Origin of the sequence: Streptomyces sp. R-74717 (assembly GCF_047305335.1) — a bacterium.
Taxonomy (GTDB): domain Bacteria; phylum Actinomycetota; class Actinomycetes; order Streptomycetales; family Streptomycetaceae; genus Streptomyces; species Streptomyces atratus.
This window is the reverse complement of record NZ_CP102361.1, coordinates 627,832-685,502: the sequence shown is the minus strand read 5'-3', so window position 1 is coordinate 685,502 and position 57,671 is coordinate 627,832. Positions and strand designations below refer to the sequence as shown.

The following is a 57,671-nucleotide window of genomic DNA, read 5'->3' as shown; positions in this document are numbered from 1 at the left end:
TCTACTCTCATTCGAGTTACGCCGTTGACCAGACGGGAAGAGCGGGGGAGTCGCACCATCATGAGCGGTACGAACGGGGACGGACGCGACGAGCGGGACGACAGCGTCGACGGGGGTATCAAGCCGCTCGCGGTGAGCGACCCCGCGCGCATCGGGCCGTATCTGCTGCTCGGGCGGCTTGGTGCCGGTGGCATGGGGCGGGTGTTCCTCGCGCGGTCGGACAGCGGGCGGACCGTAGCCGTGAAGGTGGTGCACGAAGAGCACGTGTCCGACGAGCAGTTCAGGGCGCGGTTCCGGCGGGAGATCGAGGCGGCGCGGAGGGTCGGCGAGCGGTACACGGCGCCGGTGCTCGACGCGGGTCCGGGCGACGAACCGCCGTGGGTCGCCACGGGGTACGTTCCCGGGCTCTCGCTTGAGCAAGTCGTGCGGCTGTACGGGCCGTTGCCGGCCGCGTCCCTGCACGCCCTCGCCGACGGGTTGCTGAAGGCACTCAAGGACATTCACGGCGCCGGGATCGTGCACCGCGACCTGAAGCCGTCCAACGTGATGCTCACCGTGGACGGCACGAAGGTCATCGACTTCGGGATCGCGCGGGCGCTCGAGACGTCCGTCGAGTCCTTGTTGACCAGTACGGGTATGGCCATCGGCTCTCCCGGGTTCATGTCGCCGGAGCAGGTGCGCGGGCAGCGCGTGGGGGTCAAGAGCGACGTGTTCACCCTCGGGTGCGTGCTGACGTATGCGGCGACCGGGCAGCTGCCGTTCGGGCAGCGGGCAAGCAATCAGCACGCGGTGATGTTCCAGATCGTGGAGGGCGAGCCCGACCTGACGCGTGTCGAGGACGCCGCGCTGCGGGCGCTCATCGCCCGGTGTCTGACGAAGGGAATCGACCAACGGCCTGACGTCGACGAACTGTTGGAGGACCCCGAACGGCCGCGTCCCCGCGCCGCGCGCGGCGCCTGGCTGCCTGCCGGCGTTGTCGCGCACCTCGCGCAGCAGTCCGCACGGCTGCTCGACGCCGAGGCGGCGCCGCTGCGGGAGGAGCCCGTGGACCTGGCGACCATCGGGCTGCGGCCGAAGAGCGGGCCACCCGAAGTCGTCCCGGCGGACAACGACACCACGACGCGACGGCGGGAGCACGAACGGCGGCCCCGCCGACGCCGCAGGCTCATCGTTCTGCCCATCGTTGCCGTCGTCACCGTCGGCGGCGGCACGGTCGTCCTGCTCCAGCCCTTCGGGGGCGGCGGCGGGGACGGAACGCACGCCCAGTCACCGGGCAGCAGCGCGAGTGCCACTCCTGGTGGCAGCAACTCACCGAGCGCGCCCAGTAGTTCACCTTCCAAGGGAGGAAACGGGAAGGACGGGGGCGACGGCAAGGGCGAGGGCGGCGAGAAGGGGAAGGGTGACGAGGGCGGGCCGGATATGCCGAACGCCCGGAAGAGCGACGGCAGTTCATCCGCTGGCGACAGCGGCCCCGACAGCGGCGGCAGCGGCACCGGCGGCGGGTCCGGCACCAGCGGCGGCACCGGTACCAGCGGCGTGTCCGGCTCTACGGGGTCCTCTGGCTCTTCGGGCGCGGACGGCGGAGATTCGTCCGGCTCCGGTGGCTCGTCCTCCGGCTCGCGGCCGCCCGCCATGACGAGCTACAAGGCTGCGTACACCAACTCCTGTGTTGGCGCGTGCGACATGCCAATCAAGGTGAGCTGGTCGGCGATCTCCCGAGCGACCAGGTACGACATCCACTACACCAACACGGGCAGCAACTTCACCGAGAAGAACGTCGACACCACCTACTCAACCGGCAGCACCAGCTACACGATCAAGGGTCCGTACTCCGGTGACGAGATCTGCGTCACGGTGCGCGCGGCCAACAAGTACGGCGCCTCTGCCTGGGCGGAGACCTTTTGCGACACGGTGCCCTACTAACGCTGGTTTGTTGACAGCGCAGTGGGTCGGCAGCAGGCAAAGAGCACGTGTCCGAGCTCACCGCGTACATCGCCTTCGTCAACATGGCGACCAGGAACAACATCGCGAACGGGGTCACGTCGCAGGGCTTCTCCGATGCCTGCGAGATTCCGCTGGCCACGCGTCCCGCGAAGTCCGGCGTGGCGTCAACGGCATGACCGCCGACCCGTTCGTCACCCATCGCAGCCTGCTGTTCACGGTCGCCTACGAGATGCTCGGGTCGGCGGCCGACGCGGAGGACGTGCTGCAGGAGTCGTGGCTGCGGTGGGCCGACGTCGACCACTCGCAGGTGCGTGACCCGCGGGCCTACCTCGTTCGAATCGCCACGCGGCAGGCGCTCAACCGCCTGCGAACGCTCTCGCGCAGCCGCGAGGAATACGTTGGCGAGTGGCTGCCGGAGCCGCTGCTGACCAGTCCTGATGTCGCCGAGGACATCGAACTCGCGGAGAGCGTCTCGATCGCGATGCTGACCGTCCTCGAAACGCTCGGGCCCACCGAGCGGGCGGTGTTCGTGCTCCGCGAGGTCTTCGAGATGCCGTACGGCGAGATCGCCGAGGCCGTCGGGAAGTCCGCGGCCGCGGTGCGGCAGATCGCGCGGCGGTCACGCGAGCACGTGGCGGCCCGGCGGCCACGGGCGCGGGTGAGCCGGTCGGAGCAGCAGGCCGTGGTGGAGAGGTTCCTGTTCGCGTTGCGTACCGGGCAGTTGCAGGAACTGCTGGACGTCATGGCGCCGGACGTGGTCGTGATCGCCGACGGTGGCGGGGTAGTGGCCGCCGCTCTGGCTCCGATCCACGGGGTCGAACCAGTGGCGAAGTTGCTCGCGCGCGCGAAACGGGTGGTGGCCGGGTTCGATGCGACGGCCGTGTGGCTCAACGGCGCGCCTGCGGGCCGGATCGAGTTCGACGGCGAGCCGGCTGCGGTGAGCCTCGTGGTGGAGAACGGGCGGGTCACCCGGATCTACGTGGTGCGAAACCCGCGGAAGCTGACGCGGCTGGACGAACCGGCCGAACTCGCCAGGTAAGCCCGGTGCTGTTCTGGCGTCGTGAGTGTTCCGGGCGGTTCCAACCGCCCGGAACACTCACGACCGCACAGTGGTCAGACGCCGACCCGTCCCGGATGGTCTGCCGTCCACCGGCAGCCAAGTCCTACGCTCTGAGGAGTGATACCACTTGAATACTCAGGCCACCCCGAGGAGGAGCCACATGTCAACATCCTCAGCAACAAGCAACAAAACGATGTTCAGCCGCTTGCATGACGCCGTGAACACCGGCGATGCAGAGCTCATCTCGAAGACTATCGACGAGGTCGTCGCGCCGGACGTGCTGTTCCACGCGCCAGTACCGATGGGTGCGACGGGGGCGCAGGCACTCAAGCAAGTGTGGGCGGTGCTCCTTCGCGCGTTCCCCGACCTTCACGTTGCGGTCGAGGATGTGATCGCCGAGGGGGACAAGGTCGTCTTCAGAAACACGGTTACCGGGACCCACCAGGGCGAGTACAGGGACCTCCCGCCAACCGGCAGGTCCGTCAGGTACAGCGAGATCTTCATCTTCCGCTTCGCAGGCGGTCGAATCGCTGAGATCTGGGGGGTCGTCGACGTCTTCTCGCAGATGCGACAGCTCGGCGTGATTCCCGGAGGCTCTTCGTAACCACAGCAACGGAAAGCCTGGTGACGGCCATCGGGTGACTCGCAGATGTCCACATCAATACTGATCGGCATGCGCCAGCGCGACGTCGACCCCGGCCAGCAGTTGATCAGCGTGGTGCGCAAGGGCTCGCGGGCGGTCCAGCAGGTGCCGGCGTCAGCGGACGCATTCGTATGGCTGCGCCTCTACCAGCAGGAGGTACACGGCCAGGTCCCGCGAGGCCGCACCCAGCCGGTGTGGTGGACACGGCGAGACCCGATCCGACCCCTGACCTACCACGGCGCCCACCGGATGTTCGAACGCGTCAATGCCTCGATCGGTGCCGACTGGACCCTCCACGACCTGCGGCACAGCGCAGCCGCCCGCATGGTGCGCGACCCGAAGCTGAGCTGTCCGACGTGCAGTGGGTGCTCGGCCACGCCCATCTGTCCGCCACAGAGGTATATCTGACGCCGCACAAAGACGAGGTCGTGGCCGGTGTGCTGGCGCATCACGCACGCCGTGCCCGCGAGAACATCCAGCCGGCGCCTCCGCCGCCGGCACCGGGCTACGACCCGGCGTCGCTGGACGTCCTGTTCGGGCGCTCGTCATGACGGCCGCCGTCAAGCACGCGACGCGCAAGCCGTCGGAGATCACGAACGCGACCGCGGAGCAGGCCCAGGCGCGGAACAGTCGATTGCGGGAGCAGTTTCCGGCCCGGACCGCGGAACGGTGGTGGCCCCAGACCGGGCAGTCTTCTGAGGAGACGCTGCGCCGCCTGACGGCGCCGCCGTTCCTTCCGGCGGCGAACGGCACCCGAGCCGGACGCCGCCGCGGAGTGACCAAGCTGCTGCACTGGCTGTCGAGCCAGCCCGGGGATACCTGGCAGCAGCGCTGGATGGCCACGGGGGCCGAGGACTTGTCCGGAGCCGCCTGGGTGGAGCTCCCCCAGCGGTGGCTGAGCGAGCGCGGACCCTCACCGTCGCATGACCGGGAAGACCTGGCTTCCGGGCTGCTCATGCTGATCTGCGGAGACGCCATCCGTCCCGCTCTGCCGTGGATGCTCACCCGCACGCACCGGTATCTCGCCTCGGTGATGGCCGAGGTTCGAGACCCGGACGGATTCGCGCGTCTGCACCAAGCTGGCCGCCGCCGGGCCAGCGAGCTCGCGCAAGGACGCCCAGATCGCCGCGACGAGGATCGCCACCCTGCTGGCCTGCAAGGGCGGACGGATCGCCGACATCACCGTGGGCCAGGTCAGCCTGGCCGGCGCTGAACAGAAGCTCGCCCACACCGACCTGATCACCGCTCGACACTCGACTGTTGACCTGGGATGCCCGACTTCACCCGCATCGCGGGGGCGGAAAGGCAGCACATCCCAGAAGCCGTCAGATTCTCCACGGCCACAGAACGTCCGTCCTAACAGCCCCTGAGTGCGGCATCTCGCCCCATGCCTGTATCAAACGCCCTTCAAAACACGATCAAGTGCCGCCCGGCCTGCAGGTCCCCAGTTCGGCTTGCCGCCGGGAAGGCCCCGATCTCCGTTCTGCCCCATGAGCATTAGGAAGAGGCTCTTCATAGCAGCCAGCCCGCGGGCGCGCCGGATCGCCGCCTCGTCTGCATGCGCATACGTGTCGAAGAACCGTGAGGCCGTGCCCGCGGGTAGCAGCACCCATGCGGCGGCGAGGTCCCACGCCGGATCGCCGGCGAACATGGCACCGAAGTCGACGATGCCCGAAAGCGTTCCGTCCGAGACGACGACGTTCGCGGGATGAAGGTCACCGTGCACCCATACCGGCGGGCCCTCCCACTCGGGGGCCGCAACGGCATCGTCCCAGACGGCCCGGACCTCGTCGGCAATGCCGCCGGGGACAACGGCTTCAAAGAAGTAGTCGAAGCCGTCCGTGCACTTCTTGGGGTGAGCGCCGAAGTCCGAGCTGATCGGCGCCTCGGCGGGCGCCTCCACGTGGAGCGCCCTGAGGAAGCCCGCCAGTGTGTCGGCCGCGTGGGCGCCGCGGCTGATCGAGCCGTGGTCCAGCGGCTCGCCGGGAACCCACGTCATCACGGTCCAGTGCTTGGGGAAGCGCTCTGACGGTTCGCCGAACCGCACCGGGGTCGGCACCGGGAGCGGCAGACGCGGGGCCAGCACAGGTAGCCACCGCCGCTCCTTGAGCTGGAACTCCGGGGTGGGGTCCATGCGCTGCATGCGCACGGCCAACTCGTCCCCGAGGCGCCACATTTGGTTGCCCCAGCCGCCCGCCACCTCGCGGATGGCCAGCCCCGCAAGGTCTGGATGTTGCTCCTGCAGCAGGTCGCGGACCAGGTCTGCGGTGATCTCGATCTCGGTGTCGGTCATGCGAAGTCACAGTACAGAAGCGGCAGGCGGAGCGGCTTTTGCTCTCCGGCACATCTCGCTGTGATCCCTCTGGCATCACCAATTCGGTTTCAGAGAGCTGCAGACCAGAGGCTTTGGGACGAAACGGCCCCAAAGTTCAGAGAAGCAGGCGTGTTCGTGCTTGCAGGGGGTGCCGTAGGGCCGTCCGCAGGTGCCGAGTGAGACCTTCCGCAACTCGAAGTGCTGCTGGAAGTCGTGCCATTCCTGCTCGGTGGGCTCGCGGTATTCCTGTTGTGGGCGCTCGGCCCGGCGGCGGTCCAGGAAGCCGCGGTAGGTCCTGACCAGGTCGTCCTGGAAGACCGCGAGGTAACGACCTTGGGATTTATTAGCGGCGGGGAGGGGCTGCTGCTCGGGGGACGTGCCCGGTTGCTCCTGGACCCCCAAGGTCGGGTGTCAGTGGCTCGTGCAAGGGTGCCTCCCATGGAGTCTTCGGAAGTGGTTGAGGCATTGTGGGATCGGATCCAGGCGCGCGATTGGTCAGCTGTCGCCGGTTTGGTCGCAGAGGACGTCGTGGTGGAGTGGCCGATCAGCGCGGAGCGCATCGTTGGCAACAAGAACTTCGTCGCGGTGAACAGCGAATACCCGGGAGGTTGGTCGATTCGGGTGCTGCGGATTGTGGCTGACGGCAACGAGGTGGTCTCCGAGGTCGAGGTGCCGCATGACGAGTTCGGCGTGTTCCGCGCAGCCTCATTCTGGACCGTCGAGCAGGGACAGATCGTGCGCGGCCGGGAGTACTGGACAAGTGTTGGGGCTGATCCGCGCCCGGAGTGGCGGGCGGCTCTGGTTGAACCCATGTGAGGTGGCTCTGCCGCTCGCATCGACGGTCCGGCTGATTCGGCCGTGACATGAGAAGGGCCGTGCGGGTTGGGCTGGTTGTGAAGCTGACCTGGGCCCGCACGGCCTGCTCCCATCCTGCCCTGTCCGGTGTTTCCCGCGCACACTTCGGCGAGTTGTTCGCTGAACTCGCCGCCCCGTGGGAGGCAGCGCGACAGTCTGCGCTTCGCGAAGCCAGGGGCGGTGAACGCCGTAGGGCGCCCGGCGCCGGGCGCAAGCCGAAGCTGGTCTTCTGCGACCGGCTGCTTCTCACCCTGGTGCACCTGCGCCATCAGCTGCCGCACGAGGTTCTCGCCGAGCTGTACGACGTCGACCGCTCGACCGTTTCGACGGCGATCCGGCAGGTCCGCTCGTTACTTGCGGCCCGTGGTTTCGCGGTGCCCAACCGGCCCGGAGTGCGTCTGCGGACACTGGAGGACCTCTTCGCTTACGCTGAGGCCGAAGGGGTCGAGCCTCGACTCGACGGCGCCGAGACCCAGGTCAGACGCCCACAGGCAGGCCGTCCCGGGCGCCGGGCCTTCATCTCGGGCAAACGTCGGCAGAACACGATCAAGACCACCACGTTCAGCGACGGGCAGGGCCGAATGCTGCTGTCTGGGATCGTGCGGCCCGGCCGGATGCACGACCAGACTGCCGTACGCACCGAGGGCATCGCCGAACAGCTCCGGCTCCACCCATCGGTGAAGTCTCAGGTCGACGCCGGGTATGCCGGGCTGGCCAAGGAGTTCCCCGACCAGGTCACCGCCCCGCCGAAGAAGCCGAAGGGCGAGGCGAGCGACGGTGACAAACGGGCCTGGAACGAAGCGCGGCGGCGCCAGTCCTCGGCCCGGATCTGTGTCGAGCACACCAACGCCGAACTGCGGCAGTGGACACCCTTGCGACGCTTTACCGGACGCCGTGACACCTACGCCGAGACGCATCTGGCGATCGCCGGCCTCGTCTCCGACCGGGCCGCACGGCGCCCCACCCAACGCCGGGCAAGCACCGAACTCGTCCTCGTCCGCAACAGCACCTGCTGATCACACACCAGCCGAACCTTCAGGCCAACACGTCCCGACCTCAATTTTCCCCGAGGTCGTAAGCCTGAGTGGTGGTCAGAGTTTTGTGTCCGAGAATTCGTGCGGCGATGTGGACAGGAAGTCCGCCGGTGACGGTTTCGGTGGCGAACATTCTGCGGAAGTCGTGCGGGGTGTAGATCAGTGGCTCGCCCGCCTGGTCGCGAAGTCCGGTGGCCTCCAGGGTGAGGTGACCCCTGTGGTGTGGACACACCTGACAATGGATCTTGCTGATCCTGGAAGGTGTAGATCTACGTGGCACGGCCCTCGAAGTACAGTGCGGAGTTCCGGTCCGACGCGATCGCGTTGTGGCGGGCTTCGGCCGGCAGGCGGACGTTCAAGGACGTCGCGGCTGATCTGAACGTCAACCCCGAGACGCTGCGGACCTGGGTGCGTGATGCCGACGGTCGTCCAGTCGCCGCAGGCGCGTCGCAGGACACCGAGGCCGAGTTGGCCCGGCTGCGGGCGGAGAACGCGCGGCTGGCCAAGGCGGAGAAGGAATGGCAGCTGGAGCGGGAGATCCTGCGTCGGGCAGCGGCCTATTTCGCCCGGGAGATGAAGTGAAGACCGCCGCTTGGGACTTCGTCTCCACCCACGCCGAGATGTTCGGCATCAAGCGGATATGCCGGGTGCTGGAGGTCTCCCGCTCGGGCTACTACCGGTGGATCACCGGCGCTGAGGCGCGGGCGGGGCGGCAGTTCGAGGAGGACGCCCTGGTCGAGGAGATCCGCGAAATCCATGCCGAACACCGCGGGAACTACGGCGCGCTTCGAGTCCATGCCGAACTGCGCGGCTTCGGCCACACGGTCAACCACAAGCGCGTGGCCAGGCTGATGCGCAAGCACGGCATCGTCGGCCGTCACCTGCGGAAGAAGAAGCGCACCACGATCCCGGACCGCCTCGCGCCGCCAGTGGCGGACCTGGTCCAGCGGGACTTCACCGCCAGTACGCTGGACGAGAAGTGGTGCGGCGACATCACATATGTGCAGGTCGGAGCCGCGTGGCTCTACCTCGCTTGCGTCATCGATATCCGGTCGCGCCGAGTGCTCGGCTGGTCGATGGCCCCGCACATGCGGGCCGAGCTCGTCATCGACGCACTCCAGGCCGCGGTCGCGACCCGCGGCGGCAACGTGACCGGAGTGATCTTCCACGCGGACCGCGGATCGCAATACACCTCGGCCGCGTTCGCCCAGGTCTGCGACCTGCACGGCATCCGCAGAAGCATGGGCAGGGTCGGCTCCAGCTACGACAACGCCCTGGCCGAGAGTTTCTGGCAGGGACTGAAGCGAGAAACGATGCACAGGAGAGTGTTCGTGACGATGTCTCAGGCGAGGCTCGAGATATTCCGGTGGCTCACCTACTACAACGCCCGACGCCGACACAGCGCGCTCTCCTACCTCTCCCCGATGGAATTCGAACAGCACCACCACAAGACAGCTAAACTCTCACTCGCAGCATGAACCCCTGTGTCCACACTCCGGGGGTCACCTCAAACATCGGTACAGCCGTTGGCGCTGAGATTAATCATGGTCCGGCTGTAGCTGCCGGGAGGGTTGACACGGTTCTCGTACTCGCGACGGGCTTTGCGCTGTGGCGGGATGGCCGGGGTGCCGTGGGTGCCCGGGTGTGAGTAGTTGCGGTACAGAGAGTGCCGCAACTACTCACACCCGTGTGGGCTGAGTTTCTTTTGGGGGATAACCCCACCCGGTTTCGGGGTTTTCCCGGACTGTGCCCAGGTGTCCGCCGCCCCTAGCGTGCGGGTATGTCAACTTCCCGACGCATCAAGGCCTTCGCGGCGCGCCCGGTACGCAGGTCGTACGGCACCGCCTCGTACAGCGCGGCGTGCAGCCGGTCGTTCTCCTCCTGGCGGACCGCGGCCACCATCCGGGCCGGCGTCGTGACCCCGGGCAGCAGCCCCCGATTGTTCACTAGCCACACAACCGCCCGGTCGAACAAGGCCCGCGGACCCTCCAGCGACGACCACACCCGCGCCGCCAGGAACTCCCGCAGCTCCGCCTCACCCGCCGCGAAGTCCCGGTACCCGTAGGCGTCGCGGATCTCCCACGCGTGCTCGTACGCCGTCTGCGAGCGCGCCCCGTACTCGGCGAAGTGTTCGTCGTCGATGCCGAGCTGCTCGGCGACGAATCGCACCACGGAGGCCGGTACCGCCGTGGGGTCCTCGGTGAGGAAGGTGCCGAGCATCCGCGCCGTGCCCCACTGCACCGCCCACCCCAGCCTCGTGGCCGGACGGCGTTTCATCCGCGCCAGCTCCAGGGCCCTGGTGTCCAGGCGGAAAACTGTTCCAGCTCGCCGGGTGACGGCTCCGTGGCGAACCGGCCGTAGCGGGCCTCTTGCTCAGCAGACAGGTACTCAACAGGCATGACCAGGAACGTAGAGCCCGCTGACCAGGCAAGACGGGCACGTCACCGAACCGGAATCAAGATCGTCCCGTTACGGCCAATTTCCGTTCGGATGCTCCCCGAGGGCCTGTCCGGCGGGTGAGTGCGTCGCGCCGGGCCAGGGAAGGGTCGAGGGATATGGATATCTCGGCGGTCATGGTCAGCAGCACCCTTTCTCGTCGGCATCCGGGCAGGTGCGGTCGGTCTCGACGGCGACCACGGCGGTGCGCAGGTCATCGAGTGCGTGGCCGAGGCATTCGTCGGCGAGCTCGTAGCGGGTGCGGCGGCCGTCGGGGACGGTGACGACCAGGCCGCAGTCGCGCAGGCACGCCAGGTGGTTGGACAGCCGGGTGCGGGAGATGGTGAGGGCGTCGGCGAGGTCCGCAGGGTAGGCGGGGACGTCGCGAAGGGCGAGCAGGATGCGGCAGCGGATCGGGTCGGCGAGCGCGCGGCCGAACCGGGCCAGCACCTCGATCTCGGGGGCAACAGTCAGCACACCACGACAGTACGCGCTTGTCTGAATTCAGGAAAGCGTGGATTGCCGCGTTGTGGATGCCGACTGGGACCCGCCTGTGACTGAGCACTCAAGCTGGCGAGTTGAGCGTTGTGGTTGGCGAGCGAGTTGATCTCGCTTCCTACACGCAAGCTCTCGCCGCCCGAATCGACCGAGACGCCGCAGCCCAACCCATCCGGGGTCATGGCGCATGAGCAGACAGGGCTCACGTGTCGGGGTGTCGTTAAGGCTCCGCGTCAGGACGGGGCGAGGACGCAGAACTCGTGGCCCTCCGGGTCGGCCAGGCACCTCCACGGGACGTCGCCCTGGCCGAGGTCGATGTCGGTGGCGCCAAGGGCCCGCAGTCGGGTCACCTCCGCCTCTGGATTGTCACCGGGGTACGGCAGCAGATCAATATGAACGCGGTCTGGCACGGTCTTCACGCCGGGCGTGCGGAGGAACTCGAGATACGGGCCGACACCCTTGGCGGAGCGCAACACCGCCTGATCGTCAGTCACCTCGTGCAGGGTCCAGTCCATCGCCTCGTCCCAGAACCGGGCCATGGCCCGCGGATCCGCACAGTCGACCACCACCGCGGCGATCGGCCCGGTGTCCCGGTAGATCTCCCGAGGCTCCAGCACGCAGAACTCGTTGCCCTCCGGGTCGGCGAGGACCGTCCACGGCACTTCGCCCTGGCCCACGTGGGCGGGCGTCGCACCAAGAGCCTGGAGGCGCGCGACCAACTCCGCCTGATGGGCCGCAGAGGTGGTGGCAAGATCGAGGTGCACACGGTTCTTTGTTGTTGTCTTGGGTTCCGGGACGGTAACGACGTCGATGCAGACGGCGACCGGGTCCGGCCAAACGAAGCCTCCGACGGGTTCAACGTTGGTCACGCCCGGTCCCTCGCTGGAAACACCCCAGCCGAGCGCCTCCGCCCAGAACTGGCCGACCGCCGAGTCATCAAGAGCCTTTATGTTCACCTGAACAGGTCGCAGTGCCATGCCGGCGATCCTATGCACCTCCTCTGCAACGACGCAGGTACCGTCGCCAAACAGAGATCAACTCGCTCACCAGCCGCAATGCTCAGCTCGCCGCTCAGTCACCGCCTCCGTGCTCCAACTACGTCCGAGATCAGTTCAACACGCTGAACTCGACAGAGAAATCGTCCGAGACCATCGCCCGGTGACCTGGTGTCGCTCCGGCCAGGACTGGCGGGAGTGTGCCGGGCGGCTCGGGTCGTTCATGCTCGCGGCATGCCCGGTTGGACGGCGGCACGGTGGTCGCCGGTCCGGGGAGCTGGCCGGGATGACGCAGTTCAACAGCACCTCACGCCGATCCCGGTGAGACCAAGAGCGGAAGTCACCGGGTCGTAGGCGCCGTCTGGCTGCTGTTGAAGATCCTGTCGAGGTGGTAGTGGAGTGCCGCGACAGCAGACTCCGGCGTCCGCTGCCCGACGAGAATGCTGGTACCCATGGTTGCCGTCATGGCGAGGAGGCTGATCGCCTCCGTGCGAGCGTCGGCTCCAGGGTCGGCCAGGCCGGTCTCCTGTGCCTGTTGGATTAGTCCGGTCAGGGCGTTCTCGGCGGCGTCAGGGTTGTCGACGAACGGCTGGGCGGCGAGGGCCTCGTCGGTCACGGACAGGATCGAGTAGGAGCTGTAGAGGAGGTGGAAGGTTCGGCTCTCCCCGTCGGTCGGCAGCGAGGCCAGCAGCAGCGCCTCGATTGTCGCGCGGGGGCCCGGGTCCGGGCCGACAGCGGCGAGGCGGGCGCCAACGCGTGCTGTGAAGCGGTCGGTCAGGTGTTGGAGGCCGTGGAAGAGCAGCTTCTCCTTGGTCTGGAAGTAGTACTGCACCAGGCGCAGTGAGACGCCCGCCTCGGCGGCGACGTCGCGCATGCCGACCGCGTGCAGGCCCTGCCGCCCTGCGACCTGGATGAGTGCTTCAGCGATCTGGGTGCGGCGTTCATCGTGGTCCACGCGCTTGGGCATCCGTGGTATCTCCGGCCGTGGTTGGGGTGGTGGGTTGGGTGTTCGGCGTCCGGTTCGGACCGACGGCACCTTTTTCATGGTACTGCCGTATCAACAATATGATACGGTCGTATCACGAAGAATGGATCTCACGGAGGTGCCCATGCCCGAGAACACAGCCCGAGCGCACCGCGACATAGGCCACTACGTCAACGACGAGCTGCGCGACCGCTACTTCGCCGCCTGCGACGTGCTCTACGCGAAGGGCGCACCGATCCGCTCCGAGACCGACGTGGAAACGAGCTTCGGGACCACCCACGTGTACCGGTACGGCCCCTCGGACCCGGCAGCCGAGTCACGCACGCCGGTCGTCCTGATACACGGGTCAGGTGGCTGCTCCGCACAGTGGTATCCCAACACGGTCGCGCTCAGCGCTGACCGCCCGGTCTACGCCCTCGACACCCCCGGCGATCCCGGCCGCAGCATCCACCGCGAGCCGATGTGGCAGCCCGAGCGGGCCGCCCAGTGGATGGACGAGGCCCTCGGCGCCCTCGGCCTCGACAAGGTCCACCTCGTCGGCTCCTCCTACGGCGGCTGGCTCGTCATCAACCAGGTCCACCGCCGGCCCGAACGGCTCGCATCTGTCACCGCCCTCGACCCGGGCGGGCTGGAGAAGGTGGGGCTGCGCTTCTTCGTCTGGATCTTCGCCAGCCTCTTCGCAACTTTCGCCCCCAAGGCACTGCGCCCGGCCCTGGCGAGGTGGCTGGAGCAACCAGTCGTCTCCGACCGGGACCTGCGTGCCTGGATCCATGCCGGCGTGAAGGCCTTCCGGATCCGCCGCCCCTCTCCGCTGCCGCTGTCCGACGCCGAGCTGGGCTCTATCCGGACGCCGTTCTACCTGATCATGGGCAAGCGCAGCCTGCTGGTGCACCCTAAGCCTGAATCCACCGCCTTGGATTGAAAAGGATCTTCTAACGGTTTTCTGAGCTGGTGCCGGGTCGGTGCTCGGTTTGGGGCAGGTGGTATCTGCTGGTCTGCCCAGCTTTTCCACGGGTTCGGTTCCGGTCGGGCCTTGAGGGCGGGGTGGACAGGGGTGTCAGATCAGTCCCGGTGGGCCGTGCGTGATGGCGAACATATGCGTCCAGGCTTGCTGCCAGGGCCAGTTGTGGGGCAGGTGCAGGGTGATGCGCCGTGCGGAGCGGGCGATCCGGGCCGGGACGTGGACCAGGTGGGCCCGGAGTGTGGCGGTGGTTGCCTTCGCGTGGAAGGCCGAGGCGTGTGCTCCGACGGCCCGCAGCAGGTTGTAGGCCATCGCCCACAGCGTGAGCCAGGCCGAGTTGGCGTGGAAGTGCCCGGAGGGCAGGTGGGCCAGAGCGCCGGCTTTGCTGTCCGCGATGACCTGTTCCACCACCGCGTGGTGGCGGTGTTCCCGTTCGGCCTGGAGTGTCCCGGCGGGGTTGTCGGTGAAGAAGGGGTGGTAGCGCCAGACGGGAAACAGCTCGCCCTGTTCTCCCACGACGGCGGGTTTGGCCAGGTCACGGACCCGGCGCACGATCAGCCGGGCCGTGACGCGCTCACTCTTCTTGCGGCTGGCGAACGCGGTGTATGCGGGGATCTCGGCGACCTCGGCGTCCGAGATGAGATCACCGGTGTCTGGATCTTCCACTGCGTTCGGGTAACTGATCTTCTGCCAGGCATCGTTGGGGATGCTGAGGACGGCCCGTTTGATGGACGGGTTCATGCCAGTGGTGATGGAGAAGCGGGCTCCGGCCCGGCGGCAGGCTGCGATCACACCGGCGTTGTAGAACTGGGAGTCCGCCCGCAGGATCCGCATGCCGGTGCAGCCCGCCTCGACGGCGGTGGCCAGGGCCTCGCTCACGAGTTTCGGGGCGCCGCGGGCGTCTGCTGCCTTGCCGCGGCGCATCCGGACCGCGGCGATCACCGGCCGGGAGTGCGGGGTGCAGATCGTGGCGAGCAGCGGGTGCAGGGTGCGTATCCCTTTGAACCGGCCGTACTCCGCGCCCTGCTTGGTGCGGCCGTAGACGCGCTTGTGGGTGGAGTCGACATCGATGAACGCCGTCACACCGGCGCCCGGCAGCAGCGGCGTGTGTGCGGCCAGCGCGCCGAGGAACCTGCGGTGCACGGCGTGGAGTTGGAGCGCATGGCCGTGGGTGAACGCGCGCAGGAACGTGCCCAGCGTGGACGGGGCACGGATACCGTCGAACACGGCCGGCATCGCACCGTGCCGCAGCAGGTGAAGGTCGTCGATGCTGTCCGCGCCTGCGGCCATACCGCCCACGATGCTGGTGACCTTGGCGTCCGCCGCCGCACCCGCGCCGTTGCCCGCCCCGGTCAGCTTCACCTTCTGCGCCGTCAGGCGCGAAAGACCGCACCGCTCGGCCAGCCGCATCACCGGGACCAGCCCCGCATACGCGATCAGATTCCGGTCATCGAACGCAGCAGAGACCGCCGCCGGGGTGTGGGAAACTTTCATCTACGAGGTGCCTTGCTGATAGTGCGTGATGGTGGTGTGGTAACTCCCATCTTCGCAGGTCAGCAGGCACCTCTCTTCATTTCTCTATCTACCAGGACCCGGGACAGCCGGTGGATTCAGGCTAAGCGTCAGCTGGAACGCGTTCCTCGGGTGATTCCCGGCGCCCGCGCCGAGATCGTCGCCGCGACCGGACACGGACCGCAGATCGACCACCCCGACCTCGTCAACGCCCGGATGCTGAGCTTCATGGAGGACATCGACTCCCTCCACCCGGCGGCAACCCGGGACGTCACCGAGGCGTAGCCGGTGAGACCGCCGGAACCACTCGCGAGGTGTCAAAAGGCGATAGCAGAAGTTCGACGGACACCGGGCGCTGCTGATCACCCACAGAACCGGGCCGTCGGATGCTGTTACGGTCCCGCCGCGGGTCCCTGATCCAGGACCGGTTCCCCGGCCTGGTGGCGGCCTGCGAGGCAACCTCCGTGCCCGACACCTGTCGCGGGACGATGTCGCTGCTAGCGCAGGGGCTGACCAGTACGAACGTTAATGAACGGACAGACAACCCGACAGCGGACCCCACAGAAGCGACGTGGGACAAGCACGTGCCCCAGCCCTTCCGCGGGCTCACGCCGTCGGCGACGTCCGTCGCCGACGGCGCCCCCTTGTTCGCGGCCTGGTGGTCGCTCTGCCCGAATACGTGATCCGCGAGGTTGTGGCCAACCGCGAGCACCGCCCACACCGCGCCGAACGTCGCCAAGGTGGCGACCTGCTCGATGGAGGTCATCGAGCACCTCCTGCCGTCGCCAGGAGACCGTGGTCCAGAATCAGGGCATGGACGTCCCCAAACTGCTGGAAGCCGCTTCCCTGCTGGTTCCTGAGAAGATCGCCACCGAGAACGACATCACGGTGAACGACGTCTGGGACTACCTCACCCAGGACGAGTGGGAAGTGGCCCTCGGGCTGCTGGAAGAACTCGGTGACGTCCACCCGCTTCCGCTCAGCTTCTGGGAAACCCTGGCCACCGCAGCCGAACAGATGCAACTGGAGAAGAGCGCGGCCTGGTGCCACTGGCGCGGCTACGAGACCCGCCACGGGACTTTCCGAGCCGACCTCACCCTCCGCCCAGCCACCGAAGCACGACGGCAGACGCCCATCTCCGGCGGCGGCGTACTGCGACCGATGTGGAACATCGGAAACCGGACCGCGACCGGCGAACCGGCTCTCAACATCGCCCGGCTCTGGGTGGAGCTCACGCCCCTTCTGGAACCCGGTGGGCGAGCCTCGGTGCGGCTTGCTCCTCTTGATCCCTCGCAGTGGCAGCACCTTCAGCCCAACCAAGTGATCACCATGCACGAGGACCGATCCGTGGCAGGCACGGCAGTCGTCCTGGAGGTCCAGCGACCTCTGGCCATGCCCAGTGCATAAGAACGGGCGCCTTCGGCTCATGCCGTTGGTGCAGAGAAGGTCCAGCTCCATGAGCGCGGTGCCGGGCCCGGAGACGTCCTGGACGGGCTCGGGGTACTCGGTGCCCTCGCCGTCGGCCTTGCGGACGACGGTGGCGTACTTGATGCAGCCGGTCTTGCCCGCCTTCTCCGCGAGTATCGGCAGGTTCGTATATTCGGCGGTGCGGAATAGGGCCGCCAGGCGTTGTCGGTGGGCAAGGGCAGACTGATCACATGACCGCATCGCGCAACGCTTCTCGTCACGTCCATGCCGATCTCGCGTGGGTGCACTCGACGGGTGGCCCGTTGATCGTTATCCCGGCATCTGCACTGGATCAGTGGGGCGGTTGCACGGAAGACGGGATGATCGTCGGCGGCACCGACGTCCCTGACGACTACGACCATGCATGTGACGTGGAAGGCTGGGCCGGGATTATCAGCGTCGGTAACGGCGTCTCCGGGTTGGTGCTGGCCGACGAGCCCGCCATGACCTGCTACCTCTCCGAGCAGAACGTCTTTCTGCGATGGCTCGCTGCCGATTCCGATGCCGAGCTCCTGGAAGGTGCCAGGGCTGTCTTGGACGACCCCGCGACCGACTGGGAGGACTGCGGGGTTTGGGAGACCGATGGAGCGGCGGTTCTCATGGACTCTGCGGTAGCTGGATCCGACCTCGCCGTGGAGTACCCGGACCACGGAGGTCTGCCAGAGCAGGCCCTGATTCCTGTACCCGCCGGACGCTGGAGTGGTCGTGCGTTTCACAAGACGGGCGAGTTTCCATGGGTGGGCATCGTCCAGCTTCTCCCAGCGGCATGACCCGTCATGGGTCTTCACCGTTTTTCACGTATGCACTGTCCCGGCTGAGGAACGTTCCAACAGCCGGCGGCAGACTTCGTTGCGGCCGGGGTCTTGGAGAGGTCGACGGTTTGTTCCTCGGAGTGCTGCGGGCGGGACGCAGTAACAGGTGCGTGGGATCAGTCGATGTCGAGGCCGTCGATCAGGCGGTTGAGGAACCGGGTGAAAGTGGCTTCGGGGGTGAGGGTGCGTCCGGGGGCGGAAAGGGCTTCGGCGAGTTCCGGGTGGCAGCCGTCGGCAGCGACAGCGGCGAGGTAGCGGGCCTCGGCTGCGGCCCGGTTTGGGGATTGTGAGGCTGCGGCCTGCGCGACCTCGTGGGCGACGTGTCCGGCCACGAATGCGGTGAGCTGGGCGAAGGCCTCCAGTTTCGCCGCACCGTCCAGTCCGGTGGGCCGCAGGACGGCGAGCGCGTGTTCTAGGAAGGCCAGCGTGTTGGGGCCCGGAACGCGACGGGTGGACAAGGCGGCGGGCAGCCAGGGGTGGCGCAGCATGTGTGCGCGCTGCAGGTGGGCGATGGTCTTCAGATCGGCACGCCAGTCGCCGCTGGGTGGGTCCGTGACGGTCAGTTCGCCGCTGACGTGGTCGACCATCAGTTCCAGCAATGTCTCCTTGTCAGAGGCGTAGCTGTAGAGCGACATGGCACCGGCTCCGACCTGGGCGGCCACCCGCCGCATGGTGACCGCTTCGAGCCCTTCGGTGTCCGCCAGGGTGACGGCTGCCACGGTGATCTCCTCCCGGCTGAAGGAGGGCCTGCGGCCCCTGCGAGGCTCGGTGGGACGCAGCCAGAGCTGTTCGGGGTCGACGCCTGCGGCTTCGGGCCTTTCGTCATGGGGCACGGTCTCGCGCTCCTTCCCCTGGTTGTTGAGGCGGCTCTTGCGAAGGTCATCCAAGCATCCTCTATTCTCGTACACCGTACGGAATAGAGGAGGGGAACGATGCCACCACGCACGCCCGACGCCGTGGCCAGACCGGCCTGGGTGCCACCTGCCGGAAAACCGCCGCTGTCCTCACGGATGATGAGAGCGACCTGGCGGGGCCTGCCGGCGAAACGGCATGAGGTCGGATGGGAACCGGGACTGGTGGTGCCGGCCGCCGACAGCAGCCCGTTGATCACTGATCACTACTTCCCGCGTGCGGAGGGCGACTTCCCCACCCTCCTGGTCCGTTCCCCTTATGGCCGCGGTCTGCCATGGTCTCCCCAGTACGGCCTGCTCTTCGCCGAACAGGGCTTTCACGTGGTCCTGCAGAGCTGCCGCGGCACCGGCGGTTCGGGCGGTGTGTTCGACCTGTGGCGTAACGAGGCCGCCGACGGGCAGGCCACGGTGTCGTGGCTGCGCGAGCAGCCCTGGTTCAACGGAACACTGGGGACCGTCGGTCCCAGTTACCTGGGCTACGTGCAATGGGCCCTTGCCCTGGACCCGCCGCCAGAACTGAAGGCAATGGTGGTGCAGGTGGGCCTGCACGATCCCTACGCCCTGTTCCACGCGGACGGTGCGCTACGCCTGGAGAACACCCTCGCCGTCGGTATGGGCATGACCTACCAGCACCAGGGCATGGGACCGTTCCTGAGGGCGACGCTTCGCCTTCAGCGCCGCCTGCGTGACGTCACCACCGCGCAGCCCCTGCGCGGGGCGTACGTGTCCGCCCTCGGGGGCGAGGTGGCCTGGTTGGACGACGTCATGACGCACCCGGACCCCAAGGACACGTACTGGCACGGCGCGTCGCTGGCGGAGCCGGCGGAGCGGCTCAGTGTGCCCACGAGTCTGATCACCGGATGGCATGACGCGCTGGTCGACCAGACCTTCGAGCAGCATGACCGGCTGCGTCAGGCCGGATGCGAGACCGCTCTGCTCGTCGGCCCCTGGACCCACACCTCCGCCCTGCAACAGGGATGGCCCGAGGTGTTCGCCGAGAGCCTCGCTTGGCTGCGCGCCCACCTGTGCGCCGACCCCTCCGGCCTGCGCCCGACCGCGGTGCGCATGCACATCGGCGGCGAAAACGCCTGGCGGGACCTCGACGAGTGGCCGCCGGCCGCGGCTGCCACCTCGTGGTACCCCATCTCCGGCGGGCATCTCACCCAGCAGGCCCCCACGGACTCCGCACCCCTGACGTCATTCCGCTACGACCCAGCCGACCCCACCCCGTCCCTCGGCGGCCCACTGCTCTCCCGCACCGCCGGCCCACGCGACAACAGCACCCTGGAAGCCCGAGACGACGTCCTTACAATCACCAGCCCCCCGCTGACCGAGCCCCTGGACATTCTGGGCCCAGTCTCCGCTCGGCTGAGCATCTCCACGGACACCGGCCACGCCGACGTCTTCACCCGCCTGTGCGACGTGGACCCACAAGGCCGCTCCGTCAACATCTGTGACGGACTGGGCCGGCTTCGGACGACTGAACACTCGCAGATCACCGTGCCGATGAGCTCCACCGCCCATCGCTTCGCCGTCGGCCACCGCATACGCTGGCAAATCAGCGGAGGCGCCCATCCGCGCTACGCCCGCAATCCCGGCACCGGGGAGTCGCCGGTAGACGCCACCGTCTTCGCGCCGGTGCGCATCACGCTCCACACAGACTCGGCATTGACGCTTCCCCACAGCTCTGGGCTCACGTAATTCTTCAGCCCTGCGGGGAACGTGCTGACGAGCCGGGCCGTCAGGCCCGGCTCACTCCTCCGCGCCGTCTTCATCGTCGTCCAAGTCAACGGTGTCCGGGTTACGCAGGAGCCGCAGGCCTCCGCCAGTGGGGACTGAGGCGCGCAAACTATCGCAGCCCGGGCAGCTGAGATTCGCGTGACGCTGTAAGGAGAGCTGGGCCACATCAACGTCCAAGACCTCGTACTCGCGCGCGTCGGCGGCCAGGTAGCGGGTCGTCCACAGCTTCCCCGAGCCGTACTTCACTTCAACATGCTGAACTTGACAGAGAAGCCCTCGACGACCGGCGCGGTGTGCGCTGCCGCCATCAACACAGGCAGTCCCCGCCCAGAGCCGTCGCGAGTGCGATGTCCAGCAGGACCTTGCCGGGGTCGTGCATCGTCCGCGGCTTGCGCCACTGCACCAGCGCTGCCGACATCGCACCGTCCAGGCCCAACTTGCGGACCGTCTCGACCAGCAGCACCGCCCCAGCTTGCGAGACCACCCCACTGCCGCCGCCCTCGACGCGGGCACCCGGGTGCAGCCCGATACGCTTACTCACCTGGAGAATGCTTCATTCTGTGCAGCCGACAGGACCCTGGACAGGTCCCATCGTTGCGGGTCAGCGGCACTCTACGCCTATTTGATCAAGGCATGGACGAGCGTGCTCATGAAAGCGCGAGGTTAGGATGCCCGCCGTTGTTCTTACCGGCCGGTGCAAGACAGGTCATCAACTGGACGGAGTCCGCCCGTCGTCTGTCAAAAACAAATGCCGCACTGTGAGCCGGGCGCCGGACTATCTGAATTAAAACTCCCCGGAGTTGGCTGGTGTCCGGGTTCAGGAGACCCTGGTGGATTCTGCACCACAGGATCCGTGCGGACCAGTGGTCGGCGCCGCATCAGCCCGTGCTGTAGGGCACCGGCATCTGCGCAGTCCCAGTACCGATACGAATCAGAATCATGTGACATGACACATGTATGTGATTTGTCCAGTGTATCCACGATGAAACACGTACACCGCACCAGGCGAGTGACGAGAACACCTTCGCGCAGCGATGGTCCAGGCCCCTCTTTATCGCAGTTTCGGAGTCTCGCCGGTCCCGCCGTCCGCTGCCGAGGCATGGTTCCGGTGCATCCTCAGCCGCAAGGCCGGCCCACACGATGGGGCATGGCACGCTCGCCTCCTGCACGCCGAAGGCGCCACCGTGAGACTGGACTCGGCCAGGAGTCCCGTCTGACGTATGAAGGACGACCACGTCTGCGCACCTGACTGCTCAGGGGGTCGCGCGTACAGCGGCCACGGCAGCGACTGCCACCGGCAGGCACGACGCCCGCACCTGCACCACCCGGAACTGTGAATCCCCCTGCGCCAGCCACGACGGGACCCCCAACCAATACATATTCAGCGTCAGTTCAGCCACTCCACCGATCCGACCGCTGGAACTCAAGCCCCATCCGGGGCCCAATCAGCCGTTATGCGCGCACCGTTCCGGCCGCGATTGCCCAAAGGGCCAACCCAGCTCCCCTTGTCGTAGAGACGACATGTCGCAATCACGGCACCCGCAACAGGTGACACACGGGCCTCGGAGCCCGGAGTCTTGATCCGAACCGCGCGCTCCACGCCCGCACCTTCTCGAAGAGGCCCCCGATGCACCCACGGCTCCGCCCCGCCGCGCTCATAGCGGCAGGTGCCCTCATCGCCGCCCTGGCCCCTGTCCTGACTCCCTCCACCCACGCGGCCGCCGCCACCGCCCGCCCGGCGGCCCCCGCCTCCCGGACCTCCACCGTCACCCTCGTGACCGGAGATAGGGTGCACCTGGAGCGCTTCCCCGACGGCCGCCAGGCCGTCTCCGTCGAGCCGGGCGGGGAAGGCGCGGGGGGCAGCTACGAGCAGGTGGAGATCGACGGCGACCTCTACGTACTCCCCGGCGAGGCACTGCCGCATCTGGCCACCGGCGCACTCGACCGCCAGCTGTTCAACATCACCGGCCTGGTGGAGCAGGGCTACGACGACGCCCGCACCAAGAGCATCCCGCTGATCGCACGCTACCGCTCCGGCGTCCGGCTCGACTCCGCCGAGGAGCCCGTCGGTTCCGAGGCGGTACGCACGCTCGGCAGCCTGCGGGGCCGCGCGCTGAAGGCCGAGAAGCGACAGGCCCACCGTTTCTGGGAAGCCGTCGGCACCGAAGCCCCCAAGCCCTCGAAGACTCCGCAGCCCTCGAAGACTCCGAAGACCCCGCAGCTCGGCGCCGGGATCGACCGCCTCTGGCTCGATGCGAGGGTCCGCACCTCCCTGGACAAGAGCGTCCCGCAGATCGGCGCCCCGGAGGCCTGGAGCGCGGGATACGACGGGACGGGCGTCACCGTCGCCGTCCTGGACACCGGCGTCGACGACACCCACCCCGACCTCGCCGGCCGGATCGCCGGGACCCGCAACTTCACCGACAGCCCCACCACCCAGGACGCCTTCGGCCACGGCACCCACGTCGCCTCCACCATCGCCGGCACCGGCGCCGCCTCCCAGGGCTCCCGCAAGGGCGTCGCGCCCGGCGCGAAGCTGCTGGTCGGCAAGGTCCTCGGCGACAACGGCATCGGTTCCCTCTCCTCCGTCCTCGACGGCATGGAATGGGCCGCCTCCTCGGGCGCCGACGTAGTCAACATGAGCCTGGGCAGCGACACGGCCGGCGACGGTACGGACCCGCTCAGCCTCGGCCTCGACGAGCTGACCGAGACCACCGGCACGCTCTTCGTCGCCTCGGCCGGCAACAGCGGCCCCGGCGAGTACACCGTGGGCACCCCCGGCGCCGCGGACGAGGCACTGACCGTGGGAGCGGTGGACGGCGAGGAGCACCTCGCCGAGTTCTCCAGCCGCGGCCCGCGCACCGACGAGGCGCAGAAGCCCGACATCACCGCCCCCGGCGTCGGTATCGTCGCCGCCCGCGCGGCGGGCACCTCGATGGGCGAGCCGGTCGACGACGCGTACACGGCCTCCTCCGGTACGTCGATGGCGGCCCCCCACGTCGCGGGCGCCGCAGCGATCCTGGCCATGCAGCATCCCGACTGGCAGGCACGGCAGTTGAAGGACGCCCTGATCAGCACCTCCCGCCTCTCCCCGGACTACACCGTCTATGAGCAGGGCGGTGGCAGGGTGGACCTGGCACGGGCGGTGAAGCAGCCCGTACACGCCACCGGCACCGTCGGCTTCGGCGAACTCACCCCCGACTCCGGCCCGCAGAGCGCGCAGCTCACCTACACCAACGCCGGCCCCACCCCGCTCACCCTGAACCTCACCGCCGAGCTGCGCGACGCCGCCGGCCACCCGGCACCCGCCGGCGCGGTGCGCCTGCCCGACGGCGCGACGGTCACCGTCCCCGCCGGCGGCCAGGCCCACATCGACGTCACCCTCGACGCGAAGTCCCTGCCCGCCGGCCGCTACGGCGGCAGCCTCACCGCGACGAGCGGCGACGGGAAGGCCGTCGCGCACACCGTGCTGGCGGCGGCGAAGGGAGCCCCCAGGCACAAGCTCACCCTGACCGCCGTCGACCGCGCCGGCCGCCCCGCCTGGGTCACCCCGCTGGTGCTCGTCGGCCCCCACTCCCGTGACGACGTCGTCACCGCCCTGCGGCCGGGGGAGACCCTCACCGTGACGGTGCCCGAGGGGTCCTACTTCCTGCACGGCGTGATCTCCGACCGCGTCGAGAACGGCAGCGTGGAGAGTGTCGTCGTCGACCCCGGGCTGACGGTCGACCGCGACAGGCACGTGGTCCTCGACGCCCGCAAGGCCGTCCAGGTCCGGATCGAGACATCCAGACCGGCCGTCCAGGAAGCCGTCGTCAGCTTCTACACCCACCGCGCCGTCGGCGGGCGCAGCATCTCCAACGGCCACATGGACTTCAGCGCCGACGCCCGCCGCCTCTACGTCACCCCGACGAAGGAAGTCACCGACGGCGTCTTCGAGTTCAACTCCCGCTGGCAGCTGACCGCCCCGCAGCTGACCGCCCGCGCGCTGCGGGCAGGCCGCGCGATCGACCTCGAAGGCGGCCTGCTGGACAACTCGCCCACGGTGGACGGCCGCCGCAGCATGCGCCTGCTCGACGCGGGCACCGGCCGCCCCGAGGACTACGCGGCACTGCGCGCACGCGGCGTGGCCCCTGCCGGCGCCGCGGTACTCGTGGACGCCACGGAGGCCCGCTACGAGGAGCAGGCCGCCGCGGCCTCGGCCGCCGGAGCGTCCACCGTCGTCCTGACCGAAGGGGAGGGCGGCGTCGCCTGGACGCACTGGAACCCCCGGGGCGAACGCCTGCCCCTCCCCGCCGTCCTGACCCGCTACGACATTGGGGAGCGGCTGCGCGAGCGACTGCGCTCCGGGACCACCGCACTGGAGCTGCACGGCATCCCCGACAGCCCCTACCTGTACGACGTGATGCAGGTTTCCCGCCAGCGGGTGCCCGAGCGGGTGGTGCACCGGGTGACGGCCGCCAACACCGCTACGATCACTTCGCGTTACCACCACACGGGTGGCGTCCCGTATGCCACGGAGCAGCGCTTCGGCTGGCGCCCCTGGATGAACTCCGCGATCAATCAGTACCGGCGCCACGTGGCCACCCCGCTGACCCGCACCGAGTACGTGAGCTCCGGCGACACCCTCTGGCTCCACCGTGTGCACCACCGCCTCACCTGGGACGACAGCAGCCCCCTGACCGCCGGCATGCTCCAGCCGACGCGGACCTACCGGCCCGGTGAACGGCTGACGGAGAGCTGGTTCGCCCCCGTCGTACGCCCCGCCATCCCCCGCGGCGTCAAGGGCACGGCCTCCTACCGCAAGGAGGACGAACTGATCGTGCGCATACCGGAGTTCGCCGACGCCGCCGCAGGCCACTACAGCAGGCCCGACGGCGGCGACTGGGACGACACCCCCGCCGACGAGATCCGAGCCGCCCTCTACCGCGACGGGAAGCTTCTCGCCGAAGCACCCGCCGCCTGGGAGGACTTCCCGGCAGTCGGCACGGACGGCCGCTACCGCCTGGACCTGGACGTCAAGCGCACCACCCCCGAGTGGTCGCTGTCGACCGCCACCCGCACCAGCTGGTCGTTCACGGCCCCGCGCCCACCCGCGGGCGAGACCCCGCTGCTGCCCCTGCTGCAACTCGACTACGACATCCCCACCGACCTCACCGGCACCGCACCGCGACGCACCCGCACCCTCGACTTCGGGGTGAAGGCACGCCACCAGGACGGCCTCATGGGCCCAGAGGTGGCGGGCATGGAGGTCTCCGTCTCCTACGACGACGGCGCCCACTGGAGCCGGGCGACGACCACCCCCGAGGGCAACGGGAGTTACGACGTACGGGCCCGCCGCCCGGCCGACTCCCGGACCGACGGCTACGTGTCCCTGCGCGTACGCGCCTGGGACGACCGGGGCAACGAGGTGACACAGGAAGTACGCCGCGCGTTCGCCACGAACTGAGCGGCATCCCCCTGCCGCCGTCCCGGTGAGTCCGTCAGGTCAACCGACAACCGACCTGACGGACTCACCGACGTTCGCTGCGGTACGGGAACAGGGGCTCGTATCTCATGACAGCCACTCCCTCTCACGACAGCCACCCCCGCCGCGCCGCCTGCCACACCAACTGCGTCCGCGTCGCGGCGCCGGCGCGCTGCATCAGCACTTGGATCCGGCGCTGCACCGTGCGCTGGCTGACCCGTAGCTGCGAGGCGATCGCCTTGTCCGCGACCCCGGCGACGACCAGGGACAGCAGATACCGCTCGTCGTCGGCGACGTTCGCACCGGGCCGCGGGCTGCCGCCGAAGTCGGCCAGCTCACCGGAGTCCGTGACGTGCAGCGGCGACGCCGCCGCCCACTGGCTCTCGAACAGCGCGATCAGCGCGTCGAGCAGGCTGCTGCCGCGCACCACCGCGGCCGTCGGCTCACCCAGCGAACCACCCGAACCGCCGTGCATCAGCGGGCAGATGGCGATCGAACCGTCCGCGATCACCATCCGCACCGGCAGCGTCCCGGTAGCCCGCGCCTGCTCACCCGCGCGGATGCTCCGGGCAACGTTGTCGACCATGCCGGGCTCCTCCAGCAGCGCGCGCTCGTAGATGGCCTCGTACCGCACCCCACGGGCGAGCAGCTCCCACTCCTCGTCGTTCTCCGCCGCAGGCATGGCCACATGGCCGGCCTTGCAGAGCCACCGCATCTCACTGGCCCCGTACGCCATATGACGCAGCCGCTGCCGGATCACACTCGCCCCCGTGATCACCTCGACAAGCTGCCCCGCGTCATGCCGCCGCCCCCCGGCCCGGTACTCCTCGGTGAGCTGCTCCACGCCCCGCCGCGCCGATTCCAGCGCCTCATGCCCACGCAGCAGCAGCGGACGCAGCGCCGCATCGGGAGCCACCGGCACATAGCGCACCGCGCCACCCGCCGACGAAACGGCCACCCGCCCCACCAGCCCCTTGTCGTGGAGCGAGGCCAACAGCCTGTGTGCCTGCGCCACTTCGAGCCCCAGCTGCTCCGCGATCACCGCGGTATCAGCCTCACGCACCCCGACGAGGAAGCGGTACACCCGCTCCTCTCCCGCCCCGATCCCCGCAGCCTCCAGCATGTGTCCGCCTCTCACGACGCCCCCACCCACCCCAACCGATGTACCACCCACCAGACACGGCGTGATCTAACCACACCCGCACACCGGGACGATGTCCGCGCTATCACGCACGACGACCATCCGACTTCGATACGCGCAAAGTGGCGGCGAGCGGACATGTCACTTCTTCGTCAGACGCGGCCGTAGCGTCGGTGTCCCTTCCTGCCGAGGCTTGACCCGCCGGTCGCGGAACCCTCCCTGCCGGCGGAAGGAGAGCGTTCAGCATGCGTTTCAGGCGAAGAGCCGCACTGCTCAGCTTCACCTTGGCGACCACCATGGCCGGCGGCGGCCTGGTGTACGGTGCCACCCCCGCACCGAAGACCGGGGAGGACGCGGTAACCACCCCGTCCCAAGCAGAAGTCCGCACCGCGAAGGTCACCCTCGTCACCGGAGACCAGGTGACGGTGGCCACGAGGGCGGGCAAGACCCTCGCCGTCAACATCACCCCGTACCACCGCAGTGCGGCCGAGCTGCGGACGTACACCGTCGGCACCGATGTGTACGTGATCCCGCGCGACGTCGAAGCGCTGGTGCACAACGGCCAGGTGGACGGCCGGCTGTTCAACGTCACCCAGCTCATCGCCCAGGGGTACGACGATGCCCACCACGCGTCGACCCCGATGATCGTGCGCTACGCGTCCGGCGCCAAGGACACCGCACCCGGCGGAGCCCGCCTCACACGGAAGCTCCCCGGCGTACGCGGAGCCGCCGTCAGCGCCGACAAGCGCAAGGGCGCCGCGTTCTGGGAGGCCGTCGACGACGACAGCGCCCGCGCAGGTACCCCCAAGGCCCGCCTGTCGGGCGGCGTCCAGCGCCTCTGGCTGGACGGGCAGGTCAAGGCGCTCCTCGACAGGAGCGTCCCGCAGATCGGCGCCCCGGAGGCGTGGAAGGACGGTTTCGACGGCACCGGCGTGAAGGTCGCGGTGCTGGACACCGGTGTCGACGCCACCCACCCCGACCTCGCCGACCGCATCGTGGAAAGCCGCAGCTTCGTCCCCGGCGAGACGGCGCGCGACGGCCACGGCCACGGCACCCACGTCGCCTCCACCATCCTGGGAAGCGGAGCCGCCTCCGGCGGGAAGTACCGGGGTGTGGCACCGGGCGCCGGACTGATCGTGGGCAAGGTGCTCGACGACGGCGGCGTCGGCTCGGAATCCTCGATCATCGAAGGGATGGACTGGGCCGCGCACTCGGGGGCGAAGGTCATCTCCATGAGCCTGGGCGGCGGGGAAGGCGCCGACGGCACCGACCCCATGGCCATGGCGGTCAACGAACTGACGGCCGAGACCGGCGTGCTGTTCACCATCGCGGCGGGCAACAGCGGCCCCGCGGCGACGTCCGTCGGCTCACCCGGAGCCGCCGACGCGGCCCTGACGGTCGGCGCCGTGGACTCCACCGACGCGGTCACCAACTTCTCCAGCCGGGGCCCACGAGGCGGTAACGGCGGGCTCAAGCCGGAGATCACCGCGCCGGGCTCGCGGATTGCCGCCGCCCGGGCCGCCGGCACGACGATGGGCACACCGGTGGACGGCTCGTACACCACCGCGAGTGGCACCTCCATGGCCACGCCACACGTGGCCGGCGCCGCCGCGATCCTCGCGCAGCGCCACCCCGACTGGACGGCGGCCCGTTTGAAGAGCCAGCTGATCAGTACGGCCAAGACCACCGCAGCCACCTCCGTCTACGCCCAGGGCGCCGGCCGTGTGGACGTGGCACGCGCACTCCGGCAGCCCGTATCGGCCAGCGGCACGGCCGACTTCGGACTGCGGGACTGGGACGCCACCGCCCCGGTCGGGAAGAAGATCGAGTACGTCAACGACGGCGACCAGCCGGTCACCCTCGCCCTGAAGGTCGAGAACGCGGGCGAGGAACTGCCGGCCGGAGTGCTCAGCCTGGGAGCCGACTCGGTGACCGTGCCGGCGCACGGCACCGCTGAGGTCGACCTCACCCTCAACACCGTCGGCGTGACGACCGGATCCCACGGCGCGCACGTCACCGCGGTCTCCGCCGACGGGCGGACGGCGGCAGTGACGGCGGTCGGTTTCGGCCGGGACGTACAGCGCTTCGACGTCACGCTGAAGGTACTCGACCGCGACGGCAAGCCGACGAGCGGCATCGCCGCGGTCACCGCCTGGCAGCTGGGCCGCTACGGACTGCCCGAGACGTACCCGGTCGCAGCGGACGGGACCGTCGTGGTGCGGGTACCGCGCGGCGAGCACGCCTTCATCTCGGAGATCTTCCACTACACCTCCGACTGGAGCCGGCTGGAGGAGTACACCTACGCCGCCCAGCCGGGCACGATGATCGACTCCGATCGGACCTTCACCCTGGACGGCGCCAAGGCCGGCCCGGTCACCATGACCACCTCCCGGCCGACGGAGACCAACCGCGCCCGCATCGGTCTGAACTTCCAGGCCGTGGACGGCGACCTCGTCTACGACCGCGAGACGTGGCTGGACGGCGAGACGGCCGTGTACTCCATCCCGTCGCAGACCGCGAACGAGCGCTTCGAATCGCGCGCCGGCTGGTCGCTCGGCGCACCCGCACTCGACGCCCGCCTCGTCGGGCACGGCAACCGGACCCTGGACGCGGCCTACCTCGAGGGCTGGACGGGCTCCGCACGTATCGACGGCACCCGCGTCCTGCGCGTGGCGAAGGCCGGCGAGGACGTCCGGGGCAAGCTCGCCCTGGTGAAGCGGAGCGCCGAGCGCACGGTGGGAGAGCAGGTCGACGACGCCGCGAGCGCCGGTGCGCTCGCCATCCTCATCTACAACGACATCCCCGAGAAGTGGCTCGCAGGCAACTGGGGCCCGACGGCCACCAAGATCCCGGCGATGACCCTCTCCGGCACCCAGGGCGAGGAGCTGGCGGCCCTGGACAACGCCGTGATCAGGATCTCCGGTACGGCGGTGAGCCCGTACTCCTACGAGTTGCTGAAGTACCGCAAGGGCGGCATCCCCGCCGATCAGCGCTACCGGGTACGCGACGAGGAACTGGCCACCGTGGACTCCTCGTTCCACGCCTCGACGCCGGCCACCGAGGGCGGATACGCCCGGCTGACGCGCTCGCCGATGCAGCCGACGGCGTACTTCGGCTTCGACCGGGTGGTCCTGCCTCGCTCCCGGACCGAGTACGTCTCCGCGGACGTGCCCACCTGGGAAGCGGTGAAGGCAGGTCCCGTGTGGACGTCGGACGGCTCCTGGAAGCTGACGAACACCTCGACGCTCAAGGCCGGACAGCGCGTGCACCGCGACTGGAACAAGGCCGTGGTCCGCACCGCGCTGCCGGACGCACAGTCCAACTCGGCCGTCCGGCAGGGCGATCTCGGTGTGGTGGCGTCGGGCGGTCTGCTCGACACCGCGCCGGACCAGTCCTTCTCCTCCGAAGCCGGCAGCGACAAGGCGCTGTCCACCGTCTATCGGGACGGCCAGCTCCTCGGCAGCATCCGTTCGGCGCCCGTCGCCTTCCCGATGACGGCACAGCGCGCCGAATACCGGGTGGTCACCGACGTGCAGCGGGACGCCCCCGGCTGGACGACCTCCACCAAGGTGCGCACCGACTGGCGCTTCCACTCCGAGCGGAAGGAAGGACTGACCCTGCTCCCCGTCCTGTCGGTCGACTACCGACTCGACGTCGACCAGGCCAACAGCGCCCGGCCGCACTCCACCACCCGCATCGGACTGGGCGTGCGCTACCCCAAGGGTCTGAACGGTCTGAAGCTCGCCGGGGCGAAGCTGTGGGCCTCGTACGACGACGGCACCAACTGGCGGCAGGTCCGCCTTGACGGCGGCCTCAACGGCACGATCGGCAACCCCGCGAACGCGGGCTTCGTGTCGCTGCGCGTGCAGGCCACCGATGCCGATGGCAACACCATCGAGCAGACGGTGACCCGCGCCTACCAGATCCGCCGCTGACCGATGCCGGGGCGCCTGCACCGCAGGCGCCCCGGCGTGCGCGTCCACCCAGCGACGGTGACATGGGCGGGCCACACGTGGTACCCGGCCACTGCTGGGCGACTCGATGCGTCGAACCCACGCGGCGCGCCCAGCAAGGGGATCAGCATCACTCAGGTGCCGACCGAGGGCCCCGGCCTCCGATCCGCCCGCATCGGCTCCGGGCGCGCCCCTCAACGGGCCATGATCACCCTGGACTTGTGCCACCGGTGCGGAGCCAGAGCCCTGCATACGCCCCACTCACCACCCCAGTCGTCGACGAAGGCCGTCAGCAGCCAGAGCGCCCTGCGACGCCGCTGCGCGCAGAGCTCGGCGGCGCCGGGGCCTGCGTGGTCCGGGTGCTGGTCCCAGACGAGCAGGCGCAGGGCGTCGTCGCGGTGACGGAGGGAGAGGTAGAGGTCCTTCTGCGGAGTGAGCGTTGCGTTGACCGCGACGAGTTCTGACGCGAGTTGGGCGGCGGGTCAGGTGTAGGAGGCGAGCCCGTGCGCCCGGAGGGCGGCCGTGACCACGGCCCGCGCGACGGCTGGGCTGCGGGGGTTGCCCGGCAGGGTGAGGCTGAGAGCCTGTCGGGTGGCCGGTTGATACCAGCTTCCCGCGGCGGCCTCAGCGATCACCCCGTCCATGAGCGCCTGGAAGACGCCGGCGTTGCGCCATTGGGCGAAGCGGTCGTAGACCTTCTGCCGGGCCCCGAGCTCCAACGGCATCTCCCGCCGCTGGCTGCCGGTGCGGAACCGCCGGATCGCGCTCTCGAACTGCTCGCGCAGGTGCTCCGGTTACGGGCCGTAGCGCCCGACCGGCAGAGACAGCTGGATCAACCCCCAGTCGCCATCGTTGAGTTCACGTCGCGTCAGGCAGACGTTCCACCAGCCCGGAGGCCACACCGACCCCGAACCGACAGCATTGATCACGCTCCAGACGGGGCCTGGTGGAGTCAAGGCCGTCACCGGGCGGCGAGCGGTCGCCAAGGGCCTCGCGCTGCAACCGCTGACTGAATACCCACGTGTGGAAAGTGTGATCTTGCCCGGATTCACGCGGTTCACGGCTGGCAAGTCCGTGACATGGCAAGGACTTGCCTTCATCAGGCCTTCACGTCGGCGTTACCGGCCGATAGACCCATGGCATGTTCTCTCCCTCACTGACTTCCGCCTTTCGGCGCAGACGCCGGCAGCTGATCTCCGCCGCCACCGCGGTGCCGCTGCTGGCGTCGGGGCTAGCAGTTCTGCAAGCGCCCGCACAAGCCGCTCCGAGCAAGTCCACCGTTCCCGGCAAGCCCTCGGCGACCCACAAGGTCACCCTGGTCACCGGCGACGTCGTCACGGTCACCACGATGGCCGACGGCAAGCAGACCGCCGACGTCGACCGGCCGGACAGCGCCGTCGGCGGCGTGAAGATCCAGGAGATCAAGGGCGACCTGTTCGTCATCCCGGACGAGGCTGTGCCGCTGCTGGGCACGGACAAGCTGGACCGGCGGCTGTTCAACGTCACCGACCTGATAGAGATGGGCTACGACGACGCGAAGTCGGCCGCGGTGCCGCTGATCGCGGCGTACGCCCAGCCGAAGTCTCGCTCGGCCGTCAAGCCGACGGCCCCCCGCGGCAGCAAGCTGACCCGCAAGCTCAAGAGCATTCACGGTGCCGCACTCAGCACCGAGAAGCGGCAGGCCCGCACCTTCTGGACCACCGTTGCGCCGCAGGGCAGCGCGACGTTGGGCGCGGGTGTGTCGAAGCTGTGGCTCGACGGTCGCGTGAAGGTCAACCTGAAGGAGAGCGTGCCGCTGATCGGCGCGCCCGAGGCCTGGGCGGCCGGGTACACCGGCAAGGGCGTCAAGGTCGCGGTGCTCGACACCGGCATCGACGTCAACCACCCCGACTTCGCCGGTCTGATCGACGGCACAACCAGCTTCGTGCCGGGTGAGGCCATTACCGACGTCAACGGGCACGGCACGCATGTGGCCAGCACGATCGTGGGTTCGGGCGCCGCCTCCGGAGGCGACAACAAGGGCGTCGCCCCCGGCGCCGACCTGTTCGTCGGCAAGGTGCTCGGCGGCGCGGAGGGCTACGGCCAGGACTCCTGGGTCATGGCCGGCATGCAGTGGGCCGCCGAGTCCGGTGCGGACGTCGTCAACATGAGCCTCGGCGACTCCTACCCGACTGACGGCAGCGACCCGATGTCGCAGACGGTTGACGCGCTGTCCGAGCAGTACGGCACTCTGTTCGTCATCGCCGCCGGCAACGCGGGCCCGGAGAGCATCTCCGCCCCGGGCGCGGCCGCCTCGGCGCTGACCGTGGCCGCCACGGACAAGCAGGACCAGCTCGCGTCCTTCTCCAGCACCGGCCCGCTGGCCGACTCCGGCGGCATGAAGCCGGACATCGCGGCGCCCGGCGTGGACATCACCGCGGCCCGCTCGCAGGAGATGACCGACGGTGGTGAGGGCCTTTACCGCACCCTCAGCGGCACCTCCATGGCCACCCCGCACGTGGTCGGCGCGGCGGCGATCCTGGCCCAGCAGCACCCGGAATGGGCCGGCGCGCAGCTCAAGGAACACCTGATGAGCACCGCGAAGGGCCTGGACGACGGGTACTCGCCGTACGAGGTCGGCACCGGCCGTCTCGACGTGGCCGCCGCCGTGCGCACCACGGTCCGCGGCACCGGATCGCTCTTCTTCGGCAACTACACATGGCCGCACGAGCCGAGCGGCGTCGCCGTCACGAAGGACCTGACCCTCACCAACACCGGTTCCTCCGACGTCACGCTGAAGCTGGCGCTGACCGACGACGGCGGCCCGTTCGCGCTGGGAGCCACCACGGTGACCGTCCCGGCGGGCGGCACCGCCGCCGTCCCGGTGACCGGTGACCCGCGAACCGCCTCGGCAGGCCGGCACGTCGGCTACGTGATAGCCACCGACACGGCCACCGGCAAGCCGGTGACCCGCACGTCCGTGGCGCTGCTCAAGGAGGAGGAGCGCTACGACCTGAACATCAAGCTGGTCGGCCGGGACGGCAAGCCCGCCGCCGGCTGGGTCGGAATCAACCTGGCCGGCGACGTCTTGCCGTGGTCGGTCTACGTCGACGGCTCGACCACCATGCGTATGGCACCCGGTCTGTACACCGTCGCGGGGTACCTCGACGTGGCCGGCGAGAAGGCGGACCGCTCGGGTCTGGCCGTGCTGGTCGCCCCGGAGACCGTGCTCAAGGACCGCTCCATGGACGTGGTGCTGGACGCGAGCAAGGCACGTCTGCTGCAGACCGAGGCGCCGCAGCGCACCGAGGACCGCCAGCGCAAGGTCGACTTCAACGTCCACTACAAGGGCCTCGACCCGTTCATGGACTACCGCAGCGCGTATGTGCTGCCGCCGACGTACGACGACGTCTACGTCGCCCCGACGGAGCCCATGAAGCAGGGCGAGTTCATGCTGACCACCCGCTGGCGCAAGGGCGAGCCGCTGCTCAGCCTGAGCACGTCGGGCGGTCGGCTCCGCTTCGAGGCACTGGTGCAGGCGGGCAGTGCCCTGGGCACCGCCACGGACAGGCTGGACGCCGTCTACGCGGGCAACGGCGCGGCGGCCGCCTACAAGAAGGTCAGGGCCAAGGGCAAAGTCGTCGTCGTCGAGCGCAGCGACGAGGTCACGCCGCAGGAGCGCGCCGAGGCCGCGGTGGCGGCCGGCGCGAAGGCGCTGATCGTGGTCAACGACGGTGTCGGAGCCCTGATGGAGTACGTCGGCGAATCGACCATCCCGGTCGCCACCGTGCACCGCGACGCGGGCAAAACCCTTGTCTCGATGGCCAAGACCGGCATCTTCAAGCTGACCGCAAAGCAGACCGAGTACACGCCGTTCGTCTACGACCTGACCCGGGACTACCCCGGCCAGGTACCGAACCGGGCCCTCGTCTACAAGCCGACCAAGGCTGACCTCGCCCGGATCGATGCCCGCTACTACTCGGCCACGGACGGCAAGTTGGCGGAAGGTTACCGGTCCGACTTCACCCTCAGCCCGTCGTTCAACCTCCCCGAGGTCGAGTGGCACCCGGGCACCCGCACCGAATGGGTGACCCCCGGCCAGGTCTGGAGGGAGTTCCATACGCAGGGCGTCGACGGAGCCCTGCCGTGGTCGATGGTGTCGGGCGACAACACGTATGCCAAGCGCAGCACCACCCGTCTGGACTGGTTCGCTCCGGCGACCCGGCCCGGCCAGAGCGAGTCCTTCGGTGTGTACAACTCCCGTTGGCAGAACTACATGACCTGGAACGTGCAGGCGTGGGCCTCCGCCGGCGACAACATGCGGCTGGGCGGCTACCTGCCGTGGGGAGAGACGCCGTCCCACCTGCAGGTCTTCCAGGGCGACACGCTGATCCACGACAACCCGGTCAGCGGAGACATGCAGTGGCAGGAGGTACCGGCGGGCAACCTGCCCTACCGCGCCGTCCTCGACGTGGAGCGGCCCGGTGACGTCTTCCGGCTGTCGACGCGCACCCACACAGAGTGGACGTTCATGTCCGACACCGTCGACTCGGACTCCTTCGAGCCGTTCTCGGTGCTGAACCTGGACTACAAGCTGGAGTCGGACCTGCACGGCGACGTCAAGGCCCATGCGACCCAGAAGATCGCGCTCAAGCCGGTGTCGATGGACCTCGGCACCGTGCCGGGCAACGTCACCAAGGTGAAGCTGGACGTCTCGTACGACGACGGCGCCACCTGGCAGAAGGTGATGCTGACCAAGGGCGCCGACGGCTACTGGACGGGTTCGTTCAGGGCGGCGAAGAAGCCCGGCGGCTTCATCTCGGTCCGCGCGAGCGCCGCGACGGACCGCGGCTTCAGCGTCAAAAACGAGATCATCCGGGCGTACGGCCTGCGATGAACCGCACTGTCGGGCCCCGGGGAGGCGACTCCCCGGGGCCCTCCCCGTCACACCTGCTCCCAGCAGGGACTATTCAAGGTCTGCCGCCATGGCGCATACTCTCCCCGCTGCGGCAAGCGGAAGAGAGTCGGTCGCCGATGCTGGATGTTCTGGGCCTCGAACCCGATGACGAGCGCGTCTACCGGGCGCTCCTCGGACGGCCGAACTCCACCGCGATGCTGCTGTCGGATCTGCTCGTCGTATCGCAGGCCGACGTCGACAAGGCCTTGTCCCGCCTGGTCGAGTGGGGACTGGTGATCAGGTCGGCGGACGAGCAGTTCACCGCCGCGCCGCCGGCCATGGCGCTCGGCGCTCTCATCAGCCAGCGCCAGGACGGGCTACGCATGGCTGAGCAGGCACTGGTGACCTTCGCCGAGGAACACCGGGCGGCGATGACCGGGAACTGCATCCATGATCTGATCGAGGTCGTCACGGGCGTCGACGCCATCCGCCATCGCTTCCTACAGGTGCAGCAGGCAGCTCGCACGCAGGTCCGCAGCTTCATCACCGCACCGTTCCTCGCCGTGCCGCCCAACGAGAACACGGCCGAACCCGCGGCCATCGGCCGCGGCGTACACTTCAGGGCGGTACTGGACCGGGCCGTGCTGGCAGAGCCGGGCATCGTCACCGATGCGATCGATTCATTGCGCAACGGCGTGCAACTGCGTGTCGCCGACCAGCTGCCGATGAAACTCGTGTTGGCCGACGCAGACCTCGGCCTTGTCCCGCTCGCGGTCACACCGGCCGGAGAGCCCGGCGCCGTGCTGCTGCACCGCAGCGGCCTGTTGGATGCGTTGGACGCGCTGTTCGAGACGGTATGGCGCACCGCCCACCCGCTCGAGCTGTCGGGCACCGGCGGAGAAGCCGAAACCACCGTCGAGCTCGGTGCGGAAGGTCCGACCGACCTCGACCGAAGGATCCTCACGCTACTACTGGCCGGTCTGACCGACCCGACGGCCGCGACACAGCTTGGTCTGTCACCGCGCACGCTGCACCGACGCCTGCGCCACCTCATGGACATAGCCGGAGTTCGGACTCGGATGCAGCTTGGCGGTTACGCCGTCCGACACGGCTGGGTAGAGCTTCCCGATCTTGAGGTCAAGGCCAGCGGCAGGTGCGTCTGCAGTGCGGCGTCGTCCGTCGTCGTCACCTCGAGGTCGAACCAGATGTCCTCACCCGCTCCACCGGTACGCACATCCGCGTAGTTGAAGTTCGCCTCAGGCAAGACCGCGGCCATCTGCCGCACGTCCGTGACCGTCCGCAGCTCGGCGAAGAGCCCGACCTCGTCGTCGCACTCCGCCAGCAGCGCGCACAGGCGCTTGGCCTGTGCGTAGCCACCGACGCCTCGGTGGTCTGGTAAACGGGATATGCCCTGGAGTTGCCCATGGCTGAACCGTCACACGCCCCTGTCGGCCTCCGTCACCGCATCCTCCTCGGCTGATTCCACCCTCCGTCAGTCACCACCGAATGCGAGACAGGGCCGAACGTTTTACAGTTCCGCCCGTCGGCGCTGACGGCGTGGTGTGTTCTGATAACGGCCGACAGGATCCGGTGCAGAGACCGGCCATGCCGACGACCCGTGCCGCTCCCCTTCGGGCGGCGGACTGCCGTCGGCCTGGCTGCTGCGGCAGCGAGCCGGTGCTGCCGTCAGGGCTTGATCGCCTTCACCTTCGTGTCGACGCCGTTCACCCGCACGGTGACTTTCCTCTGGTTCCGCGCCCGGTCGGCCACGATCTTGTAGGACGTGACCTTCCCGTCCCGCCACTCACAGCTCACCTCGTAGCCGCCACGGGCGCGGAGCCCGGTGAAAGAACCCTCGGCCTTCCATACGTCCGGCAGGGCGGGCAGCAGGTGGATGACGCCGTCGTGGCTCTGCAGGAGCATCTCCGCCACGGCGCCCGAGATGCCGAAGTTGCCGTCCATCTGGAAGGGCGGGTGGTTGCAGAACATGTTGGGCAGCGTGTTGTAGGTCAGCAGTCCGCGCAGCATGATCTGGGCGCGATGCCCGTCACCGAGGCGAGCGAAGAGGGCCGCCCGCCAGGGCCAGGTCCACGAGCGGCGGCTGTCGCCCGACACCGTCGCGGCCGTGAACGGGACGCCTTCCTTCTCGCCGCACCGTGCCTTGAGCGAGACGAGGGCGGCGGCCGCGAAGTCGGGCGTCTTCAGGGTGATTTGGCGGCCCGGGTAGACCGCGAAGAGGTGCGAGGTGTGGCGGTGGATGTCGCTCGGTTCGTCACGGTCGGTCTGCCACTCCTGCAGCTGACCCCACTTGCCGATCTTGTTCGGGGCGAGGCGCGCCTGCATGTCCGCGACCTTGGCCCGGTAAGCGGGATCCGCCTCGAGCACCGCCTCGCAGTCGAGGTAGTTCTGGAACAGGTCCCAGATCATCTGCTGGTCGTGCATGACGCCGTCCTCACGCGGCCCGTGCTCGGGGGACCAGCCGTTCGGCGCGACGAGGAGCCCGTCCTCGCGCTCCTTGAGATGGTCCTCCCAGAACTCGCAGATCTCCTTGATCATCGGGTAGGCGACGGTGCGGAGGTAGACCAGGTCCTGGGTGAACGCCCAGTGCTCGTACAGATGCTGCGCGTACCAGGCGCTCGCGGGGATGTTCCACTCCCACGCGTTGCCGCCGAAGATGCTCTGGCTGGTGCGGGCGGTCCAGCCACGCGTGTCCTTGCCGAAGGCGTTGCGGGTCGCCACACGGCTGGGCACCGCCACCTGCTCGATGAACCCGACGAGTGCCTCATGGCACTCCGGCAGGTTCGTCGTCTCGGCTCCCCAGTAGTTCATCTGGACATTGATGTTGGTGTGGTAGTCGGAGGCCCATGGCGGCTGGTTGCTGTCGTTCCAGAGGCCCTGGAGGTTGGCGGGCAGGCCCTTCGGGCGAGAGGAACTGATCAGCAGGTATCGGCCGTAGTCGAACATCGTCTGTTCGAGTGTCGGGTCCTGCCCGCCCGCCGCGTAGCGCGCCAGCCGGGCGTCGGTCGGCAGAGCGACGACGGCGGCGTCGGAGGTGCCCCAGGCGACCGAGACGCGGTTCATGAGGGCGCGCATCTTGGCGGTGTGCTCGTCGCGCAGCTCGTCGTAGGACCGGGCGGCCGCCTTGTCGAGCGCCCTGACGACGACCGGTTCCGGATCGGCTCCGCGCCACCCGGCGGCGGCATCGAGCTTGTAGTCGGTGCGGGCGTCGAGGAGCAGGGTCAGGGTCGTGCAGCCGTTGAACCGGAGCACCGACCCGTCGGCGCGGAAGTCGCCGTCGGTGTGCACGGCCCGGACGGTGCACGCGTGCTTGAGGCCGTTGCCCATGACACCGCTGAAGGCGAGCCGCCGGGCGTCGGCGTCAACAGTCGTCGGGGCCTTGTCCTGTGCGGACGTCAGCGAGATCTCTCCGGAGAGTCCCCGGGCGCTGTCCGACGTGTACCGGAAGACCATGACGTCCGCGGACCGGCTGACGAAGGCCTCCCGCAGGACGCGCCGTCCGGGTGCGCCGAAGCGGGTGACGTGGACACCCTCGACGAAGTCGAGGGTGCGTCGGTAGTCGACGATCGTGCGCTGCGTATGCGTGTCGAAGCCCGTGCCTTCCAGCGCGATCTCCCCGATCTGGAATCCGGTGGAGGACGCGCCGGGGGTCAGGGTGAGCCGGTAGATGCGGTAGGCCGTGCTGTTGGTGATCCGGAAGGTCCGGGTCTCGCCGCGGTCGGCGAAGGGGGCCCCGGGGTTCTGCGTGTCGAGGGTCACCCAGGCACGCCCGTCCTGCGACGCCTCGAGCGCCCATCGCCGGGGGTCGTCCTGCGGACGGTCCGGGGCCGCCGTCAGCACGTACGAGGTGACGACGACCGCGCGGGGCAGGTCGGCCTGCCAGACGACCGCCGGTGCAGCGGCGTCGACCCGCCAGACCGTGGCCGGATCGCCGTCCACCGAACTCGAAATGTCCGTGGCCCGGGACCCGGTCCCGGCACCGGATCCTTCGGAGTGTCCGCTCGGCGACGACAGGTACATCGAACCGCCCCCGCCCAGGTCAACGCCGGACAGACCGATCTCGCTCACCTGGAAGTGGCTGACCCCTGCCTTGGGGGCGAAGTCGAACCGGTAGAAGCGGTAGGCGGCGGTGTCGGCACAGGTGAATTCCTTCTTCTGGCCACGGCTCTCGAAGGGCGTCGCCAGGGTGCGTCTGTCCAGCGTGGTCCAGGTGGAGCCGTCGGCGGAACCGGAGAACGTCCACTCCTGCGGGTCGCGCTGCGGCACGTCGCTGGCACTCGTCAGACTGTAGGACGCGACCGCGACGGGGTCCGGGAGCTGGACCTGCCACTGCACCTTCGAGCCAGGCCCCTCGATGCACCACTTCGTGCTCGAGTCACCGTCGTACGTCTTGTCGACACCCTCCGACGAGGAGGTGCGGTACGGTCCCCCCGGGGCCGTGACCTTCGAACGGGAAGCGAAGGTGACGACGACGTCACCGAAGTTCCGGTACGAGCCGAACCCGGTCATGCCCGTGTCGAAGTCGCCGTCCCAGTTGTTGACTCCGCCCCACAGGCTCTGCTCGTTGAACTGGATGCGCTCCTCGTAGGGATCGGCGAAGAGCATGGCGCCGAGCCGGCCGTTGCCGATCGGCAGGGCCTGCGACTGCCAGTCCATGGCGGGGACGGCATACTTCAGCGCCTTGCGCGACAGGGTCGGCCACTGGACGGCCGTGGGCGCGTCGGTCCCTGCGGCGACGGCCTGTCCCGCAGGGGTTCCGCCGGTCAGTTGAGCGATCAGAGGTGCAAGGGCGAGGGCACCGCCGAACTTGAGGATGCTTCGTCGCTGTGGTTGGGATTCATTGATCACGGTGAGATCTCCTGCACTATTCATCGGCTCTTTGACGGAGAGATCGACAGCAGCATCGGCATCCATCGAGGGCGCGGTCATCCTTGCGTGAACATAGATCGGATGTCTAGAGGCGTGCGCCAACTGAATCACCTCGTACCGTCCGGCGCCTGCCGCGGCGGCGTGACGCGCCTTCCATGCGAGTCGCCCCGAGGCTGCCATGTCGTGTCAAGCCGCTTGAGGAAGCTCTTCCGTATCCGGCTGATTCCTCGGCTCGAGGATCTTGAAGAGATGGCGTCAGATGAAGACCGAGCAATTCCAGGCGATGCCCCAGCGCGTCCTGGACGCCCTGGGGCCGTTCGTGTGGGTGGCCGCGGACGAGGCGTACGGGCAGGTCAAGCGGCTGCGGTGCTGGCTGGAGCGCCCCGGTCCGCACGTGCCGTGGGTGCTGGTCCGCTGCAGTGACCGGCGCAGATGATGGATCGGGTTGAGGTGTTGTGGGTGGAGGATCAGTCCGATCGGGCGGTGGATCTCCGCGATGGACAGGGGGATCAGGCGGGTTTGTCCAAGATCGCTGCCCCCTTTGACGGCTTCCGGGCACGGACGGCGGTCAGCACGGCGGGCGTGACCCGACTCCTCTCAGCGCTTGCAGGCTGAGCAGGACCGAGGGCCCCGCAGTACCTGCTCCGGAGTCTGTTGTCTCACGAGGGCGAGCCAGGCACCTGCACCGCCAGGCGGTGTGGCGTTCCGTCGGCGAAAAGGCGCGATGGCCCACCGCCGCGCCACTGACTGCACGTCGGGCAGCAGGAGCGGCCACCTCATGCCGGGAAGCCTGCCGCCCACGCGGGCGGGCCGTCGCGCAATTTCGGAAAAGCCTCTTGACACGCAGATGTCCGACAGGTTTTCTGTGGCCACTCGATCGAATGCGTCTCTTTGTGTTTGATTTTGTTGTCAAGCTGCTGCTCAACTGCCCAGCTAGCACCCGGCCTCACCTCGATATCGGCCGGCAAACCGGCGCCGGCGCCCTCCAGAGCGCCACCCTCACCCGCCGAAGGGCCTTCCATGGCCGTTAAGCCTCGCACCCCGCCCTGACCCTCCATCACTCCGCCCCTGCTCGGCACCCGCCCGACTCTGACCTTGCACATGAGCCAGGCAGCAGATCGTCGAGCTGTACCCGCCGTTCTGGACACCCGCCTGATCAACGAATCCATCAACTCGTAACCCACCTCCGCTCGTTCCGAATCCGTCAGGAAAGGCCATCCATGATGCGCCCACCATCCATTCAAATTGTTTTCCGCGCCGCCGGCATATTCCTCGTCGGCGTACTCCTCAGCTTCCTGGCGGTGCCTGTCGCGGCCGGGCAGGGGGCGTCAGCAACGGTCGTACGGGTGACCGACTTCGGCGCGGACCCAACCGGGCGATCGGACAGCGCCGCCGCCGTGGCCGCCGCGTTGAGGCATGCCAAGTCGGTCGACGGCCCGGTCCGTGTGCTCTTCCCCCACGGCAAGTACCACCTCTATCCCGAGCAGGCCGAATCGCGGGAGCTCTACATCTCCAATACCGCCGGCGCCGACGAGCGCTACCGCAACAAGCGGATCGGTCTCCTCATCGAGGACATGAAGGATGTCGTGATCGACGGGGACGGATCACACCTGCAATTCCACGGGCTGATGAGCGCCTTCGCCGTCATCCGGTCGCAGCACGTCACCGCGACGAACTTCAGCTTCGACTACACGACCCCGAAGGTCATCGACGCCGCGGTGGCCGAAACGGGCACCGCCAACGGCAGGGCCTACCGGATCCTCGACGTCCCGCCGGGGACGCTGTACCGCGTCGCGGACAACCACGTGACCTGGCTCGGTGAGACCAGCCCGGCGACCGGCCAGCCCTACTGGAGCGGTGTCGACAGGATGCAGTACTCCCAGACCCACGACCCCAAAGCACAGCGCACCTGGCGCGGCGGCAACCCGCTTTTCGGGAACGTGGCAGCGGTCACCGACCTCGGAGACAACCGCATCCGCATCGACTACCAGTCCTCCACCGCGCCGTCCGACCGGGGACTGGTCTACCAGATGCGGCAGACGGCTCGGGACACCGCGTCCGGGTTCATCTGGGAGTCGAGCGACGTGACTCTCCGCGGGATCGCGGCCCGATACCTGCACGGCTTCGGCATCGTCGGCCAGTTGAGCGAGAACATCACCATCGACGGCAACGAGTTCCGCACCGACCCCGCCACCGGACGCACGACCGCGGGCTTCGCCGACTTCATCCAAATGTCCGGGATCAAGGGTGCCGTGACCATCACGAACAACACCTTCGACGGACCGCATGACGACCCCATCAACATCCACGGTACGTACGTCGAGGTGACCCAGCGGCTCGCGCCGGACAAGTTGGTGCTGTCCTATATGCATAGCGAGACGGCAGGCTTCCCCCAGTTCCATCCGGGCGACCAGGTCGAGTTCGTCGAGAAGCGCACCATGGCGGCCGTGCCCGGCGGCACCGCCACGGTCCGCAGCGTCGACGGACCGTCTGGTCAGGACCACGACAAACCCCTCACGACGATGACCGTGACATTCGACCGGGCGATCCCCGATGTCGTCACCGCGGGCGGTTTCGTCGCCGAGAACACGACGTACACGCCCTCGGCACGGATCACCGGCAACACCTTCCGGAACGTACCGACCCGGGGAATCCTCGTCACGACGCGGCGACCCGTCGTCATCGAGGACAACATCTTCGACGGCATGTCCATGGCAAGCGTGTTCATCTCCTCCGATGCCTACCAGTGGTACGAGTCGGGGCCGGTGCGAGACGTGCGCATCCGGCGCAACACCTTCCTCCGACCGGCCGGCCCAGTAATCTTCGTTGAGCCGACAAACCAGGTACTCGACCCCAAGAACCCGGTGCACCAAGGGATCCGCGTCGAGCACAACGAGTTCCGTATCGGCAACGTCGAACTGGTGAATGCCAAAAGCGTCAGTGGCCTCACCTTCCGCAGCAACCACGTCAAACGCCTCGACCGCGACCAACTCGTCGCCGTGCAGGCCAACAACCCGTGTCCCGCTGTGGGCGCCACGGCGCGGGTCCGCGCCGTCGCGGCCGACGGACCCCACACCTCGTCCCTGTTCCGCTTCCGCGGCTCGAGTGACGTCCTCATCCAGGACAACAAGTACGACAACGGGCTGAACCTGCGGGGTGATCTTGAGGCGACGCAAGCCGACCAGGTCACTGTCGACGGGGACGACATCCGGTTCGGGCAGGACAACATCCGTCCGGTGATCGAGGCGCCGAAGTTCCGATCGAGCAAACCACGGGTGCTGAAGGTCGCACCAGACGGTACAGCGACGGCGGTCGCCGCGGGCACCGCGGAGGTGACAGCAGTGATCAACACGGAGAACGGCCGACTCGTCTCCCGCGCCCTGACGATGACCGTCGGCGGCGATCCGGCATCACCTGAATGCGCCGTGACGCCCACCCTGTCCGACTCCTGGACCGTGCTGCGCGACACCCCCAGTAAGCGCGCAGTTCTGCCCGACGGGGCCCTGTCGCTCACCCCGACCGGCAGCAGTTTCCTCTGGGCCAACCAGAACTCGGCTCGCAACATCGTGCTGACCGACGTCGGCGGCGGCGAGGGGACGGCAACCGTGAAGATGGTCGGTAAGACTCAGCGCGGCTACATGGAGGCGGGCCTGCTGCTCTACCGCGGCGACAACGACTACATCGCTCTGCAGCGCAAGCACAACGACGGAACTCCCACCGTCACAGTCGTGACCGAGTCCGCTGGGCAGCCGGAGGAGAGCCGGCGGATCGCCGCCCCGGATCAGTCCGCGCTCTGGCTGCGACTGGCCCGTACCGGCGATACGGTCATGGCTTCCGTGTCGACAAACGGCGTGGACTTCACACCAATCGGATCACCGATCTCCGCGGCGTGGCTCGGGCAGGCCCGGTTCGGCGTCATGGCAGAGGTGGAGAATCCAGCACCCGACCAGCCGTTCGAGTTCCGCGACGCAACCATCAGCGGGAAGCAGGTGCCCTTCATGGATTAGCCGCCGGCACTCCCCGCTCCCCGCCAGTCAGACGCCGTTCGTCCAGTAGTTGCGTTGGTGCGACGCCGGCCCTCCCGCGGAGGGCCGGTGTCGCACCAACAACACGCCGAGAATCGGGGCGAGGACAACCAGCGCGACTCCCACGAGCGGAACGAACCGCAGGGTGAGCTGTACTGAGATTGTCAGGGTTACTGCCAAGGGCATCGACGTCACCATCGACTTCACGGACGCCGGCATCAAGAAGCACACGAACACCTGGCAGAAGCTGCTCGACGACGACCTGTTCGCAGTCACTCCCTGTAGCGAGGAGTGTCCGGCGGACGGCAGCATCGCCCCACCGCCCTCGCCGCGGCCGATCTGGGCAGCGCCTGCCGCCGCGTCTACCGCATCTCCCTGTACGGATGGGCCTGGCCGCTGGTCGACCGCCGGGCCCCGACCGGTCGCGAGCGCAGGGGCGCCCATCCGCCCATTGCTCCGCTGGCCCTGCTCGACGACCCGCAGGCCCCGGAGCGGTTGCAACGGGGACTGGCCGACCGCGCCGCCGAGGCGGAACCACGCACACTGGCCCGCGAACCGGCCTGCCTTCGAGCCGCGACCACATGGTGGCAAGCCCGGGGCTGGATCACCGCCGACCCGGCGGCCGGTCTCGCGGCTCCGCCGCCACGGCCTGGACCGGCGCCAAATCCCTCGGGGGATTCCGTGGCCCCTTCGGCGACTGCTGTCGGCCAGGATCGGGCGCGCGCTGCCCTCGCCTTGCGGGCCCCGCTGAGGGAGTTGACCCTGTGGCACCTCCTCCACGAATCGGGAGCCCCCGTCGAGCGGGTGCTCGCCCTCGACATCGACCGGCTCGACCTGCCCGGCCGACGCACCAGAGCGGGCACGGCCCCACCACTGAGCTGGGGATCGTGCACAGCGCACCTGCTGCCGATGCTGCTGGTCGGGCGCACCCCTGCCGGGCCGGTATTCGTCACCGACCGGCGGGCGCCCGCCACCACACCGGCAGCCGACCGCTGCCCGGTGACCGGCCGAGGACGGCTCTCCTACCGCCGGGCCGCCGAACTGTTCACCGCAGCGACCAAGCCACTCGATCCCGTTCTGCGGCGGCTCGGCGGCCGTCGTGATCTCAAGTCGGGGTAACCGCCCCGCGACCGAGGAGATTCCGTGCCGTGAATCCGAGCAGCCTGCGCGCGGCCGAGGTGTCGACCGGCGCCGCGCGACCCGGCAGCGGGTGCCGCAGCGCGGTGGTGGGGTGGTAGCGGCGCAGCAGTTCCTCCGTCGGGTACGGCACGATGATCTCGGGGGCGCAGAGGTGTACCGCGTGTGCCGCACGGCCGGGTACGTCCAAGGCCAGCAGCGCGGCTCTCGCCGCGTCATGGACCTCGAGGTACGTCCACAGGTCCCTTGCCCCCGCGGCCGGGTCGGCCGTGAGCCGGGCGGCGTGCGCGTGCAGCCGTTCCTCGAATCCGCCCACGTACGGATAGCGCAGGCACACCACGCTCATCCCGTGCCGCCGCGCCATCATCTGCGCTGTCAGCTCGTCGACCTGTTTGGAGAGGCCGTAAGGGTCGGCCACCTGGGAGGCCATTGCCTCATCGACCGGTGCGTACGGCGGATGCGGATCCTCGACGTCCGTCCAGGGCAGGCCCGTGACACCCCAGGAGCTCGCCACCGCCGCATGCCGGATCCCGGCCCGGCCGGCCTCCTCCAGGACGGTGAAGGTGGAGAGGCTGTTGCCCCCGAAGACCTCCAGCGCGGTGTTGCGCTCGGGAGTCGGGATCGCCGCCAGGTGGATGACCGCGTCGGCGCCCTCCAGAGCCGCCCGCACGGTCTTCGCGTCGGCGGCGTCACCGTTCACGACCAGGCGCGCCGCCAGATCGCCGGGGTCGTCGAGGACCAAGGCGTTCGCCTCGATCCCGCGCTCGGCGAGCAGCGCGAGGACCGCTCGCCCGATCCGCCCGGCGGCCCCGGTGACCATCACTCTGCCGACCATCCAGCCACTCCCCTGCGTCGGTGCTTCTACTTGTAGGCGCGCACGGCGACGACGTGCGCCGACGCCGCCCCGTTGGTGGCTTCGACGACGACCCGGATCGCCGATGTGGTGACCGGCTCCGCCGGCGTGTGCGTCTCGCGTCGCCGCCGGTTCTGCGCCGCACGGGCGATGACGCGCCAGGTGCCGTCAGTATCCAGTGCCTCGACGCGGTAGTCGCGAAGGAGGGTGGGGAGGGTGTCGAAGGGCGTGCGGTGGTGGTGCAGGTTGATCAGGTCCTCGTTGACGTCGTCGTCGGCGATGACCTCGATCCGGCCCAGGGCGACCGGTTCGGGCCACGCCAACTCGAGCCAGGGGGAAGGGACGTCCGCCAGGGGTGCGGAGACCCACATGTGCGGTCCCGCGTACGGGCGGGCATAGCCGTCGGTGGCCTTGGCGGGGGAGTAGGCCGCGGTCTCTCCCATGCGGAAGCAGAATGTGCGGCGCAGCAGGCCTGTGTCCGTCCACTCGCGCAGCAACTGCGGCGATTCGTCCGACGGGCGCAGCGGGACGCGCGTGAAGCACAGGACGCCGGGGGTCGGGCGGTCGGAGCGGTGCAGGGCGAGGGCGTCGTTGGCGCGGACGACCAGGAAGGCGTTGCGCGGGGTTTCGGGAGACCAGTCCAGGCCCGTTTTGAGCCACTGCCGGGCACCGGCGGCGACGGGCAGGGTGGTGGAGGTGACGAGGCGGCGCGGGACGTAGTTCTGGCCGAGTTCGGGGTCGTACAGATCGATCACGATCTCGGTGTCGCGGTCGGCGTCGACGAGCAGCTCCACCCCGGAGAGGCCCGGGTCCGCGGGGAGGACGAGTCCGGCGTCCGCCGCGAGCGGCCATGGCTCGTCGGAGTCCTCGACTGCCAGGCCGCTCAAGGTGGACGATGCCGTGGCCGTCGCCCGCAGCGCCAGGTCCTCCGGGTCCGTCGAGGCGAGGCCGATGAGCGAGGCATCCTGGCGCAGCAGCGCCGTGTGCAGCTCGGGTACGGGGAGTTCGCGCGGGGTGACATCCCCGGTGGCGCAGAGTGCCGCCGCCGTGCCGGCCGCCTGGCCGATCGTGGCGCAGGTCGCCATGACGCGGGTCGAGCCGAAGGCAACATGGCTGGCGGAGATGTTGCGCCCGGCGAAGAGCAGGTTCTCGGTGTTCACCGAGTAGAGGCTGCGGTACGGAATGTGGTAAATGCCGTCCGCGTAGAGCTGTTTGGCACCTGCATCGGTGGCGTACATGCCCTGCGGCGGATGCAGGTCGATCGACCAGCCGCCGAAAGCGACCCGGTCGGCGAACTCGGTCTGGCCGAGGATGTCGCCCTGGTGCAGGACGTAGTCGCCGAGGAAGCGACGGTACTCCCGTTTGCCGGGGACCGAGCCCACCCACTCCAGGGTCATGTTCGCCGCGTCGAACTCGCCGGAGTTCTTGATGTGGTCCCAGATACCGTGGATCACCGACCACAGCTCGTCGCGGATGCGTTCGTTGTCGTGGACGGTGTCGAGCTCGCCGCCGAACTCGATCCACCAGTACGCGCAGCCGTTGTCGCCCGCCTTGATGATGCGGCGCTGCGGGATGGAGGTCCGGGTGATGTCCTTGGCGAAGTTCGGCGGCACGAACTTGACCGGGTGACCGGCATCCTTCGTGTAGAAGAGGAGAGTGGAGCCCAGGGTGATGTCGTCGGCCGTCTCCGGAGCCCATGCCTCGTCGTACTCGGTGCGCGATTCCCGGCCGATGCGGTGGTGGGCGCCCGCCAGGTGGCCGATCAGGCCGTCTCCCGTGCAGTCGAGGAAGAGCGAGCTCTCGAAACGTATCCGCCGCTCCGAGCCCATCATCCAGCCGGTGACCGAGGTGATCCGCCGGGCCTCGTCCGGGCCTTCGGCGTCGACCTCGCGCACGTCGGTGTTGAGGTAGAGCGTGATGCCGGGCTCGGCGCGTACAGCGTCCAGGACCACGGCATCCCAGTAGTAGGGGTTCCCGTCCGGGTTGCGGAACTGGTTCTCCACGAGCAACTCGCCCATGATGCCGCCCTCACGGGCATGGTGATTCTTGCCGTGGCCGGTCGCGCCGCACACCCAGACCCTGACCTCGCTGCTCGCGTTGCCGCCGAGCACCGGCCTGTTGTTGATCAGCGCGACGCTCCGGCCGAGCCGGGCCGCGGCGATCGCCGCGCAGACCCCGGCCAGGCCGCCGCCGACGACGGTGATGTCGTGCCGTGCGGTTTCATTCCTCATGTCGTACGTCACTTACTTCCAGTCGGGATTGGCGGCGAGACCGTAGTAGATGCGCGGGGCACCGTCGAGGGTGAGGGTGACCTTGCCGCCGGAGGCTTTCAGGGTGCGCTCCTGGCCGATGCAGTTCAGCTCCCGCACCGTGCCCTTGACCGTCCCCGAGTGGGCGACGACCGCGGTCCTGGTAGTCCAGGTGTCGACCCAGGGCTCCGGCGACGCGTACCAGGGATCCTCCCCGTGCTCGGAGTTGAGGATGTACCCGTCCTTGCGGCTCCAGATGATCGACACCGGTCCGCCGGGAGTGGTGAAGAGGAGCCCCTTGATGTCCTGGTCCGTGAAGTCGAGATGCCGGACGAACTCGGCCTCGTCCAGGACCCGGGCGGCGGTCGCGAAGGCGAGGAGCGAGGGCTTGGCGCTGGTGTCGCGGTTCATCAGGCCGTAGTGGTACTCGGGGTTGGCCGGGTCGGCCTCCTGCGGGTGGTGGATCGTCGAGTCGTGCAGCTGGTACCAGTTGACGGCGCGCACCTTCTCGGACTTGGCGAGAGCGAGCGTGAGCAGCGTGTTCTCGGCGGCGTGCCGGTAGGTGTCGCTCCACCACGCGTTGGGCCGGGTCGGTGCGTACGCCTCGGTGAGCCACAGCTCCTTGTCGCCGCCGTACTCCTCCAGGACCTGGTTCGCCTTGCGCAGTGCGCCGAGGAAGTTCCAGTACGAGCCGGACGACCCCTGCGTCCACTCCTCGGGCGGTGGCGCGAAGTCGGGCGTGAAGTTGCCGCGACCGGGGTGGAAGGCGAAGGCGTCGATGAGGTCCCAGCCGCCTGCGTCATGGAAGTTCTTGGTCCATACGTAGTCCATGCCGCCGAGGCCGGCGTTCATGACCTTCATCCGCGAGCCCGCCGCGTCGAGGCGCGTGGTGACCTGGCGCAGACCGTCCCGGACGTAGGCGTCGGCGCCGCGGCCCGACATCCAGGGCTGGTTGACCTCGTTGCTCACCTCGAAGTACGCGGCCTCGGCGTCCAGGGCCTTGGCGACATTCGTGTCGGCCCAGGCCGCGATCTGCTCCGGACTTCCGCCCACGGGGATGCCGCTCAGCTCCACGTTGTGCCCGATGCCGTTCGCGTCCAGAGTCGCGATGTCGATGCCCGGGGCACCCGCGTAGGCGATGCGGATCCACTTGATGCCGAGCGTCTTGACCAGCCCGAGCACGGCGTCCTTGCCGGGCTTGAGCAGCCAGGGGTAGTTGGCGAGGCCGAACATCGACTCCTTGCCCGCCTTGTACGCGAACTCCGGGAGCACGCTCAGATTCGTGCGGGCCAGCGCCTTGTCACTGCCGCTGACCGCCTCCACCTCGGTGAACACGATGTTCTGCGACGGCGAGGTCAGGGGAAAGGAGGCGTTCCAGGCGGCGCCCGCCGCGAGGCTCCTGCAGAGCGTTCCACCGGCGATCGTCTTGCCGCCGAAGTCCCGCGCCCACCACTTCAGGGTCACCTTCCTGGCCGCGGCGGAGCCGTTGACGACCTGCGCCTTGAGCGTCATCGTCTGCCCGGCCGCCTTGTAGAGGTTGAACGGCTGGTCGGTCCACACCTCCACGCCGAGGGGCCTCTTGGCAGCGAGCGCTCCCGCCCCGCGCGGCCGCAGATCGCCGAGGACCAGATCGGCCTCGGTGACCGCGGTGCTCGCGCCGGTCGAGGTGCCGGGGGAATGGACCCATGTGGCGTTCGTGCTCGCGGGGTTGGTGGACGAGAGGCAGAAGAAGCCCTTCGACCCCGCCCACGTCTCCACGTACGCGCCGCCCGCGTTCACCTCGTACGGAATGCCGCCTCGGGCGTCCCGCTCCCAGACGGTCAGTGCTTCGTACGACTCCGCCGCGCTCGCTTCGTACACCGTGCGGGAGAACATGAAGCCGGCCGGGGTAAGCGTGCTGGAGCCGCCGACCTCCCACTTCATGTGTGCCTTGCGAGGGGTGACGTCGAAGGTGCCGCGCACCGTGACTCCGGACGCGTTGCTCGCCATCGTGTACGTGACCTGAATCGCGGGCCGCCCGTCGGGGAGCGTGATCCGGGCGGGCGTACCGCCGAAGGTGCGCTGCTGGCCGAGCGCAGTGTCCTTGATCATGAAGTGGCTGAGCAGGATGCGGTCGGCGCCCGCACCGTCCTGCACGAGGACGCTGCCGTCGCTACGGCCGACCAGGGTGATGCCGTCGGCCTCGATGGTGACCGGGTCCGCGGCGTACGCGGGAACGGTCGGCAGCAGCGCGGCGCCGGTGGCGACGGCCGTGCCCTGGATGAATCTGCGGCGGGCGACTGACATGGAGGTGCCCTTCTCTTGGTCGGGGTGTTCCGGATGCTCCGAGGTTTCCGAAGCGGAAGGTGTGGTGGGGCAGTTGATGGCTCGGTCGTCGGCTCCGGTGGAACTCAGCCCTTGACTCCGGTGAAGCCGAGCCCGGCGACGATGTACTTCTGGCAGACGACGAAGACGAGCACCGGCGGGGCGACGGCGAGCACCATCGCGGCGATCAGCTGGTCCTGCGGAGCCTGCGTGGCGAGCTGGGCGAGAGCGACGCTGATCGGCTGCTTCTCGGGGTCGGTGATGGCCACCAGCGGCCAGATGAAGTCCTTCCAGGAGTGCATCACCGCGAGCAGACTGATCACGGCGAGCACCGGCTTGCTCATGGGCAGCACGATCTTGGTGAGTAGTTGCCAGGTACTCGCCCCGTCGACCCGCGCCGCGTCGAACAACTCCTTCGGCAGGGCGTCGAAGAACTGCTTGGCGAGTAGCACCGTGAAGGCGTTCGTGCCGGCCGGCAGCCAGATCGCCCAGTAGGTGTCGCCCAGGTTGAGGTGGAGGAACGGCACATCGATCACGGTCATGAAGAGGCTGACCATGTTCACCGTGTACGGCACGAACATCGTGGCGAGGATCGCCCCGTAGACGACCTTGCCGAACTTCGGCCTGAGTACCGAGAGGGCGAAGCCCGCCGTGGCCGAGACGAAGAGCTGCACGAACCACGATCCGCCGACCACCAGGAAGGTGTTCATCAGATAGCGGCCGACACTCAGATCGGTGTACGCCGTCGAGAAGTTGCCCAGGGCCGGCCGGTCCGGCCAGAGGGCCAGGGGCTGAGTGGTGAGCTCGGTGGGCGGTGAGACCGCGCCCTTGACCATCCAGTACAGCGGTCCGATGCCGATGAGCAGCAGCAGGATCAGGGTGAACACCTGGATGGAGCGCACTGCGGCGCGCACACCGGGCCGCTGGCGGTCGCTGGTGGAGACGAAGGTGGTGAGCGTGGTCATGACGTGCTCCAGCTGCGGGTGGCCCGCAGATACACCGCGGAGAGCAGGGCGAGGGCGAGCACCATCAGGAAGGAGAGCGCGGCGGCCTGGCCGTACTCGCCGTCCTGGAAGGCGTACCGGAAGATCAACAGCAGGACCGTCAGGGTGGAGTTCTCGGGTCCGCCGCCGGTGAAGACGTACGGCTCAGTGAAGACCTGCACCGTGTTGATCAGCTGGACGAGCAGCAACAGTCCGATGACAGAACGGAGTTGGGGCAGCATCACATGCCAGATCCGCCGCCAGATGCCGGCGCCGTCCACTTCGGCGGCCTCATAGAGTTCGCCGGGGATGCCGACCATCGCCGCGAGGTAGATCAGGACGGCACCGCCCATGCCCGCCCAGGTGGCCTCCAGGACCAGCGAGAGCATGGCGCTGTCGGAGGTCTCCAGCCACGAGTACGGGCCGAGCCCGACCTTGCCGAGGACGTTGTTGAAGAGCCCGCTCCCGGGATCGTAGAACCACTTCCAGAGCAGGATCGCCACGACGGGCGGGATGACCACCGGCAGATACACCAGGAAGCGGTAGACGCCCGCGCCGCGCCGCACCGTCGACATGATCGCGGCCAGGATCAGCGGCGCCGGGAAGCCGATCAGCAGGCCGAGGACCACGAAGAACAGGGTGTTCCCGACGGCGGTGCCGAGCAGCGGATCGTCGAAGAGCGTACGGAAGTTGTCGAGGCCGACCCAGACCGCGGGCTCGACGAGGTTGGTCCTCTGGAAGCTGAGCAGCAGGCTGCGCACGATCGGCCACCAGGCGAAGAGCCCGAAGACCAGCAGCGCGGGGACGAGGAACAGCCAGGCCGTGAACTGTTTGCGGGCGCCGGTGCCACGCCGCCGCTGTGGCAGGGCCGGCGGCACGGGTTCCTTGGACACAGCGGCCGGGCGCCGGGACGGAGTGAGCAGGGCCATGGGCCGGCTACTCCTGGTCCGCGGCGAGCTTGGCATTGACGTCCTTCTCGGCCGAGGCCAGCAGGGAGTCGATGTCGGCGTCGCGCTTGGTGAGCACCGCCTGGACCACCGGGTCGAGCGCGGTGTACAGCTTCTGTGCCTGGTACGGCGGCTCCGGCTTCAGCTTCAGCGTGGAGAGGCCGTCGATGTACGGCTTGAAGTTCTGCAGCTTCACATTGACGTACGGCTTGATCGCGGCGTCGATCTCGGTCTGCCGTTTCTTGTCGAAGACCGGCAGTGTCGGCACGCCCACCGCGGACTTCGGGTCGACAGAGAGCGCCTTGGCCTGCTCGGCGGCCATGTCGGTGCTGTACTGCGGCTTGGCGTAGGCGAAGGTCAGCCACTCGACGGCGGCTGCCGCATGCTTCTTGTCGGCGGACTTCGGGACCATGTAGATGTCGCCGCCGGTGAGTGTCGCGTCGCCGCCGGACTGCGGCATCGGGGCCGCTCCGAAGGCGTCGGTGTTCTCCATGCCGAACTGCATCTTCGCCAGTCGGTACGTCCCCGGGCTGCCCATGAACATGCCGACCTGCCCGGCCGCGAACTGCTTGATCACGTCGTTCTGATTGTTGAGGAGGGTTTTGCCGAGCGAATCGTCCTTCCAGCGCATGTCCTTGAGCAGCCGCAACCCCTTCTTCGTCGGCTCCCCGGTGAGCGTGGCGGTGTACTTGCCACCCTGCTCCTTCTCCAGCTCGCCACCGAAGGCGTACGACAGCATCGTCAGCTGCCAGCCGCCCTGGTTGTCCTTGGACTCGTGGACGAAGCCCGCCTTGCCGGTCCTGTCGCTGATCCTCTTGGCGGCGGTGCGGACTTCCGCCCAGGTGGTCGGCGGTCTGTCGGGGTCGAGGCCGGCCTTCTCGAAGAGCTCGCGGTTGTAGACCAGGCCCTGGGCGTAAGGATTCTGCGGTACGCCGTACACGTCGCCGGCGCTGTCGGTGAGCGGCTGGAGGACCTGAGGGTTGAACTCCTTGAAGTGCTTCCACTCCTTGAGCTGCCCGGTGATCGGCTGCACCTGCTTCTGCTGGATGAGCCGCTGCGGCTCGGTCAGCGGCACCTTGATGACGTCCTCGACATTGCCGCCGGACAGCTTCGCGGAGAACGTCAGCGGGTCGAAGACCGTGGTCGAACCCTTGACCTTGATGCCCGGGTTGGCCTTCTCGAAGTCGGCCACCTGCTTCTTGAACAGGGCGACCCCCGGCTTGTCGGTGGCCGGCGGCATGCCCTGCACCCGCAGCACGAGATCGCCGTCCCCGCCGGCGCTGCTCGGGGTGAGGGAGGAACAGCCCGCGAGGGTCGCGGTCAGCGCCATGCAGCCAAGTATGGCCGCACAGCGGGAGTTTCTGGGCATAACGGCTCCAAGAAGGGCAGGAGTGGGCTCGGTGCGGTGTAGTGCGGTGTTTTGCTCGTTGTGGTGGTGTGCGCCGTGGATCAGTGGGCGGGTGCGGGGCCCGTCGAGGCGCGGGGGATCAGGCGGGAGCCGATCTCCACGAAGGGGGAAGTGACTTCAAGTCCTTGTCCAGTACGGCCTGTTGTGCTCGCGATCGTCTCGATCAGGAGGTCCCCCGCACGTGTGGCGATCTCTTCGGGGTCGATCCTGATCGTGGTGAGGCTGGGGGTGGAGACGGAGGCGAGCAGCGTGTCGTCGATGCCGATGACGCTGACGTCGCGCGGCACGCTCACGCCGAGGTTGGCCATCTGGTGCAGCACGCCGAGGGCGACCAGGTCGTTGTGGGCGATCACGGCCGTCGCTTCGTGGGCGGCGACGAGGGTGGCGGCGTGCACGCCCGTCTCGAACCGCGGCTCGTACGGGCCGAGCTCGGACAGGGAGAGGTCGAGCGCTTCGAAGGACTCCTGGATGGATTTGCCGCGGCTCAGCTCGGCGCGGGACGCGTTGATGAAGACGCAGCGCCGGTGACCGTACGCCTTCAACTGCTCGGCGGCCTGCGCGATGCCGGCGGACAGTGAGATCCGGACCTCGGGGATGCCCGGCACATGACGGTTCACCACCACCAGCGGCATCCGGCCCGCGAGTTCATGGAGCCGGTCCTCGGTGAGGGTGGAGGCCCACAGGATCAGGCCGTCGACCCGCTTCGATACGGCCGCGATGGCGGCCAGCTCGTCCGCCTCGCGCTCGTCGCTGTCGGCGACCAGGACCGTGTAGCCAAGGTGCCGGGCGCGGGCCTGCATCGCCTTGATGATCGGCGGGAAGAACGGGTTGGCGATGTCCGGGACGATCAGGCCGAGCGTTCCGGTGCCGCCGCCGCGCAGTGAACGGGCCGCCGGGTTGGGGGAGTAGCCGAGCTTGGCCGCGGCGTCGAGGATGCGCTGCCGCGTCGTCGGCTGCACCTGGTCGGGTGCGGTGAACGCACGGGACACCGTCGACACCGAGACGCCCGCGGCGCTCGCCACCTCCCGGATCGTGACTGCCACGGACGGCCTCCTCGTCGTCTTGAGCCGGGGGACCCCGGTCGTCTCGCATCTGGATCCTGCGAATGCGGTTGATGTTTGCGAACGTTCCCAGGGCGTGTCAAGACGTGTGTCAGGACTATTTCATCGAGGAAAACCTTCTGGATGCACGGGTCTTGCGCTTCAGCTCGATTGCTGCCGATGATGTGTTCTCAAGAACGGCACTGAAATTGCGGGAACGTTTTCATAGAGGAGTGGAATGAAGATCACCGGCCTGGAAGTGCTGACTCTCCCCGACCACGGCGACAGCATGATGCTGGTCGTGGTCGACACCGACGAGGGCATCCACGGCCTGGGCGAGGTCGGCATCAGGTCGCGCCAACGGGCGGTCGCGGGCGGTCTCGAGCACCTCGCGGAGCTGATCGTCGGCGAGGACCCGCGACGGATCGAGCACCTCTGGCAGGTGATGTTCCGGCGCGGGTTCTTCCCCGCCGACCGCATACTCGGCGCCGCCATCGCAGCGGTGGACGTGGCCCTTTGGGACATCCGCGGCAAGGCGCTCGGCGTACCGGTGCATGAGCTCCTCGGCGGCCGGGTGCGTGATCACGTACCCGCCTATGTGCATGTCGGCGACGGCTACCACGACCGCGCGTGGTTCCTGGACCGCTGCCGCGACCTGGTCGCCGCGGGCTGGCGCCATCTGCGGTTCGCCTCGCCGCACGACGCGGACGGCACGCTCGACGCCCGTCGCTGCCTGCGCGACTCGGTCGACCTCTTTCACCAGGTGCGGGACGCGGTCGGCGACGAGGTGGAGCTGATCCTCGACGTCCATACGCGCCTGGATCCGCCGGAGGCGCTGACCCTGTGCCGGGAGATCGAGGCGGCCCGCCCGTTCTTCGTCGAGGACCCACTGCGCTGTGAGAACCCGGACAGCTACCGCATGCTGCGGACCCGCACCGGCGTACCGCTGGCCGCAGGTGAACAGTACGGCTCCAAATGGGAGTTCAGGACACTCATCGAGGACGACCTCATCGATTACGCGCGCGTGGACGTCGGGGTGGCCGCTGGCCTGACCGAGGCGAAGAAGATCGCGGCGATGGCGGAGACCCACCACATCAAGCTCGCCACCCACAACCCGCTCGGCCCGGTCACCGCCGCCTCCTCGCTCCAACTCAACCTGGCCTGCCCCAATGTGGCGATCCAGGAGCACCAGACCGACCCCGATCCGGCCATCGCCGCCCTCTTCACCGCGCGGCCGACGATCCTGCCGGGGCGGGTGGAGTTGAGCGAACTGCCCGGCATCGGCGTCGACATCGACCGGGAGGCGGCGCGCCGGTACCAGGCCGCGGCGGCCGAGCGCCCGCACTTGCGCACGGCGGACGGGGCGTTCACCAACTGGTAGCCGCGCAGGGCCGGTCGGCCGCGCGGGCCCGCCCCCGCGGAATCGACGGCGTACAACCCCTGTGTCCCATCCGGTACCGAACAGGACGCCGGACAGGAACCGGGCCCCTTCCGGTTACTGGCTGAGAAGCCGCACACCCACGACAACGGGACATGCGCATCACCGTCCCGGCGGGCCCACAGCCCGCTTCTGCACACTGAGTACGAAGTCCGACTCCAGGAAGTGAGGCGAGTTCCGTCGTGTCGTTCAGAGGAGCCGCGAGACCAGTCGAACTGGGCCTTGTCGGCATAGCGTTCATGGGCGTGCTGGTAGGCGCGTCGGCGACGCCGGCCGGCAGCCAGGAACGCGAGAAGCTACAGGTGACGGCCGTATCGTCGCGGCCCGGCGTGGTGTCGGGAGACGACGCCCTGATACGTGTGGAGGTGCCCGCCTCCATAGCGGGCGACAAGGTCCGGGTCGAGGTGGACGGCCGGGACGTGACCTCGAGCTTCCGGCCCTCCGGTGACAACGCGCTGATGGGCGTGGTGAAGGAGCTGTTCAAGGGCGACAACAGGCTCACGGCCAGGGCTCAGAGCGCGGACTCCGGACAACTGACCCTGAAGAACCACCCCATCACGGGGCCGGTGTTCTCCGGGCCGCACGAGCAGCCGTTCGTCTGTGACACCGCCGAGTTCAAGACGGTCACCGGCGGTACCCTCGGGCAGCCGATCGACAAGGACTGCTCGGTCAAGACCCGCGTCGACTACATGTATCGCACCACGGCCGGCAAGTTCGTTCCGTTGCCCGATGAGAACGTCCGTCCCGCCGACCTGGCGACCGCCACGACGAGCGCGGGCAAGAAGGTGCCGTACATCGT

The 57,671-nt window shown here is 68.6% G+C and carries 41 protein-coding genes and 2 pseudogenes (1 of these 43 running past the window's edge); 23 read left to right on the top strand and 20 right to left on the bottom strand.

Annotation, left to right across the window (positions count from 1 at the left end; genetic code table 11):
• Window positions 1-60 precede the first annotated feature (60 nt).
• The 6 genes from NRF20_RS03235 to NRF20_RS03210 all read left to right on the top strand — a co-directional run bounded on the left by NRF20_RS03235 (window position 61) and on the right by NRF20_RS03210 (window position 4,860).
• The gene (locus NRF20_RS03235) at window positions 61-1,923 is read left to right on the top strand and encodes a protein kinase domain-containing protein (RefSeq protein WP_413751956.1); all 1,863 of its coding nucleotides are present in this window, start codon (window positions 61-63) and stop codon (window positions 1,921-1,923) included.
• A 47-nt stretch (window positions 1,924-1,970) separates the two neighbouring features.
• Window positions 1,971-2,120, top strand: a complete 150-nt coding sequence (locus tag NRF20_RS03230) for a hypothetical protein (protein ID WP_413751955.1) — start codon at window positions 1,971-1,973, stop codon at window positions 2,118-2,120.
• A complete protein-coding gene (locus NRF20_RS03225) occupies window positions 2,117-2,983 on the top strand; it encodes an RNA polymerase sigma-70 factor (protein ID WP_413751954.1) in 867 nt (288 codons plus the stop codon). The genes NRF20_RS03230 and NRF20_RS03225 overlap by 4 nt, the downstream gene beginning before the upstream one ends.
• 181 nt (window positions 2,984-3,164) lie before the next feature.
• Window positions 3,165-3,608, top strand: coding sequence for an ester cyclase (locus tag NRF20_RS03220; protein ID WP_413751953.1), 444 nt, complete (start codon window positions 3,165-3,167; stop codon window positions 3,606-3,608).
• Window positions 3,609-3,653: 45 nt separating this feature from the next.
• Window positions 3,654-4,055 carry a hypothetical protein gene (locus NRF20_RS03215; protein WP_398635294.1) on the top strand — a complete coding sequence of 134 codons (402 nt, stop codon included), beginning with the start codon at window positions 3,654-3,656 and terminating at the stop codon, window positions 4,053-4,055.
• A gap of 139 nt (window positions 4,056-4,194) precedes the next feature.
• Window positions 4,195-4,860 (top strand): hypothetical protein, encoded by a 666-nt coding sequence (locus tag NRF20_RS03210; protein ID WP_398635295.1) that lies wholly within the window; start codon window positions 4,195-4,197, stop codon window positions 4,858-4,860.
• A 183-nt stretch (window positions 4,861-5,043) separates the two neighbouring features.
• Here NRF20_RS03210 and NRF20_RS03205 read toward each other — a convergent pair whose 3' ends face one another.
• Window positions 5,044-5,940 (bottom strand): aminoglycoside phosphotransferase family protein, encoded by an 897-nt coding sequence (locus tag NRF20_RS03205; protein WP_413751952.1) that lies wholly within the window; start codon window positions 5,938-5,940, stop codon window positions 5,044-5,046.
• A gap of 219 nt (window positions 5,941-6,159) precedes the next feature.
• On the opposite strand from NRF20_RS03205, the gene NRF20_RS03200 reads away from it, so the two are divergent.
• Window positions 6,160-6,777 carry a nuclear transport factor 2 family protein gene (locus tag NRF20_RS03200; RefSeq protein WP_413751951.1) on the top strand — a complete coding sequence of 206 codons (618 nt, stop codon included), beginning with the start codon at window positions 6,160-6,162 and terminating at the stop codon, window positions 6,775-6,777.
• A gap of 59 nt (window positions 6,778-6,836) precedes the next feature.
• The gene (locus NRF20_RS03195; RefSeq protein ID WP_413751950.1) at window positions 6,837-7,832 is read left to right on the top strand and encodes a transposase family protein; all 996 of its coding nucleotides are present in this window, start codon (window positions 6,837-6,839) and stop codon (window positions 7,830-7,832) included.
• Between the two features lie 40 nt (window positions 7,833-7,872).
• Here the strand turns inward: NRF20_RS03195 and NRF20_RS03190 are convergent, their stop codons facing one another.
• Complete coding sequence (locus NRF20_RS03190) at window positions 7,873-8,082, bottom strand: tyrosine-type recombinase/integrase (protein WP_413751949.1); 210 nt, start codon at window positions 8,080-8,082, stop codon at window positions 7,873-7,875.
• Window positions 8,083-8,123: 41 nt separating this feature from the next.
• On the opposite strand from NRF20_RS03190, the gene NRF20_RS03185 reads away from it, so the two are divergent.
• Window positions 8,124-9,328 (top strand): IS3 family transposase gene (locus NRF20_RS03185; protein WP_413751948.1). Its coding sequence is split into 2 segments (ribosomal slippage): window positions 8,124-8,364 and window positions 8,364-9,328, totalling 1,206 coding nucleotides; the frame shifts between segments, so codons are not numbered across the junction.
• Window positions 9,329-9,617: 289 nt separating this feature from the next.
• Here NRF20_RS03185 and NRF20_RS03180 read toward each other — a convergent pair.
• The 4 genes from NRF20_RS03180 to NRF20_RS03165 all read right to left on the bottom strand — a co-directional run bounded on the left by NRF20_RS03180 (window position 9,618) and on the right by NRF20_RS03165 (window position 12,746).
• A complete protein-coding gene (locus NRF20_RS03180) occupies window positions 9,618-10,157 on the bottom strand; it encodes a DUF4158 domain-containing protein (protein ID WP_398632926.1) in 540 nt (179 codons plus the stop codon).
• Between the two features lie 270 nt (window positions 10,158-10,427).
• A complete protein-coding gene (locus NRF20_RS03175) occupies window positions 10,428-10,763 on the bottom strand; it encodes an ArsR/SmtB family transcription factor (RefSeq protein WP_398632916.1) in 336 nt (111 codons plus the stop codon).
• Between the two features lie 254 nt (window positions 10,764-11,017).
• The gene (locus NRF20_RS03170; RefSeq protein WP_398632915.1) at window positions 11,018-11,761 is read right to left on the bottom strand and encodes a VOC family protein; all 744 of its coding nucleotides are present in this window, start codon (window positions 11,759-11,761) and stop codon (window positions 11,018-11,020) included.
• A 358-nt stretch (window positions 11,762-12,119) separates the two neighbouring features.
• Entirely contained in the window at window positions 12,120-12,746 is a 627-nt protein-coding gene (locus NRF20_RS03165) for a TetR/AcrR family transcriptional regulator (protein WP_398632914.1), read from the bottom strand.
• A gap of 142 nt (window positions 12,747-12,888) precedes the next feature.
• On the opposite strand from NRF20_RS03165, the gene NRF20_RS03160 reads away from it, so the two are divergent.
• Window positions 12,889-13,686 (top strand): alpha/beta fold hydrolase, encoded by a 798-nt coding sequence (locus tag NRF20_RS03160; protein WP_413751947.1) that lies wholly within the window; start codon window positions 12,889-12,891, stop codon window positions 13,684-13,686.
• Window positions 13,687-13,821: 135 nt separating this feature from the next.
• Here the strand turns inward: NRF20_RS03160 and NRF20_RS03155 are convergent, their stop codons facing one another.
• Window positions 13,822-15,219 (bottom strand): IS1380 family transposase, encoded by a 1,398-nt coding sequence (locus NRF20_RS03155; protein WP_413751946.1) that lies wholly within the window; start codon window positions 15,217-15,219, stop codon window positions 13,822-13,824.
• Between the two features lie 120 nt (window positions 15,220-15,339).
• On the opposite strand from NRF20_RS03155, the pseudogene NRF20_RS03150 reads away from it, so the two are divergent.
• From NRF20_RS03150 to NRF20_RS03140, 3 genes and pseudogenes are all read left to right on the top strand, one after another.
• A pseudogene (locus NRF20_RS03150) lies at window positions 15,340-15,522 on the top strand (alpha/beta fold hydrolase); the annotation flags it as partial.
• 528 nt (window positions 15,523-16,050) lie between these two features.
• Window positions 16,051-16,644 carry a hypothetical protein gene (locus NRF20_RS03145; protein ID WP_398632912.1) on the top strand — a complete coding sequence of 198 codons (594 nt, stop codon included), beginning with the start codon at window positions 16,051-16,053 and terminating at the stop codon, window positions 16,642-16,644.
• 251 nt (window positions 16,645-16,895) lie between these two features.
• Window positions 16,896-17,474 carry an Imm21 family immunity protein gene (locus tag NRF20_RS03140; RefSeq protein WP_398632911.1) on the top strand — a complete coding sequence of 193 codons (579 nt, stop codon included), beginning with the start codon at window positions 16,896-16,898 and terminating at the stop codon, window positions 17,472-17,474.
• A gap of 158 nt (window positions 17,475-17,632) precedes the next feature.
• On the opposite strand, the gene NRF20_RS03135 is transcribed toward NRF20_RS03140, so the two are convergent.
• Complete coding sequence (locus tag NRF20_RS03135; protein WP_398632925.1) at window positions 17,633-18,349, bottom strand: TetR/AcrR family transcriptional regulator; 717 nt, start codon at window positions 18,347-18,349, stop codon at window positions 17,633-17,635.
• Window positions 18,350-18,448: 99 nt separating this feature from the next.
• Here NRF20_RS03135 and NRF20_RS03130 point away from each other — a divergent pair, with 99 nt between their 5' ends.
• Entirely contained in the window at window positions 18,449-20,128 is a 1,680-nt protein-coding gene (locus NRF20_RS03130; protein ID WP_398632910.1) for a CocE/NonD family hydrolase, read from the top strand.
• Window positions 20,129-20,179: 51 nt separating this feature from the next.
• Here the strand turns inward: NRF20_RS03130 and NRF20_RS03125 are convergent, their stop codons facing one another.
• Together NRF20_RS03125 and NRF20_RS03120 are read right to left on the bottom strand one after the other, a co-directional pair.
• Entirely contained in the window at window positions 20,180-20,413 is a 234-nt protein-coding gene (locus tag NRF20_RS03125) for a hypothetical protein (protein WP_413751945.1), read from the bottom strand.
• Window positions 20,414-20,480: 67 nt separating this feature from the next.
• Window positions 20,481-20,708: pseudogene (locus NRF20_RS03120) on the bottom strand (transposase); the annotation flags it as partial.
• Window positions 20,709-21,794: 1,086 nt separating this feature from the next.
• On the opposite strand from NRF20_RS03120, the gene NRF20_RS03115 reads away from it, so the two are divergent.
• Window positions 21,795-25,613 carry a S8 family serine peptidase gene (locus tag NRF20_RS03115; RefSeq protein ID WP_413751944.1) on the top strand — a complete coding sequence of 1,273 codons (3,819 nt, stop codon included), beginning with the start codon at window positions 21,795-21,797 and terminating at the stop codon, window positions 25,611-25,613.
• A 124-nt stretch (window positions 25,614-25,737) separates the two neighbouring features.
• On the opposite strand, the gene NRF20_RS03110 is transcribed toward NRF20_RS03115, so the two are convergent.
• Window positions 25,738-26,754, bottom strand: a complete 1,017-nt coding sequence (locus tag NRF20_RS03110; protein WP_398632907.1) for a helix-turn-helix domain-containing protein — start codon at window positions 26,752-26,754, stop codon at window positions 25,738-25,740.
• 263 nt (window positions 26,755-27,017) lie between these two features.
• On the opposite strand from NRF20_RS03110, the gene NRF20_RS03105 reads away from it, so the two are divergent.
• Entirely contained in the window at window positions 27,018-30,707 is a 3,690-nt protein-coding gene (locus NRF20_RS03105; protein ID WP_398632906.1) for a S8 family serine peptidase, read from the top strand.
• Window positions 30,708-31,207: 500 nt separating this feature from the next.
• Here NRF20_RS03105 and NRF20_RS03100 read toward each other — a convergent pair whose 3' ends face one another.
• Window positions 31,208-31,510 carry a transposase gene (locus NRF20_RS03100; protein ID WP_398632924.1) on the bottom strand — a complete coding sequence of 101 codons (303 nt, stop codon included), beginning with the start codon at window positions 31,508-31,510 and terminating at the stop codon, window positions 31,208-31,210.
• A gap of 356 nt (window positions 31,511-31,866) precedes the next feature.
• On the opposite strand from NRF20_RS03100, the gene NRF20_RS03095 reads away from it, so the two are divergent.
• Window positions 31,867-35,601 carry a S8 family peptidase gene (locus tag NRF20_RS03095; RefSeq protein ID WP_413751943.1) on the top strand — a complete coding sequence of 1,245 codons (3,735 nt, stop codon included), beginning with the start codon at window positions 31,867-31,869 and terminating at the stop codon, window positions 35,599-35,601.
• Window positions 35,602-35,738: 137 nt separating this feature from the next.
• Window positions 35,739-36,845, top strand: coding sequence for a helix-turn-helix domain-containing protein (locus tag NRF20_RS03090; RefSeq protein WP_398632904.1), 1,107 nt, complete (start codon window positions 35,739-35,741; stop codon window positions 36,843-36,845).
• A gap of 442 nt (window positions 36,846-37,287) precedes the next feature.
• On the opposite strand, the gene NRF20_RS03085 is transcribed toward NRF20_RS03090, so the two are convergent.
• Entirely contained in the window at window positions 37,288-40,467 is a 3,180-nt protein-coding gene (locus tag NRF20_RS03085) for a glycosyl hydrolase family 95 catalytic domain-containing protein (protein WP_398632903.1), read from the bottom strand.
• A 280-nt stretch (window positions 40,468-40,747) separates the two neighbouring features.
• On the opposite strand from NRF20_RS03085, the gene NRF20_RS03080 reads away from it, so the two are divergent.
• The 3 genes from NRF20_RS03080 to NRF20_RS03070 all read left to right on the top strand — a co-directional run bounded on the left by NRF20_RS03080 (window position 40,748) and on the right by NRF20_RS03070 (window position 45,632).
• Window positions 40,748-40,924: a hypothetical protein gene (locus NRF20_RS03080; protein WP_398632927.1), complete on the top strand. Its 177-nt coding sequence runs from the start codon at window positions 40,748-40,750 to the stop codon at window positions 40,922-40,924.
• 784 nt (window positions 40,925-41,708) lie between these two features.
• Window positions 41,709-44,495 (top strand): DUF1349 domain-containing protein, encoded by a 2,787-nt coding sequence (locus NRF20_RS03075; protein WP_413751942.1) that lies wholly within the window; start codon window positions 41,709-41,711, stop codon window positions 44,493-44,495.
• A 309-nt stretch (window positions 44,496-44,804) separates the two neighbouring features.
• Window positions 44,805-45,632 (top strand): hypothetical protein, encoded by an 828-nt coding sequence (locus tag NRF20_RS03070; protein ID WP_398632901.1) that lies wholly within the window; start codon window positions 44,805-44,807, stop codon window positions 45,630-45,632.
• Here the strand turns inward: NRF20_RS03070 and NRF20_RS03065 are convergent.
• The 7 genes from NRF20_RS03065 to NRF20_RS03035 all read right to left on the bottom strand — a co-directional run bounded on the left by NRF20_RS03065 (window position 45,619) and on the right by NRF20_RS03035 (window position 55,437).
• A complete protein-coding gene (locus tag NRF20_RS03065) occupies window positions 45,619-46,485 on the bottom strand; it encodes an NAD-dependent epimerase/dehydratase family protein (RefSeq protein WP_398632900.1) in 867 nt (288 codons plus the stop codon). The genes NRF20_RS03070 and NRF20_RS03065 overlap by 14 nt on opposite strands.
• Before the next feature lie 26 nt (window positions 46,486-46,511).
• The gene (locus tag NRF20_RS03060) at window positions 46,512-48,734 is read right to left on the bottom strand and encodes an FAD-dependent oxidoreductase (RefSeq protein ID WP_398632899.1); all 2,223 of its coding nucleotides are present in this window, start codon (window positions 48,732-48,734) and stop codon (window positions 46,512-46,514) included.
• A 12-nt stretch (window positions 48,735-48,746) separates the two neighbouring features.
• The gene (locus tag NRF20_RS03055) at window positions 48,747-51,038 is read right to left on the bottom strand and encodes a hypothetical protein (protein ID WP_398632898.1); all 2,292 of its coding nucleotides are present in this window, start codon (window positions 51,036-51,038) and stop codon (window positions 48,747-48,749) included.
• Between the two features lie 104 nt (window positions 51,039-51,142).
• The gene (locus NRF20_RS03050) at window positions 51,143-52,021 is read right to left on the bottom strand and encodes a carbohydrate ABC transporter permease (protein ID WP_398632897.1); all 879 of its coding nucleotides are present in this window, start codon (window positions 52,019-52,021) and stop codon (window positions 51,143-51,145) included.
• Complete coding sequence (locus NRF20_RS03045; RefSeq protein ID WP_398632896.1) at window positions 52,018-52,968, bottom strand: carbohydrate ABC transporter permease; 951 nt, start codon at window positions 52,966-52,968, stop codon at window positions 52,018-52,020. Before NRF20_RS03045 ends, NRF20_RS03050 begins: the two co-directional genes overlap by 4 nt.
• Before the next feature lie 7 nt (window positions 52,969-52,975).
• Window positions 52,976-54,316, bottom strand: coding sequence for an ABC transporter substrate-binding protein (locus tag NRF20_RS03040; RefSeq protein WP_398632895.1), 1,341 nt, complete (start codon window positions 54,314-54,316; stop codon window positions 52,976-52,978).
• 119 nt (window positions 54,317-54,435) lie between these two features.
• Complete coding sequence (locus NRF20_RS03035; protein ID WP_398632894.1) at window positions 54,436-55,437, bottom strand: LacI family DNA-binding transcriptional regulator; 1,002 nt, start codon at window positions 55,435-55,437, stop codon at window positions 54,436-54,438.
• A 235-nt stretch (window positions 55,438-55,672) separates the two neighbouring features.
• On the opposite strand from NRF20_RS03035, the gene NRF20_RS03030 reads away from it, so the two are divergent.
• Together NRF20_RS03030 and NRF20_RS03025 are read left to right on the top strand one after the other, a co-directional pair.
• A complete protein-coding gene (locus NRF20_RS03030) occupies window positions 55,673-56,815 on the top strand; it encodes a mandelate racemase/muconate lactonizing enzyme family protein (RefSeq protein WP_413751941.1) in 1,143 nt (380 codons plus the stop codon).
• Between the two features lie 296 nt (window positions 56,816-57,111).
• Window positions 57,112-57,671, top strand: the start of a protein-coding gene (locus NRF20_RS03025; protein WP_413751940.1) for a DUF6351 family protein. 1,534 nt of this gene lie beyond the right edge of the window; 560 of the gene's 2,094 nt are visible here — the first part of the coding sequence; it begins with the start codon at window positions 57,112-57,114; its stop codon lies beyond the right edge, outside the window.

Bases quoted from the DNA above. Each gene is read 5' to 3' on its own strand.
- NRF20_RS03235 (WP_413751956.1), top strand. From the start codon at position 61: ATGAGCGGTACGAACGGGGACGGACGCGACGAGCGGGACGACAGCGTC.
- NRF20_RS03225 (WP_413751954.1), top strand. From the start codon at position 2,117: ATGACCGCCGACCCGTTCGTCACCCATCGCAGCCTGCTGTTCACGGTC.
- NRF20_RS03220 (WP_413751953.1), top strand. From the start codon at position 3,165: ATGTCAACATCCTCAGCAACAAGCAACAAAACGATGTTCAGCCGCTTG.
- NRF20_RS03215 (WP_398635294.1), top strand. From the start codon at position 3,654: ATGTCCACATCAATACTGATCGGCATGCGCCAGCGCGACGTCGACCCC.
- NRF20_RS03210 (WP_398635295.1), top strand. From the start codon at position 4,195: ATGACGGCCGCCGTCAAGCACGCGACGCGCAAGCCGTCGGAGATCACG.
- NRF20_RS03205 (WP_413751952.1), bottom strand. From the start codon at position 5,940: ATGACCGACACCGAGATCGAGATCACCGCAGACCTGGTCCGCGACCTG.
- NRF20_RS03170 (WP_398632915.1), bottom strand. From the start codon at position 11,761: ATGGCACTGCGACCTGTTCAGGTGAACATAAAGGCTCTTGATGACTCG.
- NRF20_RS03165 (WP_398632914.1), bottom strand. From the start codon at position 12,746: ATGCCCAAGCGCGTGGACCACGATGAACGCCGCACCCAGATCGCTGAA.
- NRF20_RS03160 (WP_413751947.1), top strand. From the start codon at position 12,889: ATGCCCGAGAACACAGCCCGAGCGCACCGCGACATAGGCCACTACGTC.
- NRF20_RS03155 (WP_413751946.1), bottom strand. From the start codon at position 15,219: ATGAAAGTTTCCCACACCCCGGCGGCGGTCTCTGCTGCGTTCGATGAC.
- NRF20_RS03145 (WP_398632912.1), top strand. From the start codon at position 16,051: ATGGACGTCCCCAAACTGCTGGAAGCCGCTTCCCTGCTGGTTCCTGAG.
- NRF20_RS03140 (WP_398632911.1), top strand. From the start codon at position 16,896: ATGACCGCATCGCGCAACGCTTCTCGTCACGTCCATGCCGATCTCGCG.
- NRF20_RS03130 (WP_398632910.1), top strand. From the start codon at position 18,449: ATGCCACCACGCACGCCCGACGCCGTGGCCAGACCGGCCTGGGTGCCA.
- NRF20_RS03115 (WP_413751944.1), top strand. From the start codon at position 21,795: ATGCACCCACGGCTCCGCCCCGCCGCGCTCATAGCGGCAGGTGCCCTC.
- NRF20_RS03110 (WP_398632907.1), bottom strand. From the start codon at position 26,754: ATGCTGGAGGCTGCGGGGATCGGGGCGGGAGAGGAGCGGGTGTACCGC.
- NRF20_RS03105 (WP_398632906.1), top strand. From the start codon at position 27,018: ATGCGTTTCAGGCGAAGAGCCGCACTGCTCAGCTTCACCTTGGCGACC.
- NRF20_RS03095 (WP_413751943.1), top strand. From the start codon at position 31,867: ATGTTCTCTCCCTCACTGACTTCCGCCTTTCGGCGCAGACGCCGGCAG.
- NRF20_RS03090 (WP_398632904.1), top strand. From the start codon at position 35,739: ATGCTGGATGTTCTGGGCCTCGAACCCGATGACGAGCGCGTCTACCGG.
- NRF20_RS03080 (WP_398632927.1), top strand. From the start codon at position 40,748: ATGAAGACCGAGCAATTCCAGGCGATGCCCCAGCGCGTCCTGGACGCC.
- NRF20_RS03075 (WP_413751942.1), top strand. From the start codon at position 41,709: ATGATGCGCCCACCATCCATTCAAATTGTTTTCCGCGCCGCCGGCATA.
- NRF20_RS03065 (WP_398632900.1), bottom strand. From the start codon at position 46,485: ATGGTCGGCAGAGTGATGGTCACCGGGGCCGCCGGGCGGATCGGGCGA.
- NRF20_RS03060 (WP_398632899.1), bottom strand. From the start codon at position 48,734: ATGAGGAATGAAACCGCACGGCACGACATCACCGTCGTCGGCGGCGGC.
- NRF20_RS03055 (WP_398632898.1), bottom strand. From the start codon at position 51,038: ATGTCAGTCGCCCGCCGCAGATTCATCCAGGGCACGGCCGTCGCCACC.
- NRF20_RS03050 (WP_398632897.1), bottom strand. From the start codon at position 52,021: ATGACCACGCTCACCACCTTCGTCTCCACCAGCGACCGCCAGCGGCCC.
- NRF20_RS03045 (WP_398632896.1), bottom strand. From the start codon at position 52,968: ATGGCCCTGCTCACTCCGTCCCGGCGCCCGGCCGCTGTGTCCAAGGAA.
- NRF20_RS03040 (WP_398632895.1), bottom strand. From the start codon at position 54,316: ATGGCGCTGACCGCGACCCTCGCGGGCTGTTCCTCCCTCACCCCGAGC.
- NRF20_RS03030 (WP_413751941.1), top strand. From the start codon at position 55,673: ATGAAGATCACCGGCCTGGAAGTGCTGACTCTCCCCGACCACGGCGAC.